The sequence below is a fragment of the Rhodococcus sp. NPDC019647 genome, from assembly GCF_044389235.1.
GTDB lineage: Bacteria > Actinomycetota > Actinomycetes > Mycobacteriales > Mycobacteriaceae > Rhodococcus_F > Rhodococcus_F oxybenzonivorans.
Genome location: NZ_JBIRXS010000027.1, coordinates 1 through 57,671, shown reverse-complemented (window position 1 = coordinate 57,671; position 57,671 = coordinate 1). Strand labels below are relative to the sequence as shown.

The 57,671-nt window shown below is 66.4% G+C and carries 52 protein-coding genes (1 of these 52 running past the window's edge); 13 read left to right on the top strand and 39 right to left on the bottom strand.

Translation table 11 applies throughout. The annotated features are described in order from the left end of the window. Both ACH49N_RS31100 and ACH49N_RS31095 read right to left on the bottom strand, forming a co-directional pair. Positions 1–262, bottom strand: the 5' portion of a protein-coding gene (locus tag ACH49N_RS31100) for an SRPBCC family protein (protein WP_358276614.1). Its footprint begins 179 nt before the window's first position; the window shows 262 of its 441 coding nt (coding positions 1–262); it begins with the start codon at positions 260–262; the stop codon falls past the left edge of the window. Positions 263–368: 106 nt separating this feature from the next. After that, complete coding sequence (locus ACH49N_RS31095; protein WP_358276571.1) at positions 369–1,070, bottom strand: alpha/beta hydrolase; 702 nt, start codon at positions 1,068–1,070, stop codon at positions 369–371. A 195-nt stretch (positions 1,071–1,265) separates the two neighbouring features. Here ACH49N_RS31095 and ACH49N_RS31090 point away from each other — a divergent pair, with 195 nt between their 5' ends. Next, positions 1,266–1,646 carry an SHOCT domain-containing protein gene (locus tag ACH49N_RS31090; protein WP_317765751.1) on the top strand — a complete coding sequence of 127 codons (381 nt, stop codon included), beginning with the start codon at positions 1,266–1,268 and terminating at the stop codon, positions 1,644–1,646. Positions 1,647–1,894: 248 nt separating this feature from the next. Continuing rightward, positions 1,895–3,502, top strand: a complete 1,608-nt coding sequence (locus ACH49N_RS31085; protein ID WP_358276572.1) for a DASS family sodium-coupled anion symporter — start codon at positions 1,895–1,897, stop codon at positions 3,500–3,502. A gap of 18 nt (positions 3,503–3,520) precedes the next feature. On the opposite strand, the gene ACH49N_RS31080 is transcribed toward ACH49N_RS31085, so the two are convergent. The 4 genes from ACH49N_RS31080 to ACH49N_RS31065 form a co-directional block, all read right to left on the bottom strand. Next, a complete protein-coding gene (locus ACH49N_RS31080) occupies positions 3,521–4,786 on the bottom strand; it encodes a cation:proton antiporter (RefSeq protein ID WP_358276573.1) in 1,266 nt (421 codons plus the stop codon). Positions 4,787–4,797: 11 nt separating this feature from the next. Beyond that, on the bottom strand, positions 4,798–7,152 hold the full coding sequence (locus tag ACH49N_RS31075; protein ID WP_358276574.1) for an arylsulfatase: 2,355 nt from the start codon (positions 7,150–7,152) through the stop codon (positions 4,798–4,800). Between the two features lie 204 nt (positions 7,153–7,356). Next, a complete protein-coding gene (locus tag ACH49N_RS31070; protein WP_358276575.1) occupies positions 7,357–8,526 on the bottom strand; it encodes a 3-oxoacyl-[acyl-carrier-protein] synthase III C-terminal domain-containing protein in 1,170 nt (389 codons plus the stop codon). A gap of 133 nt (positions 8,527–8,659) precedes the next feature. Further along, positions 8,660–9,193 (bottom strand): helix-turn-helix transcriptional regulator, encoded by a 534-nt coding sequence (locus tag ACH49N_RS31065; RefSeq protein WP_358276576.1) that lies wholly within the window; start codon positions 9,191–9,193, stop codon positions 8,660–8,662. Between the two features lie 103 nt (positions 9,194–9,296). Here ACH49N_RS31065 and ACH49N_RS31060 point away from each other — a divergent pair, with 103 nt between their 5' ends. Both ACH49N_RS31060 and ACH49N_RS31055 read left to right on the top strand, forming a co-directional pair. After that, positions 9,297–9,773 carry a DUF1707 domain-containing protein gene (locus ACH49N_RS31060; RefSeq protein ID WP_358276577.1) on the top strand — a complete coding sequence of 159 codons (477 nt, stop codon included), beginning with the start codon at positions 9,297–9,299 and terminating at the stop codon, positions 9,771–9,773. Positions 9,774–9,941: 168 nt separating this feature from the next. Then, positions 9,942–10,160: a hypothetical protein gene (locus ACH49N_RS31055; RefSeq protein WP_358276578.1), complete on the top strand. Its 219-nt coding sequence runs from the start codon at positions 9,942–9,944 to the stop codon at positions 10,158–10,160. Positions 10,161–10,482: 322 nt separating this feature from the next. Here the strand turns inward: ACH49N_RS31055 and ACH49N_RS31050 are convergent, their stop codons facing one another. From ACH49N_RS31050 to ACH49N_RS30995, 12 genes are all read right to left on the bottom strand, one after another. Continuing rightward, a complete protein-coding gene (locus ACH49N_RS31050) occupies positions 10,483–11,298 on the bottom strand; it encodes an oxidoreductase (RefSeq protein WP_358276615.1) in 816 nt (271 codons plus the stop codon). Between the two features lie 114 nt (positions 11,299–11,412). Next, positions 11,413–12,669, bottom strand: coding sequence for an ATP-grasp domain-containing protein (locus ACH49N_RS31045; protein ID WP_358276579.1), 1,257 nt, complete (start codon positions 12,667–12,669; stop codon positions 11,413–11,415). A gap of 4 nt (positions 12,670–12,673) precedes the next feature. After that, the gene (locus tag ACH49N_RS31040) at positions 12,674–13,981 is read right to left on the bottom strand and encodes an MFS transporter (RefSeq protein WP_358276580.1); all 1,308 of its coding nucleotides are present in this window, start codon (positions 13,979–13,981) and stop codon (positions 12,674–12,676) included. Next, the gene (locus ACH49N_RS31035) at positions 13,978–14,727 is read right to left on the bottom strand and encodes a hypothetical protein (protein ID WP_358276581.1); all 750 of its coding nucleotides are present in this window, start codon (positions 14,725–14,727) and stop codon (positions 13,978–13,980) included. Before ACH49N_RS31035 ends, ACH49N_RS31040 begins: the two co-directional genes overlap by 4 nt. Beyond that, a complete protein-coding gene (locus ACH49N_RS31030; RefSeq protein ID WP_358276582.1) occupies positions 14,724–15,644 on the bottom strand; it encodes a branched-chain amino acid transaminase in 921 nt (306 codons plus the stop codon). Before ACH49N_RS31030 ends, ACH49N_RS31035 begins: the two co-directional genes overlap by 4 nt. After that, the gene (locus ACH49N_RS31025; RefSeq protein ID WP_358276583.1) at positions 15,641–16,909 is read right to left on the bottom strand and encodes a GNAT family N-acetyltransferase; all 1,269 of its coding nucleotides are present in this window, start codon (positions 16,907–16,909) and stop codon (positions 15,641–15,643) included. The genes ACH49N_RS31030 and ACH49N_RS31025 overlap by 4 nt, the downstream gene beginning before the upstream one ends. Continuing rightward, positions 16,906–18,132, bottom strand: coding sequence for a carboxylate--amine ligase (locus ACH49N_RS31020; protein ID WP_358276584.1), 1,227 nt, complete (start codon positions 18,130–18,132; stop codon positions 16,906–16,908). Before ACH49N_RS31020 ends, ACH49N_RS31025 begins: the two co-directional genes overlap by 4 nt. After that, positions 18,129–19,184 (bottom strand): Ldh family oxidoreductase, encoded by a 1,056-nt coding sequence (locus ACH49N_RS31015; protein ID WP_358276585.1) that lies wholly within the window; start codon positions 19,182–19,184, stop codon positions 18,129–18,131. The genes ACH49N_RS31020 and ACH49N_RS31015 overlap by 4 nt, the downstream gene beginning before the upstream one ends. Continuing rightward, positions 19,181–20,638, bottom strand: coding sequence for a GNAT family N-acetyltransferase (locus tag ACH49N_RS31010; protein WP_358276586.1), 1,458 nt, complete (start codon positions 20,636–20,638; stop codon positions 19,181–19,183). Before ACH49N_RS31010 ends, ACH49N_RS31015 begins: the two co-directional genes overlap by 4 nt. Before the next feature lie 23 nt (positions 20,639–20,661). Beyond that, on the bottom strand, positions 20,662–21,975 hold the full coding sequence (locus ACH49N_RS31005) for a lysine 2,3-aminomutase (RefSeq protein WP_358276587.1): 1,314 nt from the start codon (positions 21,973–21,975) through the stop codon (positions 20,662–20,664). Continuing rightward, positions 21,972–22,988 carry a diiron oxygenase gene (locus tag ACH49N_RS31000; protein ID WP_358276588.1) on the bottom strand — a complete coding sequence of 339 codons (1,017 nt, stop codon included), beginning with the start codon at positions 22,986–22,988 and terminating at the stop codon, positions 21,972–21,974. The genes ACH49N_RS31005 and ACH49N_RS31000 overlap by 4 nt, the downstream gene beginning before the upstream one ends. Continuing rightward, positions 22,985–23,743, bottom strand: a complete 759-nt coding sequence (locus tag ACH49N_RS30995) for a TauD/TfdA family dioxygenase (protein ID WP_358276589.1) — start codon at positions 23,741–23,743, stop codon at positions 22,985–22,987. The genes ACH49N_RS31000 and ACH49N_RS30995 overlap by 4 nt, the downstream gene beginning before the upstream one ends. 246 nt (positions 23,744–23,989) lie before the next feature. Between ACH49N_RS30995 and ACH49N_RS30990 the strand changes: the two genes are divergently transcribed. After that, on the top strand, positions 23,990–24,352 hold the full coding sequence (locus tag ACH49N_RS30990; RefSeq protein WP_109334959.1) for a VOC family protein: 363 nt from the start codon (positions 23,990–23,992) through the stop codon (positions 24,350–24,352). A 52-nt stretch (positions 24,353–24,404) separates the two neighbouring features. On the opposite strand, the gene ACH49N_RS30985 is transcribed toward ACH49N_RS30990, so the two are convergent. The 8 genes from ACH49N_RS30985 to ACH49N_RS30950 all read right to left on the bottom strand — a co-directional run bounded on the left by ACH49N_RS30985 (position 24,405) and on the right by ACH49N_RS30950 (position 33,555). Continuing rightward, positions 24,405–24,737, bottom strand: a complete 333-nt coding sequence (locus tag ACH49N_RS30985; protein ID WP_159920864.1) for a hypothetical protein — start codon at positions 24,735–24,737, stop codon at positions 24,405–24,407. A gap of 92 nt (positions 24,738–24,829) precedes the next feature. Beyond that, on the bottom strand, positions 24,830–25,300 hold the full coding sequence (locus tag ACH49N_RS30980) for a MaoC/PaaZ C-terminal domain-containing protein (protein WP_358276590.1): 471 nt from the start codon (positions 25,298–25,300) through the stop codon (positions 24,830–24,832). 99 nt (positions 25,301–25,399) lie between these two features. After that, entirely contained in the window at positions 25,400–26,146 is a 747-nt protein-coding gene (locus ACH49N_RS30975; protein WP_358276591.1) for a hypothetical protein, read from the bottom strand. Further along, complete coding sequence (locus ACH49N_RS30970; RefSeq protein WP_358276592.1) at positions 26,143–28,491, bottom strand: hypothetical protein; 2,349 nt, start codon at positions 28,489–28,491, stop codon at positions 26,143–26,145. The genes ACH49N_RS30975 and ACH49N_RS30970 overlap by 4 nt, the downstream gene beginning before the upstream one ends. Then, positions 28,488–28,892 (bottom strand): hypothetical protein, encoded by a 405-nt coding sequence (locus ACH49N_RS30965; protein WP_358276616.1) that lies wholly within the window; start codon positions 28,890–28,892, stop codon positions 28,488–28,490. The genes ACH49N_RS30970 and ACH49N_RS30965 overlap by 4 nt, the downstream gene beginning before the upstream one ends. Positions 28,893–29,045: 153 nt before the next feature. After that, a complete protein-coding gene (locus ACH49N_RS30960) occupies positions 29,046–30,347 on the bottom strand; it encodes a glutamine synthetase family protein (protein ID WP_358276593.1) in 1,302 nt (433 codons plus the stop codon). After that, entirely contained in the window at positions 30,347–32,290 is a 1,944-nt protein-coding gene (locus ACH49N_RS30955; RefSeq protein WP_358276594.1) for an acyl-CoA thioesterase/bile acid-CoA:amino acid N-acyltransferase family protein, read from the bottom strand. The genes ACH49N_RS30960 and ACH49N_RS30955 overlap by 1 nt, the downstream gene beginning before the upstream one ends. Positions 32,291–32,376: 86 nt before the next feature. Next, a complete protein-coding gene (locus tag ACH49N_RS30950; RefSeq protein ID WP_159920854.1) occupies positions 32,377–33,555 on the bottom strand; it encodes a CdaR family transcriptional regulator in 1,179 nt (392 codons plus the stop codon). A 198-nt stretch (positions 33,556–33,753) separates the two neighbouring features. Between ACH49N_RS30950 and ACH49N_RS30945 the strand changes: the two genes are divergently transcribed. Together ACH49N_RS30945 and ACH49N_RS30940 are read left to right on the top strand one after the other, a co-directional pair. Next, entirely contained in the window at positions 33,754–35,496 is a 1,743-nt protein-coding gene (locus ACH49N_RS30945; RefSeq protein ID WP_358276595.1) for an aldehyde dehydrogenase family protein, read from the top strand. A gap of 30 nt (positions 35,497–35,526) precedes the next feature. Further along, a complete protein-coding gene (locus ACH49N_RS30940) occupies positions 35,527–37,113 on the top strand; it encodes a GMC family oxidoreductase N-terminal domain-containing protein (RefSeq protein WP_358276596.1) in 1,587 nt (528 codons plus the stop codon). A gap of 61 nt (positions 37,114–37,174) precedes the next feature. On the opposite strand, the gene ACH49N_RS30935 is transcribed toward ACH49N_RS30940, so the two are convergent. Next, on the bottom strand, positions 37,175–37,777 hold the full coding sequence (locus ACH49N_RS30935) for a C40 family peptidase (protein WP_358276597.1): 603 nt from the start codon (positions 37,775–37,777) through the stop codon (positions 37,175–37,177). Positions 37,778–38,026: 249 nt separating this feature from the next. Here ACH49N_RS30935 and ACH49N_RS30930 point away from each other — a divergent pair, with 249 nt between their 5' ends. From ACH49N_RS30930 to ACH49N_RS30920, 3 genes are all read left to right on the top strand, one after another. Beyond that, positions 38,027–38,848: an alpha/beta fold hydrolase gene (locus tag ACH49N_RS30930; protein ID WP_159920846.1), complete on the top strand. Its 822-nt coding sequence runs from the start codon at positions 38,027–38,029 to the stop codon at positions 38,846–38,848. Between the two features lie 670 nt (positions 38,849–39,518). Continuing rightward, complete coding sequence (locus tag ACH49N_RS30925) at positions 39,519–40,472, top strand: DUF808 domain-containing protein (protein WP_250770433.1); 954 nt, start codon at positions 39,519–39,521, stop codon at positions 40,470–40,472. Between the two features lie 71 nt (positions 40,473–40,543). Then, positions 40,544–41,404: a class I SAM-dependent methyltransferase gene (locus tag ACH49N_RS30920; RefSeq protein WP_358276598.1), complete on the top strand. Its 861-nt coding sequence runs from the start codon at positions 40,544–40,546 to the stop codon at positions 41,402–41,404. 75 nt (positions 41,405–41,479) lie between these two features. Here the strand turns inward: ACH49N_RS30920 and ACH49N_RS30915 are convergent, their stop codons facing one another. The 11 genes from ACH49N_RS30915 to ACH49N_RS30865 form a co-directional block, all read right to left on the bottom strand. Next, on the bottom strand, positions 41,480–41,809 hold the full coding sequence (locus ACH49N_RS30915) for an ANTAR domain-containing protein (RefSeq protein ID WP_358276599.1): 330 nt from the start codon (positions 41,807–41,809) through the stop codon (positions 41,480–41,482). A gap of 713 nt (positions 41,810–42,522) precedes the next feature. Beyond that, entirely contained in the window at positions 42,523–43,011 is a 489-nt protein-coding gene (locus ACH49N_RS30910) for a flavin reductase family protein (RefSeq protein WP_159920840.1), read from the bottom strand. Beyond that, on the bottom strand, positions 43,011–43,517 hold the full coding sequence (locus tag ACH49N_RS30905) for an NAD(P)H-dependent oxidoreductase (RefSeq protein ID WP_358276600.1): 507 nt from the start codon (positions 43,515–43,517) through the stop codon (positions 43,011–43,013). The genes ACH49N_RS30910 and ACH49N_RS30905 overlap by 1 nt, the downstream gene beginning before the upstream one ends. Positions 43,518–43,702: 185 nt before the next feature. Continuing rightward, entirely contained in the window at positions 43,703–44,545 is an 843-nt protein-coding gene (locus tag ACH49N_RS30900; RefSeq protein ID WP_358276601.1) for a dipeptide/oligopeptide/nickel ABC transporter ATP-binding protein, read from the bottom strand. Then, positions 44,538–45,404, bottom strand: a complete 867-nt coding sequence (locus ACH49N_RS30895) for an ABC transporter ATP-binding protein (protein WP_358276602.1) — start codon at positions 45,402–45,404, stop codon at positions 44,538–44,540. The genes ACH49N_RS30900 and ACH49N_RS30895 overlap by 8 nt, the downstream gene beginning before the upstream one ends. Then, on the bottom strand, positions 45,394–46,251 hold the full coding sequence (locus tag ACH49N_RS30890; RefSeq protein ID WP_358276603.1) for an ABC transporter permease: 858 nt from the start codon (positions 46,249–46,251) through the stop codon (positions 45,394–45,396). The genes ACH49N_RS30895 and ACH49N_RS30890 overlap by 11 nt, the downstream gene beginning before the upstream one ends. A 6-nt stretch (positions 46,252–46,257) precedes the next feature. Further along, a complete protein-coding gene (locus ACH49N_RS30885) occupies positions 46,258–47,283 on the bottom strand; it encodes an ABC transporter permease (RefSeq protein WP_358276604.1) in 1,026 nt (341 codons plus the stop codon). After that, positions 47,280–48,803: an ABC transporter substrate-binding protein gene (locus ACH49N_RS30880; protein ID WP_358276605.1), complete on the bottom strand. Its 1,524-nt coding sequence runs from the start codon at positions 48,801–48,803 to the stop codon at positions 47,280–47,282. The genes ACH49N_RS30885 and ACH49N_RS30880 overlap by 4 nt, the downstream gene beginning before the upstream one ends. Before the next feature lie 34 nt (positions 48,804–48,837). Further along, the gene (locus tag ACH49N_RS30875) at positions 48,838–50,229 is read right to left on the bottom strand and encodes an LLM class flavin-dependent oxidoreductase (RefSeq protein ID WP_358276606.1); all 1,392 of its coding nucleotides are present in this window, start codon (positions 50,227–50,229) and stop codon (positions 48,838–48,840) included. A 150-nt stretch (positions 50,230–50,379) separates the two neighbouring features. Beyond that, positions 50,380–51,744, bottom strand: a complete 1,365-nt coding sequence (locus tag ACH49N_RS30870) for an aminotransferase class I/II-fold pyridoxal phosphate-dependent enzyme (protein ID WP_358276607.1) — start codon at positions 51,742–51,744, stop codon at positions 50,380–50,382. Between the two features lie 53 nt (positions 51,745–51,797). After that, the gene (locus ACH49N_RS30865) at positions 51,798–52,496 is read right to left on the bottom strand and encodes an alpha/beta hydrolase (protein WP_358276608.1); all 699 of its coding nucleotides are present in this window, start codon (positions 52,494–52,496) and stop codon (positions 51,798–51,800) included. Positions 52,497–52,707: 211 nt separating this feature from the next. Between ACH49N_RS30865 and ACH49N_RS30860 the strand changes: the two genes are divergently transcribed. The 3 genes from ACH49N_RS30860 (at position 52,708) to ACH49N_RS30850 (ending at position 56,639) form a co-directional block, all read left to right on the top strand. After that, positions 52,708–54,006 (top strand): O-acetylhomoserine aminocarboxypropyltransferase/cysteine synthase family protein, encoded by a 1,299-nt coding sequence (locus ACH49N_RS30860; RefSeq protein WP_358276609.1) that lies wholly within the window; start codon positions 52,708–52,710, stop codon positions 54,004–54,006. Between the two features lies 1 nt (position 54,007). Continuing rightward, positions 54,008–55,078 carry an LLM class flavin-dependent oxidoreductase gene (locus tag ACH49N_RS30855; RefSeq protein ID WP_358276610.1) on the top strand — a complete coding sequence of 357 codons (1,071 nt, stop codon included), beginning with the start codon at positions 54,008–54,010 and terminating at the stop codon, positions 55,076–55,078. A 178-nt stretch (positions 55,079–55,256) separates the two neighbouring features. Continuing rightward, the gene (locus ACH49N_RS30850; RefSeq protein WP_358276611.1) at positions 55,257–56,639 is read left to right on the top strand and encodes an FAD-dependent oxidoreductase; all 1,383 of its coding nucleotides are present in this window, start codon (positions 55,257–55,259) and stop codon (positions 56,637–56,639) included. Here ACH49N_RS30850 and ACH49N_RS30845 read toward each other — a convergent pair. Then, positions 56,633–57,430, bottom strand: a complete 798-nt coding sequence (locus ACH49N_RS30845; RefSeq protein WP_358276612.1) for an SDR family oxidoreductase — start codon at positions 57,428–57,430, stop codon at positions 56,633–56,635. The two genes, ACH49N_RS30850 and ACH49N_RS30845, sit on opposite strands and share 7 nt — an antisense overlap. Between the last annotated feature and the right edge of the window lie 241 nt (positions 57,431–57,671).

Here is a 57,671-nt window from a genome sequence, read left to right as displayed (position 1 = left end):
GCTGCTTGTCGCTCTCGACGAGAACCCAGGACATCTGCTCGTCGTCGATCCACTTGTGCTCGGCCAACTGGGTGTCCGAGACACCGAGCACCGAGAGTGTCATCCGCACGGTCCGCGGTCGTCCGTCCTCGAACCGCGACTCCACGACGACTTCCTTGTGCACCGCCGACCACTCGGGGATCCGCTCCACATCGACAAGGGCACGCATGACCTGTTCGGGGGTTGCTTCGATCTCGAACTCGCCTGATACCGACAACGACATCGTGTCTCGCACCTCCATGTGTTCGGACCTCGGGAACGGATTGCGCCGTTCTCGGCAGACTAACCGCGGTTCAGGGGTCAGCGCTCGGCGACGGCCACCGTGATTATCAGAGGCCCTCGACGTAGCCCTCGAGCGCCGCGGCCAGTTCCCGGGGGCGGGCCAAGGCGATCAGGTGTCCCGCATCGATCACGTCGGGTGCAATGCCCAGACGCTCCCGCACGATCCGTTTCATGAAGTCGACAGGGAAGAGGCGGTCTCGACTGCCCGCGATCACACGGGTCTTCACGTGCGGCCACTCCTCCGCCCGCCATACCGTCTCGAACGGAGTGTCCGACATGGCGACCTCTTCGGCCTGGAACGCTTCCTCGATGAGCTCTTCCGGCACATCGTGGAAGAACAGTTCCCGCAGATCGTTGGTGGCGGCCGGGTCACGTCCCTCGCTGACCGCGAACGCACGCTGCGCCGCGGACTGCCCGGTATTCGCCCACCACTCGCCCGCCGACTCCCCGGGCGCCGGAAGCATCGGAGCTACCAGGACCAGCAGATCGACGTCGACGTCGGTTCGTTCACACACGATCGCCGCGGTGAACGCCGACATCGACTGTGCGACGAGCACGACGGGACCCTCGACGTCGCGGAACGCCTTGACGACGACGTCGGCGAACTCGTATTGACCTGCGCTCTCGTCGCTGTACGGCAGGTCGACGGTGATGGCGGCGTGCCCATTGCCCGTCAGAATGGGCACGACTCGGTGCCAGTACCACGAGTCGGATCCGGCGCCGGGCAACAAGACGAAAGTCACGGCCATCTCATCGTCTCCCTTCCACGAGCAGAAGCACACCACGGTGCGGTCGCAGGAGCAACCCGATGTCGGCGTGCGTCGTGCTGCCCGTTATGCGGAACTACGCACAATCGCGGGCGCGAAGGACGATGCTGACCAGGTAAGTGGTGCACGTTTCGGGCTGCACACGAGCGCAGTCCATAAGCGCGAAGGAGCTAACTCATGATGGACTCATTCTGGGACTTCCTGTGGTACACGGTGGTCGTGTTCGCGTTCGTCGCTTACCTGATGATTCTGTTCCAGATTTTCGGTGACCTGTTCCGCGATCGCGCTATGTCCGGGTTCACCAAAACACTCTGGATCATTTTTCTGATCGTGCTGCCGTACATCACTGCGTTCGTGTATCTCATCGCCCGCGGTCGTGGGATCGCGGAAAGGCAGCTCGAGGCACACAACTCGGCGAGGCAGGCAACCGACCGTTACATCAGGGAGGTGGCCGGCAAGTCGGCTGCCGAGCAGATCGCCGACGCGAAAGCACTCCTCGACGCGGGCACCATCAACCAGGCCGAGTACGACACTCTCAAAGCGAAGGCGCTGAGCTGAGCAATATCACCAAATCCGATTCTGCTACCGCCCACGGTGTCTGGACGACCCCGACGCGGACTCGAAGGTGCCGGCGCGCTTCTTACGCGGGTGGCTCCGCCGGTTGACCGGACCCGAGTCGTCCCAGGACGGGTCGGGTCCCAACACTGGTCGCAGGCCTCGGTCGTGCCGAGTTAACAGGTCGTGACACGACTATCACGCTCGTTCACGGGTACTACTTCCGTACCGATCGGTGCCGGGGAGGGACCATGACAACCGAGAACCAGGGCAATCGCACCGACGTCGACAAGGCGTTGCTCGGGCACACCACGTATCGCAGTCTCGGCGAACAGCAGCTCTCACCCGCCGAGGAGCGATTCGAGAAGGGCCGCCGCACGATCGGGCTCTTTCTGGCGCCACTGATCACGATCGTCTTCCTCGCCCTGCCGATTGACATACCGCCCAACCAGCAGACGTTGGCAGGCGTGCTGCTCGGCGTCATCGTGTTGTGGGTGACCGAGGCGGTGCCGATCCCGATCGGCGGGCTGCTCGGGGTGGCGATCGTGGTGTTTCTGGGCGTGGCGCCGGCCGACGAGGTGCTCGCCGCGTTCGGCTCGTCGACGATCTTCACGTTCGTCGGAGCGTTCATCCTTGCCCAGGCGATGCTCAAACACGGCGTCGCACGGCGATTCGCGTTTCGGATCCTGACCCTGCCGCGTGTCGGCCAGTCCACCACCGGTGTGATCGTCGCGTTCGGTGCGATCACGTGCGGACTCTCGGCGTTCGTATCCAACACCGCAACCGTGGCCATGCTGCTGCCCACCGCCCTGGGGATCCTCGGCGTCATCGCGAAGCTCATGCAGCGCCGCGGCGTCGTCGCCGAGGACTTCGACCCCCTGCGGGTCCGGGTGGGTGCCGCGATCATGCTGATGCTCGCATACAGCGCCAGCGTGGGCGGGCTGCTGACACCGGTCGGAAGCCCACCCAACCTGATCGGACGCGGGCTCATCGAGGAGGCCACCGGGGAGCGGATCAGCTTCGGGCAGTGGATGGTGATGGCCATCCCGATCTGCCTGCTGATGTTCATCGCGCTCGCCATCATCCTGCTGCGCATCAACAAACCGGAGATCCGGCGCATCGAAGGCGTCGCCGACTACCTGGCGGAGCAGCGTGCAGAAATGGGTCCGTTGTCGCGTGCCGAGAAGAACACGCTCATCGCGTTCGGAGTCACGGTGACGCTGTGGATCCTGCCCGGTGTCGTCGCGGTGATCGCCGGCAACGACTCGGACCTCTACGGCACGATCAGCGACCGACTCGACGAGGGCATGGTCGCGGTCTTCGGAGCGGCGTTGCTCTATCTGCTGCCGACAGATTGGGAGAAACGCGAGTTCACGCTGACCTGGCGGGACGCAGCAGAAATCGACTGGGGCACGATCGTGCTGTTCGGTAGCGGCATCATTTTCGGCTCACTGCTCGCCGACACCGGACTTGCCGAGACGATCGGCACATCCGTCGCGGAGTCGCTAGGCCTGACCAGCGTCGTCGCCATCACCGTGTTCGCGGTGCTGCTGGCCATCGCCGTATCGGAGACGACGAGCAACACGGCGTCGGCGGCGGTCGTGGTGCCGATCGTGATCCCGGTGGCGTTGGCGGCCGGGGTCAACCCCTTCGTGCCTGCGCTCGCGGCCACATTCGCCGCATCGTTCGGATTCATGCTGCCGGTCTCGACGCCGCAGAACGCCGTGGTCTACGGCTCCGGAGCCGTCCGAATTACCACGATGATCCGAAGCGGAATCACCTTCGACATCGTCGGTGCGATTCTGATCATTGTCTTCCTGCCCCTGATGATCGCCGTGGTCGGCCTCGGCGGTGGGTGACCAGTCGGTGCGGCCATGTCATCGACCAGGATCTGATGCCATGAGGCCCTCACCTCGGGGGTGGCGACGGAACCATGTGGCATAGCGATCGGCCAGCGGCGCGGCAGTGAGTCCGTGGGCGAGTACCGAAAGTCCGATGGCGATGACGGCGGTGGTCAGCAGTAATTCCTCGTGGGGCAGCTCGCCGGATTCTTCGAAGATGAGGATGACGAAGACGATGGTCGCGAGTCCGCGCGGCCCGAACCATCCGAGGAAGGCGACGGTGGGGGCGCGCGGACGTGTCCCGACCAGCGACAGCGCGACGGGAACCATCCGGACGACGGTCAGACTCACGACCGCGTAGCCGAGCACGGCCCACGACAGATTGCCGAGAGCGGGGCCGAGCAGCACGGCACCGAAAACGATGAAGGTGATCGCGTTGAACAGGTCACCGGCCTCGTCGAGAAGGTCGGCACCGTCACTGCTCTCGCCGTCGCCGCGGTTGACCTCGGCGCGGTGGCGGATGGCGTTGAAGGTGAGTCCGCCGACAAACGCAGCGATGAAACCGGAACCGCCCAACGGCACGGCGACGGTGTAGGCGAGCAGGGCCGCCGTCAAGGGGACGGTCTGAGCCCACAACGGGTCGATCGTGCGGTGGCGGCCGGCTATCACCAGGATCGCCGCCGCGATCGCCCCGGCACCGATTCCCGCGATGATGCCGTAACCGATCTGCTCGGCGACCAACCGGGCCGCGGCGCCGCCGCCGATCGCCCCTGCCTCGGCCTGCGCGATCGCCAGCACGATCAAGAACAGCGGCACGCAGATTCCGTCGTTGAGCCCGCTCTCGACGTTCAAACCCTGCCGTATTCGGGACGGCAGGATCGGCAGGGTGACCACGGCCTGGCCGAGAGCAGCGTCGGTCGGCGCGAGGATCACCGCGAGCAAGAGCGCCTCGGGCCACGCCAGATCACCGAGCAAGAGAAGGGCCGCACCGAAACCGGCCGCGATGGTCAGTGGCAGGCCGATACCGAGCAGACGCGCGGGGAGGGCGATTTCGGCACGGAGGGCTGACAGGTCGACCCGGGAGGCGTCCGAGAAAAGCACCAGCGCGAGCGTCACCTCCGCGAGGAGTTTCACCGTCTCGGCGGCGGGATGCACGTCGATCAGCCCGACCGTGCTTGCACCGAGGAGCAGACCGCCGATGGTGAAGACGATCGGGGCCGTGATCGGCGTGCCCGCAGTCCGGCCGGAGACCGCCGCGTAGGCGAGCAGAATGGCAGCGATTGCGGGGAGTGCCCAGGTCATGGCTGGACCGATTACTGGCGGGAGGTCGCGACCCGGACGACTTCGGCGGGGTCGACGAGGTGGGAGTGGTCGTCTTCGCCGACGTCGATCTTCACGACCTCGATCCGCCCGTTGAACTTGGCGGCACCGATGTAGTCGGTGCTCACCGGCATACCGTAGTCGTTGCCGATGTCGGTGGTCTCGTCTGCTGAGAAGACCATCGGTTGCGTCTGGTCGACCCGGCCACTGCCGACGCTGCGGCCGTCGATGTAGAGGGTGACGGTCCCGCCCTTCGCCAGACCGCCCCCGTCGTAGGCGAACTCGGCGCGGACCTGGCGACTGCCGGTGTCGAGGTCTTCCGTTGCCCCGACGACGAATTCGCTCATGCCGAGGAGGTTGTAGACGAATGCCACTCGTCCCTCCCTGACGTAGAAAGCCCAGCCGCCGAAGCGACCGCCCTGGGCGATGATGACACCGTTGGTGGGCCCGTCCTTCGGCGTCTCGATCGCCGCGGTTACCGAAAACGACCGGTTCTTGATGTCGATCACGCTGTGTTCACTGAGCCGCTTCATTCCCGGGAACAACACCTGCGAGGTTCCCGTCACGAGTTGCGGTCGGCCGGCGATGGTCGGGTTCAGCCGTTCGAAGCGGCGGTCGTCGATGGGAAGAACGTTGAACTTCACCGCTTCGATCAACCAGAGCCGTTGCAGTGCAGCAAGTTTGTCGGGCATCTCGGCGACGAGGTCATGGGCCTGCGACCAGTCGGTCGACCCGTCGTAGAGTTCCCACACGTCGTCATCGAGCGCGGGCAGCACCTCGTTCGGCAGCCATGGGGTGCTGTGCCGGGTGACCGCGCTCCAGCCCTTGTAGTAGATGCCACGGTTACCGGCCATCTCGAAGTACTGCAGGTCGTGTCGTTCCGGAGCCTCCGGCTGATCGAAGCTGTACAGCATGCTCGGGCCCTCGAGCGGGGCCTGCTGCACCCCGTTGACGAACGTGGGCTCGGGAAGTCCGGCGGCCTCGAGCACCGTCGCTGCCACGTCGACGACATGGGTGAATTGCGACCGAACTTCTCCCTTGCTGCGGATCCCGGCGGGCCAGTGGACGATGGTGCCGTTGCGGGTGCCACCCCAGTGCGAGGCGACCTGCTTGGTCCATTGGAACGGCGCACACATTGCCCACGCCCAGCCCACCGAGTAGTGGTTGTAGGCCTCCGGGGTGCCGAGTTTGTCCTTCACCTCGGCCATGAACTCCGGGGTCTCGATGGCGGCGAGACCGTTGAAGTTCGCCATCTCGTTGAATGCGCCGTTGATGGTTCCTTCGGCGGAGGCACCGTTGTCGCCGATGATGTAGTAGACGAGGGTGTTGTCGAGGGCGCCGATCGTTTCGATCGCGTCGATCACGCGGCCGACGTGAAAGTCCGTGTGCTCGAGGAATCCCGCGTACACCTCCATCTGGCGTTCCAGCACCGGTTTGAGTGCGTCGTCCATCTCCTCCCACCCGGGGATAGCGTCCGGGCGCGCCGTGAGTTCGGTGTCGGCGGGGACGACACCGCGCCGCTTCTGCTGCTCGAGAGTCGACTCGCGTTGCGCGTCCCACCCGCCAGCGAACTGGCCGGCGTACTTGTCCGCCCACTCCGGGGGCACGTGATGCGGGGCGTGCGTGGCCCCGGGTGCGAAGTACACGAAGAACGGTTTGTTCGGGGCCAGCGACTTCTGGCTCCGAATCCAGTCGATGGCGTGGTCGGCGAGATCCTCGGTGAGGTGGTAGCCGTCCTCGGGTGTCTTGTCCACCTCGATCGGCGCCACGCCCTCGTACAGCGCCGGATAGTACTGGTTGTTCTCGCCGCCGATGAAGCCGTAGAAGTGCTCGAAGCCACCGCCGCCAGTCGGCCACGCATCGAACGGCCCGATCGGGGACGTCTGCCACGGCGGCACCTCGTGGCACTTCCCGAACTGGGCGGTCGAGTAACCGTTGAGTTTCAGGGTCATCGGCAGTGCGGCCTTGGTGTTCGGCCGCAGCCCGGACGAGCCCGGCGCCGAGGTCGCGGTTTCGGTGATCATGCCCATCCCCACCGAGTGGTGGTTGCGGCCGCTGAGCAGCGCGGCTCGGGTCGGTGCGCAGAGGGCGGTGGTGTGGAAGCGGTTGTAGGTGAGGCCGCCCCGTTGCAGTCGCTCCGCGGTCGGGGTGTGTGCCGGGCCGCCGAAGGCGCTGGCGGCGCCGAAGCCCACGTCGTCGAGGAGGATCACCAGAACGTTCGGGGCGTCCTCCGGTGGAAGCAGAGGTTGGATCGGTGGGAAAGCGGTGTCCGGGTCTTTCGCGTCATAGGTGATCAGTCCGAGGTGCTGCCGGTCGGGTATCGGTAAAACCTCACGCCGCTCCACCATGACTACTCACAACCTATTCCGTGTCGTCGGAACGCTCCCGGTCCTCCGCTGGGCCCGGAGTGCACAGCACTGCCCGATCTCAGCGTGCCTGAGCCTGGGCTTCCGGTACCTCACCCACTGGGGGTGAGCTACGCACCGCACGACAGGACCCCCTACCCGCGGTCGGGCCCGCTCGACCGGGCCGGATGGCCGAGAGAAGCATGGTTACTGGCGAACGACATCGAAGACGAATCCCTCGATCGTGATTCCTGGCGCGAACGAGAACGCGACGCCCGTCGAAATCGGCTTGTTCGCCTCTGCCTGACCGGCGATCCGTTCGAGCACGAAGATCAGTGCGACGCTCGACATGTTTCCGTATTCACCAAGAACCGCCCAGCTCGTCGCCGAGGCCGCAGCCGGAAGGCCGAGCGATCGCGCGGATTCGAGCAAGATCTTCGGCCCGCCCGGGTGGATTGCCCACACATCGACGTCTGACTGCTGCAATCCATTGCGGCGCAGAACGTCTCCGACGACGGGAGCAACGCCATCGTAGATGTACTTGGGGACGTTCTCGGACAGCCCGCACCTTATACCGTCGTGGTGGACACCGACCGTGATGCCGTCTTCCGTGGCCTCGAAGAGGTGGGTGAATGTGTCCCGAATGACGATCGATCCGGCTTCGGCCTGCTCCGCCCGTCGATTTGCCCCGATGACTACCGCGCCGCAGCCGTCTCCAAACAGACTGTGGATCACCGCGTCGTCGACGTCCTCGATGGGGAAGACATGCACCGAGTTGAGCTCAATGCACACGACCATCGCCTTCTTGTCCGGATTGGCCTGGACAAAGTCCGAGGCGGTGCGAATTCCGTTCATCGCTGCAGCGCAGCCCATGAAGTTGACCACCAGGCGAGCGACCGACCGAGGCAGTCCGAGTTCTTCGATGACCGCGACATCAACGCCGGGCGCGATGACGCCGGTGCTCGTGGCGAAAACGAGAAGTCCGAGGTCTGCCGGGTCGACACCGTCGAGCGCCCGCCGCGCCACATCGACCGCCAGCGGAACGGCGTGGCGATAGAACAGGTGCATCCGATCCTGGATCGTCGCTGATGTGCCGCTGGGCGCATGAGGTCGAGGAGCAAGCGGGTCGACCGCGAATCGACGCGTGTTGATCATGGTCTTGCGGAAGATGCGTCGGATTCGGGCTTGCTGCTCCGAATCGGAGAATTGCCCAGCCATCCAGTCCGCTGCGACGGATTGGTCGAGGACCAGGTCAGGCACACCGGTCGCAATTGCTTCGATGACGGGCACGGTCGTCGGCGGCGCCGACGGAGTTGTGTACTCGTGCGCTTGCCTCTCCTTGCGGGTGAAAAGTGCCTGGTCGACAGCGATTGGCATAGTGAGCCCGTTCTTCCTCGCTCGCGCGATTGGGGGATGCGTACTCCAATCGTCGAAGAATGCTCGCCCGGCACACAGATACCCCAGGGTGCAGATCTTCCCACCCCGACGTTCGACGTTGCTCGGAGTGCCGTCAGCGGCTCCGCCTCCCGCGCCCCAGCCGCTTGCCGACGCGATCGAACCATTCCAGGACGGCGCGCTCGTACACGATTCCGAAGTCCAGTGTCGCCAAGGCATATTCGTTGGAGGTGTGCACTTCTGCCTCGCGCTCGTACTCGGCGAGCTGATGCTCATGTGCGGTGCGGTGAGAGTCCAGCATCGCGTCCAACCGCTCGGGCGGAAGATGCGCGCCGAATGCGACGGTGAGCAGCAATGGATAGCGAATGTTCTCCGCTGCGGGGTCGCGTTCGATCCAGTCCGCAAACGCCCGCCGACCCTCATCGGTCAGGGTGTAGGGCTTGCGCTCGCGGGTGCCCCGCTCCCCCGCCTCGATCAATCCGGCACGCTCCATCGCAGCAAGCTCCCGATACACCTGGCTGGTCGTGATCGACCAGAACTTGCCGATGCGTTCCTGGGCGGTGACCACCAGGTCCCACCCCGTCTTCGATCCCTCGTGCAGGAAACCGAGAAGCGACGCGGCGGTGGCATTGAGGGGGCGTTCGGCCATGACATCGTCCTTCGTAAGTGAGGGGTTGACATTCCACTGTGTCATATCGATCATAGAAGACATCGACATTCCACAGTGGAATGTCACCGCCGAGGAGGGTCCGATGGAGTACGCGGACAACATCCGGATATCCGATTCCGAACGCGAGAAGGTCGTCGACGAACTCGGCCGGCATCTCACCGCTGGGCGTCTCACCATCGAGGAGTTCGACCAGCGGGTAGCCCAGGTGTATCGGTCGGTCACCCAAGCACAGGTACGTCAGGTGTTGCGCGACCTTCCGGCCGCCCCCGCACCTGCCCCGCGCCAGATCCGATCATCCCAGCCTGCGCGCCGGCGTCTTCCGAGCCACCAACGCATCGAGTGGCTTGCCTGGCTCGCCGCCGGGAGCCTCAACATCGTGATCTGGGGCATCATCTCGCTCGCCACCGGCGTCATGATCTACTTCTGGCCGGTCTGGGTGATCGGCCCCTGGGGCTTGATACTGCTGAGCCGAACGCTGCTCGGCCGCGAAGGCACGTGCAGCAAGATCACAGGAACCATGCGGTGCAATAACCGATTGAGCGCCGCGGCCCACAACTGAACACCACTCGACGGCACCGTGCCGAAGGCCTCGTTCGCATGCGGGCAAGCTATTCGCACACACGTTCGAATAGCTGGTAGACTCGGAGTCGCGACGCGGAAAGACCCCCATCTGACGCGCTCGCCCTACCGAAAAACCACCATCGCATCGAGTACGAGGTGAAGTCCGATGGACGAAGTGATGAGCAAGGCCGACGAACTCGAGCGCCTCGTACACCGGCTCGCCGACCTCGATGACCAACGAGTCTGTATCGGCACCGAACTCGTCGGTTTGGAGCACTTCTTCCGCAAGGCCGGGTGCCCCGAACTGTCACAACTGGCGTTCAACACATTCATGAGCCGATACGTCGGGCGCGTTCTGGAGCTTGCCGACGGAATGCGCGAATGAGCGGGGTCCGGCGCACACCGCCGGTCCCGCAGACCACCTTGAAAAAACCCGGAGCTGGGGTGAAACACCAGCGCACCCCACGGCGATACATTCAGTAGAGCCGCTGCTGGAGCCTCCAGCGACCGGACCACCACCACGGGATCGAGTCGAGAAATGTTCACCAATCACCTGTTCGGAGAAATGACCGAGCAGGAAATCGACATCGAAATCGCCGAGGAACTGGCGGCCTCCAAGTAGCTCCCTCAGTACAAGGCGAATCGGATCGCGACTGCCGCGTCAATTGATCCTGAGAGCCGAGATCCCAAGTGATGCCGAGCAGGCATCAGTTGGTCAAGCGGTGGTACTTGCGCATCTGTGTATCGAAGATCCGGACTGGAGCGAAGCGGCGCAACATGCTGACACGTGAGGCCAGCGGGCCGCTGGTATAGCGCTGCTTCGGCTTCGAATCCGTCGCCGCCGCTACGACCGCGCGTGCGACGGTGGCCGGGGTGTCGCCGCCTTCGACCGACGTCGCAAGCACCTGATCGGCGATCCGGCGTTGCTTCTCGTAGGCCGGCAACGGCGAATCAGGCCGCGCACTGTTCGCCTCGAACCCGGTGTTCGTCCCACCGGGCTCGACCAGGAGGACCCGCACGCCGTGTTCGCGGACCTCGTGGTCCACAGATTCGGAGTAGCCCTCGACTGCATGCTTCGACGCGACGTAGGCGGCCAGGTACGGTCCCGGGATCAGCCCGTAGACCGACGAAAGGTTGATGATGCGCCCACGTCCCAGCGCTCGCATGTGCGGCAGTACCGCCCTCGTCATACGCATCACGCCGAAGACGTTGATATCGAAGACGCCCCGTGACTGTGCAACGGAGTTTTCCTCGGCCGCGCCCATCAAACCGATGCCGGCGTTGTTGACCAGGACGTCGATCCGCCCGAACCGTGCGATCACCTGCTCAACCAAGGCGCTGACCGATGCTTCGTCGGACACGTCCAGGTCGAAGAACGTCACACCGTCGAGCGGGGTGCTTCGCGAGGCGTCGCGGCTGGTACCGACAACTGTGAAACCTGCCTTCACCAGCGCGAGAGCCGATTCTCTCCCGATACCGGATGACGCACCCGTAACGAGGGCCACCCGCTGAGTTGACGTCATCATTGGACTCCCTGACTTCTGAAACCGATCAGTTTACATCCACACCCTAAACCGATCGGTTTTCAGTCGCAACCCGCGACGAGGTCGCTCGCACTCCTCGTGTCCGACCCCACGTCACACCGACACCACGTTCGCTGCCGCCACCCGCACCTGGAATTCGAGGCAGCCGACAGCTTCGCGAGCGGCGACGAGCGCCTGCTCGGCCGTGTCTCCGAGGGCCCGTGCGTAGGCCACCCGCGAGTCCGACGACTCCAGGACCTCGACTTTGCTGCCCGGTCGGACCAGCGACTGCACCTCGGTCACACCGTCGACATTCCGGGCGTCGTCGAGGCCGCCGACCTCCGTGAGCACTCCTGCAACCGGGGCGGCCGCGAACCAGATCGCGGAACACCGACCGGGCCGCTCCTCGGCGAGAACCGCCCGAATTCCCGGAAGAACCTTCTCCCCTACCGTTTGGCGCACGACACAGTCGGCGAGGTCGACGCCGGTGGCGTCCAAGGCGAGAGCTGGAATCTCGTCGCCTCCCATTCGCACGTGGGTCTCGATGACCCTCGGTCCCTGGGATCCGAGGACGATCTCGGTGTGCGTGGCCCCGAACTCCACTCCGAGTGCGTCGAGCAGCCGTTCCACATAGGTGTGCACCTGTTCTTCCTCGGCCGCCGAAAGTTCGGCCGGTGCCACGTGGCCGAGTTCGACGAAGGTGGCCGGGTCGGAGAATTTGCGCGTAATGGCGACGACCTGGTGTTCACTGCTTTCCGAGAACGCCTCGACACTGAATTGCGGTCCCTCATGGAATTGCTCCACCAGCACGCCGCTGTTCGGAAGGCCGTCGAAGCTGCCTCCCGCGCGCTCGAACGCCGCCGCGAGCGCAGCGTCCTCCTGAATCACGGCCACCCCGGCGCTGCCCGCGCCGCAGACCGGTTTCACGACACAGGGCAGGCCGTGTTCCCCCACGAACGTGTGCAGTGCGTCCACGTCGGCGACGATGGCGGAGGCGGTGGAGTCGATGCCCGCGTCCCGGAGCTGCGCGCGCATGGCGTCTTTGTCGTGGATCAACGCGACCGTGCGCCGCGAGTGGGTGGTCAGGCCAAGCGCCTCGCCGATCGCGGCGCAGCGGTCCTGATCGCGTTCACCGAACGTCGCGATGCGGGTGAACGGATGCCGGGCGTGCGCCGCCCTGGCCAGTGCTATCCATTCCTCGTCCGGGGCATCGTGCCGCACGGCGATCACCCGGGCGTGCTCGGTCAGTTGCCGGAGCTTGGCAACGAAGTCGAGCCGGCAGATCACGGAGGTCTGCGTGCCGGGGAGGGCGCTGCGGACCCGGCTCGGAAGGTCGCGGCCGCTGCCGACGACCAAGACGTGTTCGGTCATGTTTTCACCGTGCTTTCTGGAGTGGCGACGCCGGTAGCTGTTCGTCCGAAAGAGTTTGTGCGCGTGCATGTTCGGCGTGGCAGCGACGCGCCGCCGCCCGCGAGACCAAGGCTGCGGCACCGAACGTTCCGGCCAGGACGGGCCAGGCGATCAGCCCTGCCGGCAGCAGGACGACGACGAGGAGGGTGGGGCCGACCACCTTCTGGCCGGTCATTCCGAGACTGAACGCGCCGAGATAGCGGGCGATGGCAGGCTGCGGCGACAGTTCCGCCGACAACTCCCACGCCGCCACCGAGTGGACGTTCTCGGCAACGGATAGCACTACGACCGCGAGCAGAACGGCGACCACCGCGGTAGGGGTCGCGGCCAGGTGTCCCAGTGCGAGCAATCCACAGCCGATCGCCATCAGGGCTCCGGTCGCGATCAGGAGTCGAGTGGCCGCGGCCGTACCGTGGGCGAATCGGGCCACATACACCTGCAGCACCACGGTCAGCACGGTGTTGACGGCCATGAATACCGGCACCCATACAAGCGGCACCGCGGTGTACTCGAGAATCCAGATCGGCAGCAGAACGATCAGCACCGTGTCGTACAGCGCCAGCACGCCGTTCCCGACGGTGAATACCATGAACCACCGATCACGCAGTGGTGAGCGCACCGTGGCCGCGGCCGGATCCTCGTCGGCGCGAGAAGGTTTGCGCTCCACTACCGTTCCCGTCCTGCGGAGGACGAGTCGCACGGCCACCGCGACGGCGAGAAAGGAGATCCCGTTTCCCACGAACAGCGCTGTGAAGGCCGCCTGCGCGCCCGTCGCGAAGACGATGCCTGCCAGAAGGAACCCGACAGTGAGTCCCACATTTCGGATAGCGCGGATGGTGGCCATCGTCCGGGTGCGGTCGTGACCGCCGATCACGGCTGTGATGACGGCTTGCTGGATCGGACTGCTCGACCGGTCGGCGGCGGTGAGCACCACGGTGAGCAGCAGGTAGGCAGTGAAGTCGGAGACAAGCGCAAAGCAGCCGTAGCCGAGGCCGCGCACCACCAGCAGGGCGACGTAGAACCGCGCCGGACCCACCCGGTCGGCAAGCCGGCCCAGGGGCACCGGGGCGAGCAGGGCGAGCGCACCCGCCATGGTGGTCGCAAGGGCGATCTGATTGGCGCTGAGGCCGACGACGCCGATGAAGTACAGGGCGAAGGACGCGAAGAACATGCCGGTACCGAGCGAGTCGATTCCGGCACCGACGGCCAGCGTGCGACCCGCAGGACTGCCGGGAAGCAGCACACCACCGAGTCGCCGTAGGCCCGGGTTCACGGGAGGATTCCCCGGGTCGCGAACGCTCGGACGAGATCCGCCGAACGGTGCACGTGGGTGGCGGTGGCGGCCTCAGGCGCAGGGCCGCGCACATGATTCCAGGCATACCGGCGTGCCGCGTTGACAAGCAGTTCGACTGTCGGAGCGGGCAATACGGTCGATCTGGCCTGCGCGATCAGAGCTGCGGCGATCAGTAACCGGCTCATCCGGTCCACCAGCACCCATCCCGCGGCAGCGACGGTCGCGGGATCTGCCCCGACCCATTCGTGGCGTGTGGTAGCCACGACGGCGAGGCCGTCGTTCACCATCTGCCAGGCGGCGAGCAACCGTCCTTCGGGCGCCGATCCGAGCAGCTCGCGGGTCCGGTCGGTGACGGCGTCGAAATGCGCGGCCACCGTGAGCAGTTCCAGTGCGTGGACGGTGAGCACCCAGCAGTCGCTCCGCGCACCGGTGGGCCCGCCGGCGGAAGCGACATCCACGGCGAGCGAGTACGCGACGGCGCGCCGTGCCGCGCGGCGTGCCCGACCGTGAGACGCCTCCGGCAGCGCGTGCCATGCCCGCGCACCCAGCACGGTCACCACCCGGTCCGCGACTTCCTCCCGTCGAGCGACAGCGGTGGGTGTGTCGTTGGATTGTTCTGTCCCGCTGACAAAGTCGGCGACCAAGCCTTCCAGGATACCGAGGCCACCACCGGTCCAAGCGTCGGCGACCTGGTCGGTGGTCGAGAGCAGGGAACGTGTGTTCATGTGAACTCCAGCCAGTGTCGGTAGGCGGGTACGCGCCCCCGGACCACGTCGTGGAAGACGTCGCGCAGCTGCTTGGTGATCGGACCGCAACCACCTGCGGCGAGCGGGCGGTCGTCGACCGACGCCACCGGGACGATCTCGGCCGCAGTGCCGGTGAGGAACGCTTCATCGGCGACGTAGAGTTCGCTGCGGGTCAGGCTCTGCTCCTTCACTGTGAGCCCCAGATCCCGGGCGAGGGTGATCACGGTGTCCCTGGTGATCCCGGGCAGGATGTTGTCGCTGATCGGCGGCGTGATCAGTACGTCGTCGCGGACGGTGAAGATGTTCGCTGCGGACGCCTCGGCCACGTGACCGGTGGCGGTGAGCATCAGCGCGTCGTCGTAACCGGCGCGCAGCGCGCCCACCTTGGCCAGTGCCGAATTGACGTAGGCGCCGGTCGCTTTGGCGAGCGGCGGAACGGCGTGGATGCCGTTGCGCTGCCAACTGCTGACCATCAGGCGACAGCCGTCCTGTTCCGCGGACTCGCCGAGGTAGGAACCCCAGGGCCAGGCCGCGATCGCCACCCGGGTGCTGTCCAGCGCCGGAGCGACGCCCATCGAGCCGTAACCGAGGTAGACGATCGGGCGCAGATAGCCGGAGTCCAGGCCGGTGCGGCGCAGCAACTCGAGGGAGGCCTCGGTGAGCTCGTCCACCGACCACCCCGGGTCCATCAGATACACCCGGGCCGAGTCGTGGAGCCGTCGTAGGTGATCGCGAAGCCGGAACACCGCGGGGCCGCTCTCCGTGTCATAGGCACGGATGCCCTCGTAGACGCCCCATCCGTAGTGCAGGCTCGGTGTCAGCACGTGGACCTGGGCCTCGTCCCATGCGACGAACTCGCCGTCCATCCATACAGTGCTGGTCGGGGTCAGTTTCATCGTTCCACTTTCGGTTCGGTAGGGGCAGTGAGGTGTCGGGACGCGACCGGCGCCGCGGGCGCACCGACCAGTTCGAGCCGGCGTTCGATGCTCTGTGATTGCAGCGCGAGGGTCTCGGATAAGATGTCGGAGCCCGCGCCGCGGAAGGCGAACCAGCCCCAGCGGGGGTGTAATCGGCAGCCGCGGGCATGTTTGGCCTCGTAGGCCGCCATGCCGTAGTGGACATGACGGATGCCGTGCTCCACGGCCCACCTCGCCGTCTCGTGGTACGTCAGCGTGAGATAGCAACCGCGAGCATCGGCGGCGAATCCCGCGGTCCGCGCGAACAGCGTGTCCCGGGTGCGTAGATACAGCACGAAACCCACCAGCCGATCCGCGCGTTCGGCGCGCAGCACGACACACGCGTCACCCAATTCCTCGCGGACGGCGTCGAAGTCGCGGCGAACCCGGTCCTCGCCGCCGGGCAGTCCGTACTTGGCCCGGTGTGCGACCTGGAGGGCGATCACCTCGTCGTCGAGTGCCTCCGGTCCACACCGGACCGCTGTGCGCATGCCAGCCCGCTCGTAGTCCGCGACCTCCTTGCGGAGCCGAACACGCCGGCGTTTGCTCAGCCCCGCCACGTACTCCGCCCAGCTGTCACCGGCCAGGTCCTGCACGCCCTCAGCGCCCAGCAGTGCCGCCGTGTATCCGGCGCGGGAGGCGCAGTGGTCTACAGCCTCGGATTCCGGCTCGCCGACATACAATAATGCCACACTGCGGCAGCCGAGTTCGTCGCCGGCTTGCTGAAGCAGCTCGGGCAGGACGGCCATGACGGCCTGGCGCTCGTCGTGCGTGCGGCCGGGAGCATGCGCCACCCCGTGGTGGTTCCCGAACGTCGCGATCGCGAGCGACGGATACTGGTCCTCGCGCGCGGCGGGCAGCGCTGCGCTGAGCTCGGCCCAGCGCTGCCGATCAGTCTCGTCGAGCAGCTCCGGTTCGGCCAGTGCACCCGGGGTTCCCACCAGCCGGGGCGGATCGTAGAAGAGCAGGCCACCGGGCTGCGCGGTGAACAGCAGCGGAGCCAGGGCGACGGTCTGGCCGTCCTCCCGCACCTCGAGATAGCGAACCTCGTGCAGGTCGGTGCGTTCGACGAACCGGCACCACCGCGCGTCCTCCCAGATGATGTCCGGCTCGGCGATGCCCGCGAAGTCCAGAGCGCTCGGGCGGGCACCGGAGGGAAGGAGGTGGGCGGTGAGGCCACCGGTGAGGGTGCTGCTGCCGGTCATGCTGCGTTCTCCGTTTCGTCGCGGTCCCAGTCGAATTCGGCGGCAACACGGTCGGCGGTGGCGGCGAGCCGGCGCTCGAGAGCGGTGAAGTCCGAGTCGGTGAGCACCCAGAAAGCGAGGAAGTCCGCCGACTTACGCCCGCTGTATCGGCTGGCGCTCCAGTGGTCCCCGACGTGGGTGTTCACCGTGAAGTCGTGAACACCGGGCGGTGCGTCGGGGATTCGCCGCACCCGGCCCTGCCGGGGTGGCACGCCGTAGAACGCGGCGTGTGGTGCCGCTGCGACGTGCCGGCGTACCGCGTCCACGTCGACGGGAAGGCCGCATTCCACGCGCGCCCACAGGTGCCGTGGGTCGATTCCCAGGATGTGCCGCAACATGATCGGGATCGGGCCGCCGCCGATTCGGGCAGCCACCTCGCACAGGACGATGTCGCCGCTGCCGGTGACGAAGAATTCGGCGTGCACACAGATCGTGGGAGGCGAGGCGAGTGCATCGACGAGTCGCCAGGTCTCCTCCACCAGGCGCGCATGGAGTGGGTCTGCGGTATCGACCGACTGCGAGCCGAACGGGGCGTCGGTCCAGTGTTCGAGGCATCCCTGGCCGGTGTAGCGGGAGGCGACCGCCGCCACCGGTTGCCCGGCCACCCGGAATGCGTCTACATGGTGCACCGCGCCGTCGACGAACTCTTCGACCTCGTACGGCGTTGCCGCGAGGTCGTCGGCGAGGCCGTCCGCCTGTGTGGGCGAATCGAGGACGTACACGCCGGACGAACCGGATCCACTGCGCGGCTTGACCACCACACGTCCCGGGTGGTCCGCCATGAAGTCGGTGACGTCGGCCGGGGTGCACACCGACGCGAAGGATGGCACGAGCAGTCCTGCCGCACAGGCTAGTTCCTTCATCAGGATTTTGTCGCGGTAGGCGGCCGCCGTGCCGGTGTCGAGTCCGGGCAGACCGAGGTCACCGCGCAACACCGCGGCCCGCTCGACGTCGACCTCGGCCAAGGCGAGCACGGCGGTCGGGCGGTGCCAGCGCGCAAGAGCGCGAGCGGCACGCAGCACCGCGGCGTCGTCGCTGTAGTCGGCGACCGGAATGACCTCGGCGAATCCCTCGGCCGGTTCCGCTCCCGCGGCGCAGACCGCCACCATCCGTCCACGCTCCTCGGGGAGCCACGCGGCGAACGGCAGCCCCGCAGCCCGTGGGCTGATCAGCACGAGAATCATCGGACCATCTCCTTCTCCGGGTCGGCAACGACGTTCCCGGCCAGACCGGCCAGCACTTCCGCGGTTCGCGCGTCCAGCGGTATTCCCCGCTCCGACCGTTCTCGTTGGTGGGCGCGCTGAGGATCGCCGGGCGCCACCACGGGGGCGTCCGTGGCCGGCGTCACCGCGCGGACGGTATCCAGAAGGTCGACCAGTCCGGCGGTGAAACTGGTCTGCCCGCTGAAGGCACCCGGGTCCAGCGCCAGGACGAAGTGACCGACGCCGCGACTGCGGCCCGGTGTTCCGTCGCCGACCTGCGCGAGCCGCCAATCCGGCGGTGATCCGGTCAGCACGGCCCCGAGGAGGGTGACCGCCATCGCGAGGCCCTGCCCCTTGTACCCGCCGAGCGGCGACAGTGCGTACGCCTCTTCGGGCACCTCGGTCGGACGGCCGCAGAGGTCGGTCGCCCAGCCGCTGTTCAGTGGGCGTCCCTCGGCCCGGCGCTGCTTCACCTCACCGAAGCACACCTGGCTGGTGGCCATGTCGAGCGCGAACTCGTCGTCTCCGACGCCGGCCGCCACGCTGATCGGGTCGGTACCGAACAGCGGCTCAACCCCGCCGAACGGCGCCACCCGCGAGGCGGCGGAGGTCACCGCGATACCGACCAGCCCGTGCCGGGCCAGGTGCCGGGTGTACACCGACGCTGCACCGAAGTGGTTGGAATTGCGCACCCCCACCGCCGCGACACCGAATTCCCGGGCTCGCTCGGCGGCCAGCCGGGCGGCGGCCAATCCGGCGAGTACGCCCAGCGCGCCGTCCGCATCCAGCAGGAGGCCCGCCCCGCGGTCCGAGACCACGGTCGGCGTGGCCGTTGCCTTCGCGACACCGGTCGTGAGCTCGTCGAGATACTGCGGAAGCAGCCGCAGACCGTGAGTGTCGATGCCCCGCAGGGAGGTATCGACCAAGGCGTCGGCGACCTGCTCGGCGTTGCCCGCCGGGACACCGGCCTCGCGGAACGCCCGCGCGGCGAGGGTGCGCGCCTGCTGCTCGGGCCATCGAGTGGGGTTGATCATGAAGCACTCCAATACATGAAGACGTGGGGTCCGATGCCCGGGATGTCGTATTCGGGTCCGAGAACGCGGAAGCCTTGTGCGAGATAGAAGCCCGCGGCGGTGGTGCGCGCGTTGCACCACAGCGCGTCGGCGCCGGACAGCACCGCGTTGGTGCGCACGGTGCGGAGAAGCGCGCTGCCCGCGCCGGTGCCGCGGACCTCCTCGAGGGTGGCCATGCCGCGCAGGCGACGGCCGCGGCCCGCGGCCAGTCCCGGCACGGTGTACTCGGGATCCTCGTCGTACAGCGAGGCCACACCGACCACGCGCCCTGCGTCGAGGGCGGCGAAATGCCGGGCGCCGCTGGCAGAGTCCTCGGGATAAGCGCAGGTCGCCAGGGGTTGCCCGGGCCGCAGCACTCGGTGGCGAACCGGTCGTACCTCTTCGGCGCTCACCGGCCGAACGCGCCAGCCGTGGGCGGTGGGGTCGGGCAGGTAACCGGACCCGGGCCGATCCGGGAGACTGACGCGGCCGGAACCGTCGAGCGAGACCCCGAAGCCGGTGTTCACGGCCAGCAGGTCGACGGCGTCGACGTCGAGGTAGTCGGCCAATCCGCCCAGGTGGGCGGTGGCCGACACCCCGGCCACCGACTCGGGCATGCAACCGAGCATGGTGAGCAGACCGTGCTCGCGGGCCCGGCGCAGCAACACGAGGGACGGGGTGATGCCCCCGGCTTTCATCGGTTTGACGTTGATACCGTCGAACGCCTCGGCGCACGCGGCGAAATCCTGCATCGAGGTGATGCTCTCGTCGGCGATCACCGGGATCGGGCTGTGCTCCTTCAGCATTCGCGTGTCCCACCACGCCGACCGCGGAAACGGCTGCTCGATCAACTGCACGCCGAGGTCCTGCAGGGCGGGCAGAACGGGGAGCAGTCGAGACAGCGTCCAGCCGCAGTTGCCGTCCACATAGAATGGCGCACTCGTGTGGCGGCGGAGTTCCTCGAGCACGGTGAGATCACCCGGATCGGCAAGTTTGATCTTGTACGCCGCCCATCCGGGCCGCTCGCACAGTTTGTGGACCATCGTCTCGGTCTCATCGAGCCCGATGCTGAAGCTCGAGCGCAATTCCTGCGGAGAGTCCAGAGCGAGGGCCCGCCACAGCGGCACGCCGAGCAGCCGGGCCCGCAGGTCGTGCACCGCGGTATCGAGGGCGGCCAGGACGAACGGCGAATCGGGCAGCGCCGCGAACAGCCCGCGCCACACGGCAACCGGGTCGCCGGGGCCGAGGTCGGCCAGCAGCGGGGCGATCCGGCGCAGGTCCGCGTGGAGCTGGTCCACCCCGGAGTTGTAGTGGGCGGTCATGAAAGCGGAAGCCTCACCGAATCCCGTGACACCGTCCTGTTCGACCTCGACCACGAGGGCCCGCTGGACCGGGATCGCTTCCCTGGCCGAACGCCACACGTGCCTCTGCGTCAAGCTGATTTCATGCGCAGTGACTCTCACAAGAGTCCCCCGAAGAATTCGCGGTCGCGCGGGCCGTACGGGCGTAATTCGTCCCACCACTGCGCGTGCTCGTCGTATGCGGCGAAGAACGGCCTGCCGACCATCTCCGGATTGCGTGCCTGCAGGTAACGCAGTGCGAACGCGCGTCCGCCGTCCAGCTCGACGACGCCGTCGATCACGACCTTTCCGGGTGATGCCGACATCACCGGTCCGCGTGCGGTCCGGCCGAGACCGGAGACTTGTTGCAGCGCTTCGCGATAGATGTCGTAAGCCCTGGCCAGCGGCAGACCGTAATACGGCCGGGCGCCGGTGTCCCGCTCGACGAACATGTAGTACGGCACCAAGTTGTGACGCACCTGCGCCTGCCACAGGTCTGCCCACACACGCGGGTCGTCGTTGACGTGACGCACCACCGGCGCCTGGGCGCGCAGCACCGCTCCCGTCGACGCCAATCGAGCGAGCGCCGCCTTGGCCGCATCGGTCTGCAGCTCCGCGACATGGGACAGGTGCAGCATCACCGCGACGTGCTTACCCGCTGCAGTCAGCCGCTCGAGTAACCGCAGCACGCTGTCCGCTTCGGGTCCGGCCAGCAGGCGGTAGGGCCAGAACGACACGGCCTTCGTTCCGATCCGGACCGTGTCGACGTGTGCGCGTTCGGGTTCGAGAAGGGGCTCGAGGTAGGACGCCAGCAGATCGGTCCGCATGACCAGCGGGTCGCCGCCGGTCAACAGGACGTCGGTGATCATCGGATGCCGATCGAGGTACCGGGTCATCGCCTCCGGCCCGGACACGGCCATCCTGAGGTCGGGCTGGTCCACGAATTGGGCCCAGCGGAAGCAGTAGCCGCAGTAGCTGTGGCAGGTCTGTCCCTGGCGGGGAAACACCAGCAGTGTCTCGGCATATTTGTGTTGCATCCCCGAGCCGTCGATGTCGTCGTGCTGGGGAACGTTCATGGTCATCTGGTCGCCGGGGTGTGGGTTGAGGGAGCCGCGAACCGTGTCGGCCGCCTTGCGGATTCCGCCCCGGTCGCCCTGCACCACCGCCTGTTCGATCACCGCGAAATGTTCGGGTTCGAGCATGTCGCGGTGCGGAAAGGTCAGGCGGTAGATCGGGTCGTCGGGTGCACGGTCCCAGTCGATCAGTTCGTCCACCACGTAGCTGCTGACCTTGAACGGCAGTACCTGGGACACCACGTGTGCCTCGTGTGCGAGGACCGGGTCGCCGGTGCGTTCGACGACGAGCTTGCGTAGCCGGTCGCCGCTGATCGACCGCGGGTTGAGGGCCGTGTGGGTATCGAGGGCGAGTGTCATGTGTTCGTCACCGCCAGGCCCCAGTCGAAGTCGACTTCCCCGAGGACATCCATGTCCGACATCAGCGAGTGGAGGCCGCTGTAGTCGCGCACGAGCCGCGCCGCGGAACTCTCGGAGCGAACGTCGGCGACCATCCGCTCCCAGCCCGGCACCCGCTCGATCCGCAAGATCGCCTCCCAAGTGGAATAGTCGGTGGCCACGAACGCCTCCAGCCCTGCCACGAGCATGTCGAGGAAGAAGCGGCGCTTCTCGGCGTCCAGCACGTCGTACACGAGCTTCGCCATCTCGTCGGAAATCGACGCATGGCAGTACTCGTCCCGGTTGTGCAGTTGCGCGGTAGTGGAATTGACCACCTGAATGTCCCGATCGCCGGCAAGAAGATCGAGGTACGCGTTGATCGAAATTTCGGAGACGGTGGCAAACGCCAAGGTGGTGAGGCTCCGCTGCCAGCGCTCCGCGGCCTCGTCCCGCAAACGACTGTGCATGCGGGAGGTATGCGACTCGGGAAGCGCGCTGTCGGGGAACAGGTGCCCCCGTTTGCGTCTCGTCAGCGCGCTCGCATTGATGTGCATCAGGGAGTGGTACTGCTCGTCGACCATGGCCTGGGCGAGCGCGATCTCCAAATCCGGGCCACCGAGTCCGGGAAATTCACCGTCCATTACCAGCGCAAATGCCGGGTTGGCGACACGTTGCTCGGCCAGCACCGTGTGCCGGTTGTAGGCGATCCACGCCCAGCTCAGCAGCCGCGACCGCATCGCATCGGGCATCGCCTGCCACGTCGGGTGGGCGCGGAACGGCACGAGTTTCTCCGGATAGTCCGCCCGGCCGGCAACGAACAGCTCGTCGAGGTCGGGCTCGTCGCGCTTCACCGTCGACCGCCGGTGCCAGTTCCCCGCGAGGCGGCGGATAATGGCGTTCTCGGTTTCGTCGGCGGGGTCGAACGCCGGCAGTCCCGGAAAGTGCACCAGCCCATCGGCATCGGAGCGTTGCAGTTGAAGGTCGTCGATGGTCATGCGCGGCTCCGGTCGTCGGCCCAGAAACGAGTGAGGTGACGGGTGCGGTCGGCGTACTCCGACCGCGCGTGCAACATGCGCTGGTTGTCCCAGATGAGCAGCGCGTTCTCCGGGATCAGCACACGCGTGCGCAGCGTGTGGAACAGGTCGCTGACGCGGTGCGCCAACCTGCGGCCGGCCTGACCGAGCGGCAGCAGGGAGTCGTCGATGTCGGCGTCGCGGTGGGGATCGTAGTCGGCGGCGGTGAGCAGGTTGTAGCTGAACCGCAGGACAGTGCGCCCGGTGGCGTCCGAGCCCAGCATGGTGGTCTGCACTCCGCCGTCCGGACCCGGAAATACCAGCTCGGCGTCGGTCATCAGCGCGAGCTCGGCCGGTTCGAGGGCCTCGACCAAGTGCCGTACGTCGAGGAGGTCGGTGTGCCCTCCCCCGCAGCGCGCCTGGCGGTGACAGAACAACGCGAGATAGGCGGGGCTCGGATCCCATCCGGGAGCCTCGGTGTGCGCCAGAATCGTGTTCGCGCTTTGCGAGTACGCCCGGTGATCGTTTCCCGGCCGATAGGTCACGTCATGCGTGAGATGGCCGTTGTACTGCGGTACCAAATTCCCAAGGGAGCCAACCACTTCGGCGGCGGCGACTCGATCGGCCACGTCGCGGACGAGTACGTAGCCGTCCTCCTCCAGCTTGCTTCCCTCGAGGCGGTCCACTCGTGCTTTCGAGCTTTCCGCCACGGAAACGACACGGCAATAGGGCGACATCTGTTCCTCCATTTCGAAACCCGACCGGGATGTGAAATCCGTGATGCCGACCGTCGGAGATCGGGATCGTTTGGAATCGGTTTCGTCAAGGATGCGGTCGCCGCGCCACGCGCACCACCCACCCTAGGGGAGCCGAAATGCCACCCGGTGACAGTTCACGACACCGTCACTCGACTGCCGAGGCCGGTCCGGAAGTCGGTCGCCCGGCGTAGCGTCACCTCCACGATCTCGGACGGAGGAGTGCTCATGTCAGGTGACGTGTCGTTTTTCGAGTTGGGTGTGGCCGACGCCGAACAGGGCCGAAAGTTCTATTCGGCGCTGTTCGGCTGGCAGTTCGAACCCGGTCCAGGCGGGTCCGGATACGCGATCAACACGCCCAATGTTCCGGGCGGCATCCACGGCGGCGACCCGGGCGCGGGCCCGTACGTGTTCTTCCGGGTAGCTGACCTCGACGCCGCGAAACAGAAGGTCCTGGCGCTCGGAGGGACGGTCGATGCGGTCGACCTCGGAGAAGAGCCCGAGTCGGTGGCACGGTTCGGACGATTCACGCTCTGCCACGACGACCAGGGATCCGCGTTCGGACTACACCAACCTCCCTCCGGCGCATGACGTCGCCGCCCCGGCCCGGAAACTGCCGGGGCGCGTCGGGACCGAGCCGAGGTTACGGTTCGTTCGGGGAGTCGCCGCCGCCCTCGTCACCGTTGTAGGTGGCGGGCTGCGGGATGCCGTCGTCGGGGCCGTCGCACCAGTTGTCGTATTGGTTGTACGGGTCGGCACCCCAGGCCGGGACGTTGTTCTCGTACGGTTCTGCCCAGTCGTCACAACCGGCGGGGCCGTACTGCGGAACTCCGGGGGGCAATGGCTGCACTACATCCGGTGCTCGAACCGGGACCACAGCCGAGTCGAGAGCGTCGCCCCACGCAACGCCGGTGGTTCCCACACCGAGCGCAGCTGCACACACCGCGACCGCGGCCAATCTGATGCCGACCTTCATGATGCCTCCATAGGTAGGTGACTCTGCCCATGGGCGATACCCAAAGAATCGACAAACAATCCTTTGCGGCGAAAATTCCCTGGGAATTCCTGTCAGGGCCTGCTGCGCATGAACATCTCGGTGACCATCGTGAGCATCGGCTGGCCGTCCCCGTTGACGATCTCGGCGGCGGCAGTCACCAGGCCGCGCCCGCGGTCGTCCAGCACGACATTGTCGATCAGCATGGACCCGGTGAGGACCTCCCCCGGTCGGACCGGGCGGAGGAAGTTGACGTTCCGGAAGCATTTGCCGGCGATGACGCTCCAGTCGTTGTAGAGACTGGTCACGGTCAGTCGCTGGCAGATCGCGATCGTATGCACACCGCTGGCGATCAACCCGCCGAAATATCCGCCCTCTGCAGATTCGCGATCGATGTGAAAAGACTGCGGATCCCATTGGCCGGCGAATTCCACCAGCTCCTGCTCGGTCACCGTGTACGAGCCCAGCTCGAACCTGTCACCCACCGCGAGGTCGTCTGCGTAGACGACGCCGTTTCTGCTGCCCACTTCATACCGTCCGATCACTCCCAGGAACCCCCGCCGAGCACAGGGGCCGCAGTCGAGGATAGGACCGGGCGAACGCGGCGGTGACGGTGCCCTTCCACCGGCGGTCGGGGCCGGCCGTCAGCTCTCGTCGTACCGCGGCCACCCCGGATACGGAGCAAGCGTCGGGTAGGGGGTGTCGTGTGGGAGGTTCACATTCTGCGGTCGCACACCCCTCGCATCCGGCATCCGTGAGTCGCACTCGGCATAAGCGTTCTGATCGCGCGCGCCCTTCACATGCTCGGCAAGTGTCCAACCATCGAACACGTTGATGGTGGGCGCGCGTTCCGGTCCGTAGGACCTCACCGACGTCGCTGACGTGTCATTCGGTGCGATCAGTTCCACGGTCTCCGCATTCACATACTTCGACCCGATGTTGTAGAACTTCTCGTCCTGACCCACTTCCATCACCGAGTACTCGCCCGTGCAGATCGTGGCGAACCAACCACGTTCGGTCTTCATCATCCACATCAGGTGTTGGAACTGGGTGCCGACGTACCGCCGCTCGGTCGGGTCGACAGGGTGGTCGAAGTCGGCTCGCTTGCGCTGGGGAACCGCCTCGGCGAATCCGGGATACGCGGCCGAGAGAGAATTGCTGTCGATCGAGAGGTAATAGGACTCCACATACGCGCGAACAACCGTCGCCTGACGGCTGTGCAGATCGATGCCGGGATCAGCCGACCACCGATAATTGAAGCCCACATTGTCGGGAACCGAGTACCTCGAGGCCGTCTCGACCGCTGGTGGCTCGGGCTCCGACCCACTCGATCCGCACCCTGCTGCCAGCACGGATGCCGTGACCGCTACGGCGATCAAACGTCTCTTCACTGGCCGTACGTCGCATTCTGAACGTATTCACGCCCTGCGTTCAGTTGGTCTATGAACTCACCCAATCCCGTGTATCCCGATTCGACGATGTAACTGGAAAGGTTCGCACCGAGAACCGGGAGATTCGAATCGGGGCGGTCACCCGCGATCTCGTTGTATGACAGCAAGGGGCCGTTCTCCCCGTCGCGGAATCTGTCCAGACCCTCGTAGGGATCAAGCACTCCACCATTCGCCGACTGAATCCCCAGGGCAATTTGGTAGTACTGCTTCGCGAGGTGCGACTCATCGGAGAATTGAGTGTTCTGCTGCGCAGTATTATCGGGCACCGCGCCCATCACCGCGCTTTTGAATGCCGGATCCGCAAGATCGATCCCACTCGATATCAGGGGGCCGGCACCAGGAATGAACTCGACGCCTTTAGTCACAACTGTTCTGATGGTGTCGTAGGCAACGCCTTTGTTCTCGAACCCGGACGAAGTACTTGACGCTTCGTCCCCAGATCGGTCGGCGAACTCGAGGTCGAATCCTTTATCTACGACGCCCTGAATGCTTCCTGCCCACCATCCGTATTGATCGTGCGAGATATGAGGAGCAGGTGAATCCAACGCCCACGCTTGCTCGAGCTGGGCCGACATTCCGAACGCTTGCGCGTTGAAGTAGCTTGCCGCATCGGCGTTGGAGTCGATCACCGAAAAGAGGCGGGGCGCGTTCTCGAGCCCGAATTCTCCACCGGTCGAGCTAGTGAAACCCGAAGTGCCTGCGAAGTCGCCGGGTACCCCCACCATATTGCCGATGTAGGGTGCGAGCGTTGCGCCCAACGCCTGCGTTATTTCAGGGTTCACCTCACCGATCGCCTGTCCCTTCATCCCCGGGATGTCGAGTAGCTCGGCGTCGTTCGCGGCGAGGATCTGTGCGAGTCCGAATGCCGATTCGCCGGCCTGTCGCGACCGGAATATTTCGCCGGGATCGGACGGATCGGAGGGCCTTGCGTCGTCGGCGATCCAGTCGAACATTCCGGCCACCTTCTGTTCGCCGCCATCGACCCAATCACGTTGCAGCAGAGGCATGATGACGTCGTCGCGGTTGTAGTCGGCCGGCATGCCTTCGCCGGACAGGATGTTGTGGACCGCGACATGATCGCGACCACCGACGCCGACCATGTCCTGCAGGAGGGTGTCGACGCTGTCGCGACCCAGCGTGTTGTGGTCGAACGAGTCGCCGATCAAGAGACTCTTGTCGTTGGTGGCCGAGGCGATCTCGCCGGCACGGGAGAGGAGGCTCTCACTCAGCTCACTGCCCTGCTGAACGCCCGGATCCGCGAGGCCGAAGGCTTTGGTGAAGCGTGCCAGGTCGTCACCGTTGTTGACGACCAAGGACGGTTGCGGAGCGTCCTGCGCGCCCTTCGTGAGGTTGCCGGTCGACGTCACCGGGCCCTCGAACAGCCCTCGAAGGCTTTCGGGGATGTGGCTCCGACCACCGACGTCTCCGCCGGCACTGCCTATGTTGTAGTTCGACACCACGGCGAGACCGTTGGACAGGGCGCTGGCGGCCACGGTGCGTCCGTTCTCGCTGTACTGCTCGGACAGGGCGAGGAAGCCATCCTTGCCGGCCGCCGTATAGAACTGCTGCAGGAAGTCGATCGTTCCCTGTGGAAGATCGGTGACCTTGCCGCCGTCGGCCAGCGTCTTCACTTGTTCGGGAGTGAGCCGTGCGGCCGCGATTTCCCGGGCAACACGGTCACGGACGTCCTGCGGAATGTCGGAACCGGCTCGCGCAACCTGCTCGCCCAGCGCGGTGCCCTCGTGCCCCGACAGGCCCGCGGACGCCGGGGCACTCGCCGCCACGGCGCCGAGCGCGTCCCGGATCGCCGTCGCCATGTCCCGATCGGCGGTGTCGAGGTCCGTCAGCGCTCCACTGAGTTGGCTGCGCCAGTACTCCATCAGGTCGGCATGTTCGGCGGCCGCGGCCTCGCTCATCGTCGTCGGCGGGCTGACGATCTGCCAGTCGTCGGAGACGGTGAATCCGTCGGTTGCCGCCTTGTCGATCACGGTGGCGACATAGTCCCGCGCATGGCTGAGGCGATCGGCCCCACCGACGAGTGCGTTCGACAGATCTTCCAGATCGTCGGCGAGCCGTCGGATTTCCGTGCGTTCACTGTTCGCTCGCTGCTCGGCAGCCGCCTGCGCCGGACCGCGCCAGTCGTCGTTCCGGCCCAGATCCGCGACAGCACGCTGGACGTCGTCCGCCCGGGTTCGCGTGTCTTCGGCGGTCCGTCCGATTTCCTCGCCCGCCAGTGTGAGATCCCGCGGATTCCAGACATGCAGTTGCGACCTACGCGGAATCACATCTCCCCCATCGCCGACAACTGCGACGCGAACGACGTGTCGGTGACCTCGTAATTCTCGGCCCCGTCACCCGCGATGAACGCCATTTCGTCGATGCGACTGGCCGCGACTCCCAGCGCGGACGCGAGGACGTCGCCGGCGTCACGGCACGCCGCCGCTGTGTCGGACCCCTCGACGGCCCGAACCGCATGCTCGAAGCTACGGCGGCCACCCAACGCCTCGACCTCACGCGCAATGCTGCCGAGCGCAGTGGACATCGCACACAGCATGTCGGGGTCGACCGTGACAACCGCAACGTCCGGTCCGCCGAGTATCGGCGGCAACCCGGGGACGGTGTCCAGCGGAAGCTGCGTCGCACCGGTCCCGTCCAGCGACGCAATGACACTGTCCGGCCACGTCATATCGCCCTCTGACAACGAATTCTCCCCCTGATATCCGCATCGAGGCCCACCCCCGGACCCGGGTCACCGACACGCTCGGCGACCGTCAAAGAATAGCGGACGTCCTCACACGAACGTGTGACCGCGGTTCCGCATCCGGAGTTCCGCAACTGACTAGGACGTCCACGCGTACCGGAAAAGTTGCGCGACCTCGTCGACCGGTTTCGCCCGGTATTCGGCGTGCTCGTAACCCCTGACCGCCACGAGCGCTTCCATGACCAGCGGCCCGAACAGGTCGCGCGCGAGCGCCGACGACTCGAATGCTCCGAGCATGTCGGACGACAGCGTCGGGAGAAGATCGACGGCGTGGGTGCCGGACAAGTCCGCGGGGTCGACCGACACCTCGCCCGGGAGCGCAAGCGCGCCGGTGATGCCGTCGTGGGCGGCACCGAGAATGGCGGCGCTACTCAAATACGGGTTCGCGGACGGGTCGATAGGTTTGATCTCCAGGTTCGCGCCGTGCGGATTCCCGGCAGTGGCCGCGCAGAGGCGGACGGCTGCCTCGCGGTTCTCCAGGCCCCAGCAGCGGAACACTCCCGACCACATGCCTGGGCGCAAACGCAGGTGCGACAGCACCGACCCGGTGAGAACGGCCGTGAACTCGGGTAGCGCCCGCAGAATCCCGGCGACCGCGGCGCCACCGGCGGGAGTCAGCCCGTGCAGGCCCGGCCCTCCCGACAGGATCGGCAGGCCGCGTTCGGTGAACGACACGTGCTGATGGGCACCGTTACCCGCCCCACCTGCGACGGGCATGGGTGAGAACGACGCCCGGAGTCCCTGAACGCGCGCGACCCGGCTGATCAGGGCGCGGGCCAGCACCGCATTGTCGGCCGCCTCGACGGGACCCGTGGGGGCGAGCGACACCTCGAATTGACTCAGCCCAGCCTCGGCGTGGACCTGTTCGATCGGCAGCTCCGCGCTCGACGCCGCCGCCAGCAGCCGTTCGAAGAATTCTTCCTGCGCGAGAACGGCATTGAGGCCGTACGCCGACCATTCTTCGGTGCTCGCCGCGTCGAGGAGCGTGAACTCGATCTCGTGGCCGGTTCGTGCGCTCAGACCGGACTCCGCCAGCCGCGTCGTCACCCGCCGCAGCGCGCCCCGGGTGCACGCCTCCGACGGTGTTCCGTCCTGCTCGCACAGATCCGCCGGACCCCAGTACGTGCCGTTGCCGAGGTCCCGGACCTCGTCGGGGTCGATGCGGAGCCGAAGATCGCCGGTCACGGAGAAGGAGGGCGTGAACGCGAGATGGTCGTCGACGCAAAACACACTCCAGCTCGATGACGCCCCCGCCCCCGCTTCGGCGAAGGCCGACAACCGTGAACGCGGAAACACTTTGGCCCGCGAGACTCCTGCCATGTCGACGATCGATCCGACGACGCGGTCCGAGGGTGCGGTATTCCCGCCTCCGGTGCCCATCAGGCACTTGTCGTGGCGGCCGTGCGGGACAGGAAACCAAGGACGCACTGTATCGCTTCGCGTTGGGCCCGCGCCTGCCCGATGCCGCCCCCGCCGAGGGCGATGCCACCGGTCCACTGGGCATCCGACGGAAACATTCCCCACCGAACCAGGTGGCCGGCGCCGGGAAAGCACCGGTGCTCGTCGTGTCGTTCCGAGCGCCGCGCCAGAAGGGCGGTGGCCATGTCGGCCGATGGCCAGAGCTCGTCGTTCTCACCGGTCAGGCACAGGAGCGGCGCTGCGACACGCTCGGAGTGCAATGTCGAATTCGCTGGTGCGGCGGCGAAACCGGCACGGTAGGCGGTGCCGAGCCGAAGCAGGCTGGGCCGCCCCGCGGCGATGTCGCGGTGGGCGTGCCACGCGTTCCGGATGAGCTGCGGCATCAGGGTCCCGCCGGGGAGCGGCGCCCAGGGGACTGCCCGGCCGCGACGCGTCCACGACGGCGTATCGGGGATTTCTCCCTCGGGTCCGATTGCTTGCCACGACACCGAACTCGGGCTCGTCAGTACGAGACCATTCACGTCGATCAATCCGTCGCAGGCGGCGGCGAGCAGTCCTTCCGCACCGCGGGACGTACCGACGGCGATTACGCGATCCCCGTCCACCTGTGCGAGTGTCCGCAGGAACGTGACCGCAGTCGCGAACCGTTCGAGCGGGATGTCGACCAATGTCGGCTCCGTGCCCGACTCGTCGACCCACGAATACGCCAGCGCGGCCCAGCCGTGTGATGCGAGCATCTCCAGGTTGGAGCGCTGCGAGTCGACGCCACCCTCGGAGCCACCGAAACACACGACTCCCGGCCACCCCGCGGCGGGCGCGTCGCCGGCGGGTAAGGCGAGGAGCGCGGGGCGGCCGTCGACCTCCCGTTCGGTGACCGTGACGCCCGGGGCGGCAGCGCGGCGAATCACGGTCCGCCGCACCCTTCCCCGCGCAGACGTGACGTCGACCGTGACGTTCCATGGACCGGCCGGGGGCACGAACAGGTCGGGTACGCGATCGTCCGACACGGACCGCATCGCCCACAGCGGAGCGTCGCTGTCTGCGACATCCCAGTCGCCGCGCACCGGTGCCCGCGAGGCGACGTCGACGGTTCCGTCGGCAGGGACCACGAACATTGCCTCCGAACGCCACCGCGAGCCGAAGAGATCCGTTCCTGTGGTCCGGACAGTGAGCGCGGCACCCGGCTCCGCGCCGCGGACGGCGACCGCGAAGGGTTGATCGTGGCGGGAATCCTCGACGACGTCGAGGACCAGGCTCCCTTCCGCCCGGTCCTCGGGCGGCGACGGTTGCGATACCACCGTCGGCTCCATCGAGGACTGCTTCGCGAGAAGATGCGACGTCTTGTCGAACCACCCGGGAAACATCGCCGAGACCAACCCGGCCACACCCATCAGCGTGTAGGGCAGAACCCAGTAGCAGACGATCGACAGGGTGTCCCCGTCATCGCGCATGGTTGCGTCACCATCGACGATCGGCGGTATCAGCGACACCAGCGTCATCGCACCGAATGCGGCCACCCACATCCAGGTCATCGCCGTGGTGACGTACCGGAAGCCGCCGCCTGCGGCTGTCGCGGCGTCGACGCTTCCCACCGCATATTCGCGAACGAACGGCCGTCCCACCAGTAGGCCGACCGCGGCGATCGCGAAGAGCCCGAAGTTGCTCAGCGGCTGCAACCATCGCGCCAGAACGGCGTCGTCGACGAGGAGGGCGGCAATGAGCAGCAGCGCGAAAACGGCAACGGTGCCCACTTCGAGAGTGCGCCACGGTTGACGGCGCGCCCGTTGCAGCACCTGCCCGGCCAGTGCGATACCGAACGCGACAGCGACTGCAGTGACGAACCCCGTGTTGCCCACGAGAATCCAGTAGACGATCCACGGCGCAAATCCGATGACGAATCCCATTGCACTGCCCCACTGCCCGGCATCCCGGGCTACGACGGCCGACTGGCACTCATTGTCGGGCCTGCGACGTGTTCGGGGACTCGATTTCAGGAAGCGAGCAGTTGATGCGCCCGCAGGCCGACATAAAGTTCGGCGGCGTCGATGGGATCCGAGAAGTTCCGCCCGGTGAGGCTGTGGATCCTGCGCAACCGGTACAGCACGGTGTTGCGGTGGTAGTGCAGCTGCGCGGCGGCCGCAGTGGTGGAGCCGTGGCAGGCGAACCACGCGTCGAGTGTGGAGAGCAGACTGTCCTGCTCCTCCGGCGGCAGCGCCAGCACCGGTCCGAGAATCTGGCCCGCCGCAAGCTTGCTCGCTTCCGGCGCACTGACCAGCAGCAGCGAGACGGGCACGGACTCGTATCGCGTGACCGTGCTACCACCAAGTCCCGCGCACCGGCGGGCGACACGGGCCTGCTCGACGGCGGCGCTCGTCCCCGCAGGCCGGGTGAATGTGGAGCTGACTCCGACCCGGGCATCGGCGCGGCCGAGAAATGCGAGCGCTGCCTCGACGAAGTCGGCGGTGGATGCCCACAACAACCCGATTCGGCCGTCGACCTCGGTGTCCCACACGGACTCGACTCCCACGCCGCGCAGTTCGGCCTCCAGCAGATCCGCCGAAGACGGTGACGCCGCCGATTCGACCGACACGACCACAAAGGTGCTGTGCTCGGGGATGCGGAACGTGCGCAACGCATCGGCAGCTCCCGCCGGATTCGCCGAGTGCTCCCCGAAAAGCGTCCTCACGAGCCGGCCGCGCGACTCGGCGTCCTCCCGGGCACGGAGGTCAGCGGTCTCGCGGTAGGACTCCGCGGCACTGTCGGAGTACACATCCACCAGCGCCCACACCTGCGCAGCCATCTCGAGCAGCGCGTTGGTGGCCCGGCCCTCCGAGCGGTCCATCAGCTCATCCCAGATGAGCCGGCCACCGAGTCGGAACGCGTGGAGCAGGGCGGCGAGCGGCACACCCTGTTCGGCCTTCAGCTGGCCGGCTGCCCGCGCCGCCTCCAGACGGATCGGCGCGATGCCGGCGAGGTTGCCGAGCATCGCCGTCAGGTTGTCGAGGCAGGCCCCGTACAGCTGCTCGGGGGTGAGCAGAGTCGCCTCGATGTAGCCGTGCTCGGCAGACAGGATTCTTTCGGTGAGGGTCTGGGACAGCTCGTTCACCGATTCGAGCATGTCACCTAGTAAATCAGTGGGCGACGGCGCGATGTCCGGACTGGCAACCATTCGGCAAGACTATCGACCGGCCGTCCGTACCGCCACACCCTTGTTGTGCGACGGCATAGGGACAAAGTGGACATTTGACAGCCGCCGCCTATGGCGCAGCAGCCGGGGATGCGACGAGAATCACAGTCCTACGCCCACAGCCGTTCAGCGTCTGTGGCGATGTTCTCCATGTAATCGACCCGAGCGGAGATGTCCACAGTGAGCACTTCAAACCCCGAGGCCACTCCCCCACCCTCCGGCGCGGCCGAGCACGCGGCCGTCGACGCAGCCCTCGCCGACCTGGCCGAAGGCGAGAAGAACTGGGCTGACCTGTCCCTGTCCGAACGCCGGAAGCTTCTCGACAAAGTCCACGACCTCACCGTGCAGCACGCCGCGGACTGGGTGGACGCTGCAGTCGGGATCAAGGGCCTCGACCCGAAGTCGCCGCTGGTCGGTGAGGAATGGATGTCCGGCCCGTATTCCGTCGCGACCGCCACCGCCGCACTGTCCGCAAGCCTGGCAAAACTCGAGGCGGGCGGCAGTCCCCTCGACGGCGCCACCTTCGGCACGGCGCCCGGCAACCGCACCACCGTCAAGGTTCTTCCCCTCAACATTTTCGACAAACTACTCCTCAGTGGTTTCAGCGCCGAGGTGTGGCTGCAGCCGGGGATCGATCGTGCAACGGCACAGCGGGACGCCGGGTTGGCTCAGCAAGACCCTTCCCACACCCGGGGCATCGGTGTGGTGCTCGGCGCCGGCAACATCACCTCAATCGCCCCGTTGGACACGCTCTACGAATTGATCGCCCACAACCGCGTCGTCGCGCTCAAGCTCAACCCGATCACCGACCCGCTGCTGCCGGTCCTCACACGGGTGCTCGAGCCACTCATCTCCGTGGGCGCCGTCCGCCTCCTCACCGGTGGCGCCGACGTCGGGACCTATCTGGTGCACCATCAGCAGGTCGATCACGTCCACATGACGGGTAGCGCACTCACCCATGATGCGATCGTCTTCGGCACAGGCGAGGAAGGCGCGAGGCGTAAGGCCGCGAACGACCCGATCCTCGGAAAGGACATCTCGAGCGAACTCGGTGGTGTGTCCCCCACCATCGTGCTGCCCGGCGAATGGAGCCACGCGGACATCAAGTTCCAGGCCGAGCACATCGCCACCCAGCGGCTACACAACGGTGGCTACAACTGTGTCGCGGCACAAGCGGTCGTGGTGTCATCGGAGTGGAAGCAGCGTAACGAGTTCCTCGCCGCTCTGCGCGACGCCCTCGATCGAGCACCGGACCGTTCCGCCTACTACCCGGGCAGCGACAACCGTGTGGCCGGAGCGGTTGCGTCGTTCCCCAAAGCCGAGCGTCTGGGCAAGAACGGTAGGCGCGTGCTGGTGACGAACCTCGATCCCGGCGAATACGAGCCACTGCTGCAGACGGAGTACTTCGCTCCGGTCCTCGGCGTGATCGACCTTCCGTACCAGGGAAACGAGTTCGCGAGGCGGGCGGCACAATTCGTGAACGACGACTTCGTCGGCACGCTCGGGGTGAACATCGTCGCGACACCGCAGACCATTCGCTCGATGGGTTCGGCGTTCGACTCCTTCGTGGAGAGTCTGCGATACGGGACCATCGCCATCAACGCCTGGACCGGCGTGGGATACCTCACCGCCACCGCCACCTGGGGCGCCTTCCCCGGCCACACGGTGAACGACGTCCAGAGCGGAATCGGTGTGGTCCACAACGCGCTGTTGATCGACCGCCCCGAACGCACCGTGGTGCGAGGACCGTTCCGCCCGTCACCGCGATCGGTGATGAAGCGGGAGCTGTCCATTTCACCCAAACCGCCATGGTTCGTGAACAATCGCACCGCCGCCACCACGGGGCGCCTACTGACCGCCTTCGCCGGAGCACCGTCATGGAAACGGCTCCCGGCCATCTTCGCGTCCGCGCTGCGTGGCTGACGCACCGCTGTCTCGACTGGAGAGGAACGAATGAAACAGACACCGTCGGTGGCGGACTACGTCGTGGTGGGGTCGGGTTCGGCGGGTGCCGCACTGGCCGAACGCCTCAGCGCCGACTCCCGAAACGCAATGGTGGTTCTCGAGGCCGGCCCCGAGGACAAGAACAAATTCGCGCACATCCCCGCCGCCTTCTCGAAGTTGTTCCGCAGCGAGGTGGACTGGGACTACCTCACCGAGCCGCAAGACACCCTCGGTGGCCGCAAAATCTATTGGCCGCGAGGCAAGATGCTCGGCGGATCCTCGTCGATGAACGCGATGATGTGGGTGCGCGGGTTCGCCGCCGACTACGACGAGTGGGCGGAACTCGCCGACGAGTCATGGTCGTACCGGGAGGTGCTCAAACATTTTCGGCGCATCGAGAAAGTGGAAGGCGCCACCGAAGCCGACTGCGGCATCGAAGGCCCGATCAACGTGTGCCATCAGCGAAGCCCACGCGCACTGACACGAGCGTTTCTCGACGCGGTTCGGGAAACCGGATATCCCGTGGAGCGTGCGAATACCGCACAGCCCGAGGGTTTCTCCCAGACGATGGTCACCCAGAAGCGTGGTGCGCGGTGGAGCACCGCCGACGCCTACCTCCGGCCCGCGATGAAACGCAAGAATCTCACCGTGGTGACCGAGGCACTGGCCACCCGCGTGTTGTTCGACGGAACCGCCGCGGTCGGGGTCGAATACGAGAAGGACGGTGCACGCCACACCGTCCGGGCGGCGAAAGAGGTGATACTCGCCGGTGGGGCGATCAACACGCCGCAGCTGCTGATGCTGTCCGGTGTCGGTGACGAGCAGCAGCTGCGCGAGCACGGCATCGCCGTGCAGCACCACCTTCCCCAGGTCGGGAAGAACCTGGCGGATCACCTGGTCTCGTTCCTCGGTTACAGCGTGGACTCCGACTCGTTGTACGCGGCGGAGAAGATCCCCGAGCTGATCAACTACCTCACGCGCCGACGCGGCATGCTCACCTCCAATGTCGCGGAGGCATACGGGTTCGTACGGAGCCGGGACGACTTGCCACTACCCGACCTCGAAATGATCTACGGCCCCGCACCGTTCTTCGACGAGGGGCTGATCCCCGCCACCGGCCACGCCGCCGTCATCGGCACCATTCTGGTGAAACCGGAAAGTCGCGGCACCATCACCCTGCGGTCTGCGGATCCTGCGGCAAAACCGATCATCGATCCCCGCTACCTCAGCGACCCCGAGGGCGCGGACCGGCGAGCCATGCTCGAAGGACTGCGCCTGTGCGATGCCCTCGCCTCGGCCCCGACGCTGAAGTCGAAGCTGGGCACACTGATTCGGCCCTCGGTCGACCCGGATACTCCGCTCGAGGAAATACTGGAACGCGCACTCGCCGAGAACGCGCACACGCTATACCACCCGGTGGGCACCTGCCGGATGGGCAAGGACCCCGCCAGCGTCGTCACCCCGGACCTACGGGTGCGGGGAGTCGAGCGCCTGCGCATCGCCGATGCGTCGATCATGCCCACGATTATCCGGGGCCACACACACGCACCCGCCGTGCTCATCGGGGAACGTGCCGCCGACCTCATAGGGCGCTAGCGCCCCGTGCGCCTTTCTGGTAGTTGCCGCAACCAGAAAGGCGCACGGGCGGCGGAGCCGCCTAGTACCGGCGGGCCGAATGGAACGGCATCGAATCGAGCGGTGCCTGCTTCACCGGCTGGCCGGAGCTGGGGGCGTGGACCACCATGCCGTTTCCGGCGAACATCCCGACATGCGACGCCCCGTAGAACAGGACCAGATCGCCAGGCTGAAGATTTCCCTTGGCGACAGGCGCCCCACCGTTCACCTGGTCGTAGGTGGTACGCGGGATCGAGACACCCGCCTGCTTGTACGCCCACTGCATCAATCCGGAGCAATCGAAAGCGTTCGGTCCGGTGGCGCCCCACACGTACGGTGAGCCGATCTTCGACTGGGCGGCTGTCAGCGCCTGCGCACCGCTGGTGGACGGCAGGGCCGGAGCCGGCGGCAATGCTGGTAGCAAGTTCGATGGTGGAGCGGGGTTCGGTGCCGGCGCCTGCGGCGCGGGCGGCAGCGGCGGTACACCTGGAACGTCGAACGTCCCAATACCTGGGATGGTGATCGGCTCCGCTGCAGCAGGGGCAGCAGGGAGCATGAATGCTCCCAGCCCCACCGCGGTGGCAACCAGAACGCCACCGGTCGAAATCTGCAGACGATTGCCCCGACGCAATCTATGCTTGGCCATTGAGCTGAGTCCTTCATTTTTTCGATGTCCGACGACTTTCGTGCCGATCGGACGAGACGTTTTATAACATCGCGGTCACGGGCTCAACGGGCAACGGCCGAATGGCCCATACACATACCTATTTTCGGAAAACCACGTAGATCACAGGGCTATAACGAACAGACCGGTCGTGACGAAACCGCAAAACAGGTATGTCCGCGGGTAATTCGGCCGTTACCGCCGGAACACCCGTCGGACACGCTGGGGAGCGTGTCACTGACCCAGAACTTAGAACCCGAGATCCTCGAGCCGCTCGCAGGTCCGAAGGCCCCGACCCTCACCGTGGTGGCGCAGGGTCCGCCCATCGTCTTCCTCCACGGCTGGGGACTTACCCCGCGGGTGTATGGCCGCGGACTCTCGACCCTCGTCCGACAGGGACATCGCGTCGTCACACCGACACTTCCCGGTTTCGGAGGGACTCCCGACCATCCACCGCACGCGCGCAGCTTCGCGGGCTACGCCGCCTGGCTCGGACGGTTTCTCGACTCGGCCGGAATCGACGAGCCGGTGACCCTGGTCGGCCACTCCTTCGGCGGTGGCGTCGCGATTCAGACTGCCCACGACCTTCCCGAGCGGGTAGCACGAGTCGTTCTCGTCAACTCCGTCGGCGGCGGGGCATGGTCTGCCGGCGGTCAGGCAATCCGGCACATCGGTGAAAGACCATTGTGGGATTGGGGCGCATCGGCGCTGGGCGAGGCCCTGTCGATCCGGTCGATCGTCCACACGGCAGCATCCCTCGTCAACGGTTTCATCCCCAACACCGTGCGCGATCCAGGTGCGGTGTGGCGGACGGCACATCTGGCCCGGCGTGCGGACTTGCGCACCGAACTCAGAACTCTCGCGAACCGAGGACTGCCGGTGACGCTGTTGTGGGGCCTCGGTGACCGTACGATCCCGGTGGCCAGCTTGGAGTCGCTGAGGTCAGCGCTCCGCAATCCACCGGTTCTCACCGTGGCGGGCGGTCACGGTTGGCTGATCCACGATCCCACCGCGTTCGCCGACGCGATAGGCCGGGCGCTCGACGCCATGTGAGTGGCATCGCCCCCCGCAACCGCGGTTGTCACACCACAGTGCGGCCCCCACCGGTAATCGATGGGGGCCGCACTCGGCAGTGAATACTCAGGTCACCGTCACGACGGCGGGGGCGCGGGAGTCGGAGGCTTAGGCGTCGGGAAATTCCCAGGGCCGGGACTGGGAGGTGGGCACAATTGGCAACCTCCATCGCCGAGATCCTTGGGAGGCGGCTTGGGATTGGTGTCGTGACAGCTGACTCCCTTGCATGGGACAGCGGACGCCACGGCCACAGGGCCGACGGCCTAGATCGACAACGCGGCCGCAGCCCCCGCGATCAGCACAGCGATACGTCCGCGAGTAGTTCCACTCTTCGACATGGGCGGGTTCCTTTCCGAGAACTCGAGGGCCGCCGGTCACCCTGTTCGGCGGTGATTCCATCGTCTGCGACAGCGGAACCCGCGACCAGATGCCCTTGGGTGACGAGAGGGCCACCCTCACGGTTCGGGTTTGACTGCGCAGGTTCAAGGTGCCCGATGTCTGCGCATCATGGCTCCGCGCCCGCACGCGGCACCTTGGTCAGCGCCCGCATGATTGTTGCGTGGGACCATGGATTCGGTAGCGTTCGTATCGACCCGCGACCGCGTGTCGTTCGATCGGCTCTGCACATTTTGAACTGTGGGAGGTTCCCGTGGCTGGTGGTCTCGTCGCCCTGTTGGACGACGTCGCGGCACTCGCGAAAGTAGCTGCGGCATCCGTCGACGACATCGGAGCCGCGGCAGGCAAGGCCAGCATCAAGGCAGCGGGTGTGGTCGTCGACGACACCGCTGTCACTCCCCGCTACGTCCATGGGTTCTCCCCTAATCGCGAATTGCCGATAATTCGCAAGATCGCGATCGGGTCGATCCGCAACAAACTTCTGATCATCCTGCCGGTGGCGATGATCTTGAGTCAGTTCCTGCCGCAGGCACTGCCCTATCTGCTGATCGCCGGTGGTCTGTTCCTGTGCTACGAGGGAGCTGAGAAGGTCTACGAAGCAATCACCGGCGGGCACCACGGCGACGAAGATGCGCCGGTAGTGCTGCAGGGCCCCGAGCTCGAAAAAAGCATGGTCAGCGGCGCGATCCGCACCGACCTCATCCTGTCCGCCGAGATCATGGTGATCTCCCTGTCCTCGGTCGAGAGCGAACCGTTCGTCACTCGGCTGCTGGTGCTCATCGTCGTGGCGTTCCTCATCACCATCCTGGTCTATGGTGTGGTCGCCCTGATCGTGAAGATGGACGACGTGGGCTTGGCCCTCGCCCGACGCGAGTCGACGTTCAGTCAGCGGATCGGCCGAGGCCTCGTCGCCGCGATGCCGAAGGTGATGGCGGTGCTCACCGTGGTCGGAATCGCCGCGATGCTGTGGGTCGGCGGCCACATCCTGCTCGTCAATGTCGGCGAGGCAGGATTCCACTGGCCGGCCGATCGCCTCCACGATGTCGAACACTGGTTCAGCGACCTCGCGCACGGCGGTTTCGGTGGGGCTCTGTCCTGGACTTCGGGGACCGTGGTGTCTGCCCTCGTCGGGCTCGTCGTCGGCGCGATCGTCGTCCTGATCATGCACCTGATACCGAAGCGGAAGAAGAGCATCTCGGCGCACTGACGCGTCCGGGGTTCTTGCCGATGCGGCAAGAACCTTCGCCAGAATGGTCGCAGCTATTGCACTGTGTCGGTATGGAAGATTCCGGCGAGGTCATCGAGGTCACGTCAGTATTGAGCGAGGCAGCCGAATGGGATGCGCGCTACAACGAGCGGGATCAAGTGTGGAGCGGCGAACCCAACGGCGCACTTGTCGCCGAGTTGACCGGCGCACCGCCCGGGCGCGCCCTCGATGTCGGCTGCGGTGAAGGCGCTGATGCCCTCTGGCTCGCCCGCCAAGGATGGGCAGTGACCGCGCTGGACGTTTCGCAAGTCGCGCTCGATCGGGCGGCGGCACATGCCGCCGACCAGAACACCGACGTCACCTGGGTGTGCAGCGGCCTACTCGATGCCGATCTGCCCGCAGATGGTTTCGACCTGGTCTCAGCTCAGTACCCCGCCTTACGCAGCACAGCCGACCATGCCGCCGTACGAGCGTTGGTCTCCGCGGTCGCACCCGGCGGCATCTTGTTGGTTGTTCATCACGACATGCGCGACGGGCATGCGGCACGCGAGCACGGCTTCGATCCCGATGACTGGGTCGCACCCGGTGATGTGGCGGCGCTACTGGATACCAGCTGGCACATCGATGTGAACGAGGTGCGGGAGCGCTCGATCAGCGGCGGCTCGGGAGCGCACCACACCCACGACGTGGTCTTGCGCGCGCACAGGCTGCCCCAACGCAGCCTTCTCGTCGGACGCGGGCAAGCCAGCGGTTCGCTCGGCGTTTACACGGAACCACAGATGGGGACCGCGATGGCCACAGCGGCGCCCGCTTCGCTCGCTATGCGCGCACAACTCCCCGATGGGGGCTGCTACTGGGATCATCGAGAGGCGCGGTGGATCAACTCTCGCGGCGGCAGGGGCACGGGCACTACTTCGCCCCCTGCCGGGTAGCTATCTGTCAATCAGTGGCGAGCGCGGAATCTGTGAATCCGACCTTGCCTTCAAACGCGAACCGTGCCTGCTGCGTCAGCTCGCGTGCGCGTGCGGATGTGAGGGGAGCTGGGCGAGCAGCTGCTCCCACTCGTCGAACCGGACGGCGTCAGCTGCGCGGCGATGGGGCGCGGATCCGGCGGCGAGGTCGACCAAGCTTCGGGCGGCACCGAGAACGGTCAGGTGATGGCGGCGGGAAACGTCGAGGAGTTCATCGAATGCCTGGGCATCGCTGCAGCGGCGCGCTGCGATCAGGATGCCCTTCGCGGTGGCGAGAAGCTCGCGACCGTCGGGACGCCGTCGGGGAATCAGGCGAGTGGGGCCGGCAACAGGAGTGAGGGAGAAGTCCGCGGTGTCCTCGATCATGTGACGTTGTCCTTTGCTCTCGTGCATCGGCCGGGATGCGCCGGTGTGCCGGCAACCAATCCCAAGCGGTCATAAAGTGTGAGTCATGTCACTACCGATGCCCGAATAGTTCTAGCACACGTCACGGCGGCTGCCACCTAGACAAGTGTCCAATACTCTGATCCACGTCGGCGCGGCCGCCCTCGACGTCGAGTCGGTCAGCCTTCGTCCACCGCCCTCCCGATTCGACCAACACGCAAAAATGGATGTGGTGTGGGTCACATTGCTGCAGTGCGACGAGCTGCTGGATCTACCATTTACCTCGCACGAAACGCACTGGATGCGGGCCCCGTTGCAGTCGATACCGAGATTTTCTGATGCGATTGCGCGCTTCCCATGCTGTTAACGCCCGAGGAGGCATCGGCGAGGCCAACGGCGACGCGAGTTCGCGCGGCGGTATCCCACGGCACGTTCCGGCGAGGCCCGGCCGGAGCGGAATACACTCCGACCGGGCCGACCCGGCTCAGGCACCGTCATCGACCTTCTGAATCCGCATCGGACGCTCACAACTCCTCGAAGCGGCGGCCCTTTGCATCCGCGCCGGCCACCACAACGAGACCGGAGTTTATGGCTGCAACGTCGGCGACGGTGCGGGTTGCCCGGCCCGCCCTGCCATCAGTTCCGCGGTCGCCGATCGCACTCTTCGTTCTCGTGGCCGCACGGTGGAGATATTCTCAGGCCTGCAGCCATCGGAAGGTACTGCGGTGGAAAACGATCGGCTCCACGTCCGATTGCACCCGCACTTCGTTAATTTTCAACAGCACGACCGCATGATCGCCGGCGGGCACCTGCTCCGACACTGTCGTATCGAGCCACACGGAGGCACCACCGACGAATACCGCCCCGCCGTCGCTGGTTTCCGTGGTGAGTCCTTCGAACCGGTCGCCGGTCTTCGCGGCCAGTACCCGCGCCGCGGTGTCGTGCACCTCCCCCAGCACGCTGATTCCAATGCGTTCCAATCCCGCCAGCTTCGGCCACGTCGAAGAGGTGTTCTGCACGCAGAACGCGACGAGAGGAGGATCCAGCGACACCGGCACGAAGGTGCTCGCCGCCATTCCGACCCGCTCACCGTCGACCTCTGCGCACACCGCCACAACACCACTGGGCACGTGCGAGAACGCCTCCCGCAACGAACCTGGGTCCAGCGTTACCGTCCCGCTCATCACAACTCCGTTCGTGCCGTTGCCGCCGCGGTGAGCACCGGACCCCAACGCTCGGCGTACTCGGCGATTCGCGAATCGGCGGTGTAGGTGGTGTCGGCGAGATACAGCCCCGGCGCCGGCGTTGTTGCGCCGAGCTCCACCAATACCGGCTTCAACAGCAGCTCGGGTGCGAGCGCGTGCGCCGGGCCCGCGCCGAGCATGACCGGGACCGCGACCACGCCTCGCAGTCCTTCGGCTGTCGCGAACTGGTCGAGGAAGAGCTTGAGCACTCCCGTATACGTGGCCTTGAAGGTCGGGCTCGCGACCACCACCAGATCCGACTCTGCCACCGTCTCGACCGCTTGCGCGACCTTGTCGTCACCCCAGCCGAGCAGCCCGGCACCCAACTCGATGACGTCGACGACCGAGTCCACGGGGGAACCTGTCACCGCCGTCGCCACCAACGTCGCCGCGTCCAGTGTGCGCGAACCCGCCTTGGGATTGCCCGCGACTACCGTTACCTTCATCGTTCCCTCGCCTCTCATGGACTGTCGGTGCCACGATAGAACAGCCATGTGTTCATAGTCGAATATGACTGACTGCCAGCCTTTTTCGATCGCAGATCATTCGGATCACGTCGAATCAAACCCTTCCGTTCACGAATGGTCGGGCTTACACTGCCGACCCGTGAGTACTTATTAACAACGGGTAGTTAAGAAGTACTCACAGGAGGCGGAGCCTCAATTCGCGGCGCCGTTCCCGGGTCACCGCGCCGCCGCTCAACGTAGGAGCCGATCCGACGAGAAGCGCCGTGTACGGGTGCTGGGGGTCGGAGATCACCTGATGGGTGGGTGGGTCCGTCCTCGACGATGTTGCCGCGGTACAGCACGACGATCCGGTCGACCAGCGCCGCGACTGCCCCTAGGTCGTGCGAGATGAACAGCTGAGCGAGCTGCCGCGAGTGCCCGAGTTCTGTGAGCAGTTTCAGGATTTGAATACGGTTGACCGAGTCGAGGGCGCTGACCGGTTCGTCGAGCAGCAGCAGCGCCGGATCGAGGACGAGGGCCCTCGCGATCGCGATCCGCTGGCGCTGCCCACCCGACAGGTCGGCGGGAATCCGCCCCGCGATGTCGGCGTCGAGTCCGACACTGCTCAGTACCGCTGCCACCCGCGACCGCACCACGCTGCGGTCGAGTCCGCCGCGCACGAGCAGTCCCTCGGCGATCGACTCGCCCACGGGAATGTCCGGATCGAGGCTCAGGAGCGGATCCTGGAACACGTACTGCACGGTCCCCGTGCGGCGGTGCGCCCTGCGGTCCGCGACGGACAGGTCGTCGACGCGCTGCCCGCGGATCTCGACCGATCCGGACGTCGGGGTGATCAGACCGAGAATCGTGCGGGCCAGTGTCGTTTTCCCGGAACCGCTTTCACCGATGAGTCCCACCTTCTCGCCGGCATCGACGGTCAGGTCGACGCCGTGCAGGATCTGCTTGCGGGCCGCGCGGGGTCCGAGCTCCACCCGGACGCCGGTCATGCGCAGCAACGACTCAGACACGAGCCGCCTCCTTTCCGATGACCGACTCGAGCCCGTACTCCCGGTGGTTCTCGACGAGTTGGCGGGTGTACTCGTGTCGGGGCGCGGTGAGCAGGTCCCCGGCTCGCCCGGACTCGACGACGGCCCCGTCCCGCATCACGATCACGTTGTCGCAGACTTGAGCCACCACGGCGAGGTCATGTGAGACGACGACGAGAGCGAGACCCAGTTCGTCGCGGAGGTCCTCGAGGAGGTCGAGCACCTCGGCCTGAACGGTGACGTCCAGGGCGGTGGTCGCCTCGTCGGCGATCAGGAGTTCCGGTTCCGCGGACACCGCGATCGCGATGAGCACCCGCTGGAGCATTCCCCCCGACAGCTCGTGCGGGTACTGGCGGTACACGGTGTCGGCGTCGTTCAGCCCGATTTTCCGGAACAGTTCGACACCGCGCCGCCGGGCGTCCGCGCGGGACAGCCCGAGGGTCGACCGAAGCGCCTCGGCCAGTTGTTCACCGACCCGGATTGACGGGTTCAGATAGGACGCCGGGTCCTGGAAGACTGCGGATATGCGGGTACCCCGCAGTGGCCGCCAGTGTTTGCGACCGAGGTCCGTGAGTTCGATGCCGTCGAAGTCGATCGAGCCTGCGGTGACACTGATTCCGCCGGGCAGAATTCCGAGGATGGCCCGGCAGGTCAGCGACTTACCGCTTCCCGATTCGCCGACGATCCCCAGGGCTTCGCCGCGTGCGAGGGAGAAGTCGACGCCGTGGACCAGTTCGATTCCGTCGTCGAGCGCGATGCGCAGATCGCTCACGGTGAGCACCGGCCGGTCGGGGCGGATGGGTGCGGGTGCCGACGTGGCATCCAATGTGTCAGTGGACATCCGAGGTGACCTCCTGTTTCCTGCGGGCGCGGCGTTGGGGTTGGCCGGTCGCATCCCGCAGCGCGTCGGCGATGGCGTTGAGTGCCCAGACGGTCGCCACGATCAACAGCGCGGGCACGACGGGGCCGAACGGAACCTGGTACAGGTACTGCAGTCCGCTGGCGAGGAGTCCACCCCAGGTCGGGTCGGGTGGGACGACGCCGATCCCGAGGAACGTCAGCGAAGACACGATGACGAGGCTGGCTCCGGTCATCGCCGCGAACGTCACCCCCACCGCCGGCAGCACCTTGCGTACCGCGTGACGACGGATGATCCAGGACGTGTCGGCCCCCATCAGTTCGGCGGCCTCGACGTACTGGGAGTTGGCCACGGTCAGTGCAGCGGCGCGAGTGATCCGATAAAACGCGGGTGCGATGAGGATGCCGACCGCGAACATCGCCTGCGCCAGCCCGTTTCCGAGCAGCGCGGTCATCGCGACGGCGAACACGAGGAACGGCAGCGTGATGAGCGCATCCATCAACCGGAGGGTGAACCACTCCACGCCGCGTCCGAGGTACACCGACAGGAATCCCGGGATCACGCCGAGGAGGAATCCGACAACGACGCATTGCAGGGCGGACAGCACCGACACGGTCGAACCCGCCAGCAGCCGGCTGAACACGTCCCGCCCGACGTTGTCCGTCCCGAGCCAGTGAGTTCCGCTCGGGCCGTGCAGGATTGCCGACGTGTCCTGCTCGAGCGGGTCGAAGGGCGCGAGGGCGGGCCCGAAAACCGCGAGCACCACTATCAGCCCGAGGACAACCACCGCGGCGCGAGCGGAGTGATAGCGCAGGATTGCTGTGAGCATGGGATTTCAGTCTCTCCGCTTGGTTGCCGGCTGCAACGCGCTCTGCGCGATGTTGACGACGATGTTGCAGAACAGCACGAACACGATCGCCACGACGAGCGTTCCCTGGACGATGGGAACGTCTCCGCGCAGCGCCGAGTCCGCGGCGAGGCGACCGAAGCCGGGCATGGAGAACATGGTTTCCATCACGACGGCGCCGCCGATGAGCGTAGGAATCTTCATCCCCAGGATGGACAGCGCCGGACCGCTGCCGTTACGCAGTGTGTGCACGAACAGGATCCGGGCCGGACTGATGCCCCGGACCACCGCGCCGGTGACGTAGTTCTGGTCGAGCTCCGCGACCAATCCGGTGCGGAGTTGTCGCGCGATGTCGGCGACGACGTCCATGCTCAACGCGATCGCGGGCATGATGATCAGCGACAGCCAGCGACCGAAGTCCTCGTCTGGCGGGACGTACCCGGCCGACGGCAGCCAGTGCAACCCGACGCTGAGGACGAGGATCAGTCCGATCGAGATGACGAACGGCGGCAGCGTGGAGGCCACCGACGTGTATGCGGTGATCAGCCGGTCGAGCAGGCTGCCCTTGTACACGGCGGCGAGTATTCCGAGTCCGACGCCGAAAGCGAGTCCGATGACCAGTGCGACACCGGCGATCGAGGCGCTGACGGCGAGCCGCTCGCCGATCAACTCGCTGACCGGGATCTTGCTGAACCACGAGACGCCCAGGTCACCGCTCAGCATGCTCGACATCCAGTCGACGTACTGCTGCCAGACCGGTTTGTCCAGCCCGAATTCGGCCTTGATGCGGGCGATCGTCTCCGGGGTCGCGGCGTCGCCTGCGATCCCGGCGGCCGGATTCAGCCCGCTGGCCGCTCCGAGCAGGAAGGTGATCAGGGTGGAGAACAGGAAGACCGGGACCACGATCAGCACGGTGCTCAGCACGACCCGAAACGCCGTGCCGAGCGCACCAGCCGGCACCGGGAGAGCGAATGTTCTCCTGGTGCCGGCGGTCTGGACGTCTGCGGTGGTCACGAGACCGTGACGCCTTCCCACCGCACCTGGGACGGCAGGATGTTCAGGTTCTTCAGGTCCGGGTTGGACACGATGATCCACGGATTGCTGAAGATGTAGTTGGTCGGCGACTGCTCGACACCGACCTTGACGGCCTGCCACAGCCGCGGCTTGTAGTCCGGGTCCTCGAGGGGTGTGCGACGCACGGCGTCGAGCGCGGCGATGAACTCCGGCGACGCATGCGGGCCGCTGAGGTTCATGATGCCTTCCGGACCGTAGACGGCGAGCAGGTTCTGCACCGGGGATTCACGCCCGATGGTGCCGTCCGTCGCAAGTTGCGGGTTCTTCGCGATATAGACCTCGCTCTGCCACGTCGACGATCCCGGCGGCACCACTTTGATGGTGGATTCGACGCCGATCTTCTTCAGCTGCGACTGCACCAGCTCCGCCCGGTTGGTGGCCGCCGACTGCGCGGTGATCTCGATCGACAATTGCCCGGGACCGTATCCCGCCTCGGTCAGGAGACGAGATGCCTTGTCGGGGTCGTAGTTCCAGAGCTTCTCGATCTCGGGGTTGAAGGCGAGGTATCCGTTGGGGAACGGCTGGCTCGTCGTGCTGCCCAACCCGTTCGTGATGACGTCGACGAACGCCTGCCGGTCGAATGCGTAGCGGAATGCCTCGACGACCTTCGGATTGTCGAACGGGGCCTTGTTGAGGTTGATGGAGACGTCGTTCGCGGCCAGCGACGGCTTCACGGTCACATCGAGACCGGCGGCCTCGGCTTCCTTGGCCTGCAGAGCCGGTAGCGTCGCGAAGTCGATGGAGCCGGACTGGACACCGGCGACGAGAGTGGCCGGGTCCGGGGCGACGCTGAGTTCGAAGTGGTCGATGTGGATGTTGTCGGCGTCCCAGTAGTTCGGGTTCTTCTCGAAGTACGCGTGGTCCTCGGCGACGAAGTCGGTGATCGTGAAGGGGCCGGCGCCGACCGGCCACACACTGAGTTTCTGCGGGTCGGCGGCCGCGGTCGGGCTGGCGATGGCCCCGGTTCGCCCGGCGACCAGGTAGGGGATCTGGTAGTCGGCGTCGGCCAGGTGCAGTGTGACGTCGGTGGCGCTGTCGGCCGTGACCTCGGTGACGCCGGCGAGCTGGTCGCGGAGGAACGAATCGTCCTGAGACTTGCCGCGGTCGAAGAACGCCTTCACCGCCTGGGCGTCGAGGGTGGTCCCGTCTGAGAACGTCAGACCGTCACGCAGGGTGAAGGTCACGGCGGTGCCGTCGGCGTTGTACTTCCAGCTCTCGGCGAGCGACGGCTCGACGTTGCCCTCGGCGTCGAGCCGGGTCAGCGACGCGTACGCGAGGCTGATCGTGTTGATGTCGTTTCCGGTCCGGCTCGTCACCGGATCCCAGGAGGTGGGGAGGTTGAACGCCCACTTGACCTCGGCGCCGTCCGAGCTGCTGCCGCCGCCGCACGCGGTGGCAACGAACCCGACGATCACTCCGAGTATTACGGCGCCGACGATCCGCCGGCTCTTCTTGCTCACTGGATGCTCCTGACCATGCAAAGGGGGTGGTGATTCAGACGCTCGCGGACAGCGATGCGGTGGTGCCGGGCAGCGGGGCGGGGTCGATTCCCTCACGCCGCGCGCGGGTGTAGCGGTTCTCCGCGAAAGGCAGGCCGAGGTTGCCGCGCAACGTGTTCTGCTCGTAGTCCTCCCGGACGACCCCGCGTTCACGCAGGATCGGCAGCACCTCGTCGACGAAGCGCTGGAACTGTGCCGGGTGGCCGATGTGGATGTTGATGCCGTCGAGGGCGTGGCCGTCCAGCCAGCGCTGCAGTTCGTTAGCGACGGTCTCGGCGCTGCCCGTGAACGGCGACGTCTTCGGCGCGCTGAGCGCCTCGACCGTCTGCCGCAGTGTCAGCCCGCGGTCGGCGGCGAGGTCGGCGATCTTCTTCGCCTGCGTGTAGAAGCTGCGCTCGGCGTGCTGCAGTGCCTCGGCAGGGAACTGCGCGTCGAGGTCGTACTGCCGGAAGTCGTGCCAGCCGAAGGGTCGGCCCAGTTCCCGGAGAGACTTTCCGAAGTCGTTGTCCGCCAGCTGGGTTGCGCGTTCGATCTCGCGTGCGTCGGCGTCGGTGTCGCCCACGGTGACGCTGACTCCTGGCAGGATCACGATGTCCTCGGGAGCGCGCCCGTAGGCTGCCGCGCGGGTCTTTATGTCGGCGTAGAACGCCGACCCCGCCTCGAAACTCGGCGCGTGCGTGAAGATCCCGTCGGCGATACGCGCCCCGAGGTCGCGGCCCTGGTCGGAGTCACCGGCCTGGAAGATCACCGGCTGTCCCTGCCGCGAGCGTTGGATGTTGAGCGGGCCCACCACAGAGAAGTGCTCACCCCGGTGGTCGAGGGTGTGTAGCTTGTCCGGGTCCAGGAAGCGGCGGGCCTCCCGGTCGCGCGGAAACGCGTCGTCCTCGTAGGAGTCCCACAGAGCCTTGACGACCTCGACGTGCTCGAGGGCCCGGCCGTAGCGGGTGGCGTAGTCGTAATGCTCCTCGAGGCCGTAGTTTCCGGCGGTACCCGAGTCGCCACTGGTGACCACGTTCCAGCCGGCGCGGCCTCGGCTGATCAGGTCGAGGGACGCGAACCGTCGCGCGAGGTTGAACGGCTGGTTGAACGACGTGGTCAGGGTGCCGACGAGCCCGATGTGCTCGGTGGCCACCGCGAGCGCCGACAGCAGCGTCAACGGCTCGAGCCGGTTCAGGTAGTGCGGGGGCGAGTCCGGGGTGATGAACTGGCTGTCGACGATGAACACGAGATCGAACCGCGCCTGCTCGGCCAGCCGCGCGTACCGGATGTACCAGTCGATGTCGACGCTCGCGTCGGCGGGAATCTCCGGGTCCAGCCAGGTGTACGGGTGCCCGGGCCCACCCGTGGGGGTGAGGACAGCTCCCAATTTCAGTTGCCGTCTCGTCATGTTCTCGCTCCTTCGTCGTTCGCCGTCAGGCACCTGCCTCGGCACGCCGCGTTGAAGTGTATGGAGCAAACAGACGCGTGCAGAGTATTAAATTCTAGATGTTTCAAAACATATTTCGTATGTCCCGCAGGGCTGTCGAACAAAGTCCGATCAGTCGAAGAATTCGCGTGACGACTCCGCGACGGCCACCGCGACGACGTCGGCGAGTTGCCCGATCAGGTCCGGGTCGTCCGGCAACTGGGTGACCGACAGGCGCAGGAGTTGACGTGCGGGCGCCTGCACGAACGAGCGGGAGCCGGCCCCCACCGAGATGCCCTGCCGCGCCAACGCGACGAGGGCCGCGGTCTCGTCCGACACCGCGACCCACACGACCAGACTGTGCGGGCCCGCGAATGCCTCTATGCCACGGTCGATCAGCGCCGCCAGCAGCGACGTGCGTCTGGCGGTGTAGCGCTCGTGCGCCGTCGTGACCGCCTGCTCGGCGTCGTCGCTGACGATCAGGTGGGCGAGGGTGTTCTGCAGGATCCGGCTGTTCGAGCCGACTCCGTGACTGCGCACCTTCATGGCCTTCTCGATCAGTTCGCGGGACCCGCCGAGGACGGAGGTCCTTACATCGATCCCATATGCCTTGCAGTAGCTACGGATCCGGACGACACGCTGCGGCAGTACCGAACCCAGAGAGGGAGGCTGCTGCGGTTCGAGCGGTCCGATCGAGTCGTCCTCGACGACCCACACCGCCGGATGCCGTCGCAGCACCTCGGCGAGTTCACTCGTGCGCCGCGCGCTGACCGCATGGTCGACGGCGAACGGCGCACCGGGCTGGAACACGAAGGCCACGGCACCGGCGGTCAGGGCCGCGTCCAAAGCGTCCGGCCGTGGGCCGTCGCGATCGGCGCCCACCCCGACCGCATCCAGCCCCAGGTCGCGGAGGGTGTCGAGAACGCCCGGGCCCAGGGGCTCGTCGACGGCCACCATCGAACCGGGTGGGGCGGCCGCCTCCACGGCCAGCAACAGCGCCTCGGTGCCGCCGCCCGCCGTGGCCCAGGCCTCCGGTTCGAACGGCCACCTCGGGGCGACGGCATTCCTCAACCGCTCGGTCATCAGTTCCCGGCCGAACACATTCAACGTCTCGGCGTCCAGACTCGACAACAAAGCGTCGGACAGGGACGGCTGCAGCGCCAGGTCAGGTGCATTCTGCGCCAGGTCGACGCCACGCCAGTCCGGTATGCCACGCTCGGGCACACTGTCGAGCGGCGGAAGAACGACGGTGCCGCCGCGGCGGCGGGTCTGCACGAACCCCTGTTCCTGCAGGCGGCCCCAGGCGCTGACGATCGCACCGACACTGAGATCGGTCGATTTCGCGAGTGCGCGGACGGTCGGCAGGCGATCGCCGGGGCTGAGCTCACCCGACCTGATGAGGTCGGCGACGGCATCGGCCAGTTCCGCGGTGCGGCCGTCGATCTTGTCGAGCAACCACTCCGGAGCAATCGCCTCCGACTCCAGCACCGCTGACATCCACACCCCTTCGATCGACAACCACTACCGGCCCCGCGCCGTGCGGATCACGGTCACTGCGCGAGTGCCCCGGCCGGTTCGCGAAGGATGATGTCGGGCGTACCGGGCAGGCGGAGACGCTCGAGGAACTGCACGATCTCGGCGGCGACCGACCGGTGGGACACGTCGTTGAGGATGTCGTGCAGCCCCTCGTGAACGACGACGACCCGGGCGTCGGGCAACGCGGATGTGACAGCCAGCACGTCCGCTGCCGGGCTCAGAACGTCCGCGCCTCCGTGCACGACGAGGACCGGAACCTGCACGTGGGTCAGCGAATCCGCCGTGGCCACCGGCGTCTCGGCACCGAGCGTTCCCCGCTCGAGAGCGTCGGCCGACGACAGGACCCCTCGATGCACGGGACACGCGGAGCGGATCTCGAGTTCGCCGTCCCACTCTCCGGTGAAGGCCTCGGTCCCCGCGACGAGAAGACCGGCGGCCACCACCCCGGACACGGCCGGATGCGTCGCGGCCAGGTCTAGGGCGGTCAGGGCGCCGCTGTCCGACCCGACGACGGTGACCGGAAGATCGGTCTCCGCATCGGCGATCACCCGAGCAGTCGCCGCGGGATCGTTCTCCACCACCGCGACACGGTAACCATCGAAGGCGATCCGGCGGGCGAACCGGCGGTACACGTGAGCATGCTCACCGCGGCCGGCGACCACGATCACCGAGCCACGCACAGTCGCTTCGGGTTCCAGCCAGTCGATGTCCACTGATTACCTCATTCGGGGGGTTGTTCGCAGGATTGACTGCGAACAACCCTGACCCACACGCGCGAGGTCGAACAAGACTAATGCTCGAGCAGAACAAAACGCGTGTCTTCTCGCCGCGCTTCGTGTTTTGTTCCGAACATATTCGTTTTGCTCTGCCATTCACCCGCTCTGCCATTCACCCAGAAGTATCGACGAAGGGACAGGCACACCGATGCCCGAGACCACAGGGTTCGCGACCCGGCAGGTCCGCACCGGCTATCAACCCGGAACGCCGCAGAACACCGCGATCCCCCCGATCTACCAATCGGTTGCCTACGATTTCGGCAGCTTCGAACAGGCACGGGACATCTTCTCCCTCCGCCGGAAGGGAAACCTCTACAGCCGCACCGGGAATCCCACGCAGGCCGTGTTCGAGCAGCGCCTCGCCGATCTCGACGACGGAGTCGCCGCCCTGGCCACGGGTTCCGGGCAGTCCGCTGTCGCGGTCGCCCTCCTCACGCTCGCCAAGTCCGGACAGCACATCGTCGCGGCGCGGCAGCTGTACGGGGGAACCGTCGATCTCCTCACCGACACCTTCGCGGACTTCGGGATCGAGGTCACGCTCGTCGATCAGGACGACCTCGACGCCTGGCGTGCGGCCGCGCGTCCGGAGACCCGGGCCTTCTTCGCCGAGACGATCGGCAACCCCGTCGCCTCCGTGCTCGACGTCCGGGCCGTGGCCGACATCGCGCACCAGGCGGGGGTCCCGCTGATCGTCGACAACACGATCGCCACCCCGTATCTGCTCCGCCCGAAGGACTTCGGAGCCGACATCACCGTGTACTCGGCCACCAAGTTCATCGGTGGGCACGGCAGTTCGCTGGGTGGTGTGATCGTGGACCTCGGCACGTTCGACTTCGGCGCGGAACCGCAGCGGTGGACCCAGTTCACCGAGCCATACCCGCGCATCGGTGACCTCGTGCTATGGGAAGAGTTCGGCCGCGAACGCAGCGCCTACCTGGTCTACGCGAAGACGAAGATCGTCCACGATCTCGGTCCCGCACTGTCCCCGTTCAATTCGTTCCAGCTGCTTCAGGGGTTGGAGACGCTGGACCTGCGGCTGGAACGGCAAGTCGGTTCGGCGCTGGCGATCGCACACTTCCTCGACGGTCATCCCGCGGTCGCGAAGGTCAACTACCCCGGACTGCCGGACAACCGGTGGCACGCTGCCGCCCAGCGGTATCTGCCGCGCGGCGCCGGCTCGGTCTTCTCGTTCGATCTCGCCGTCGACGACTCGAAGGTGGCGAAGTTCATCGACTCGCTGCAATTGTTCGCCATCGTCGCCAACATCGGCGACGCCCGTTCGCTGGTAGTACACCCCGCCACCACCACGCACAGCCATCTCGGCGACACACAACTCCGCGACGCCGGATTCGGCTACCGCACCGTCCGATTGTCGATCGGACTGGAAAACCTGGAAGACCTCGTCGACGATCTGCGTGCTTCGCTCGACGCCATCACGGAGGAATGACATGCACTTCGGCTACTGGACGCCCATCTACGGCGGTTTCCTGCGCAACCTCGGCGACGAAGGGATGCCCGCCACCTGGGACTACGTCAAGAAGCTCTCACAGCTCGCCGATCGTCTCGGATACCACACCACCCTCGTACCCGAGCTCTATCTCAACGACCGCAAGGGCGTCGACGCGCCCAGCCTCGAGGCGTGGTCGCTGTCGTCGGCGATCCTCGCGGTCACCGAACACCTCCGGGTGATGACGGCGGTGCGACCCGGATTCCACCTGCCGGCGGTCACCGCGAAGGAATCGGCGACGATCACCGACATCGCCGGAACAACCGATGCCGGTGCGGCACGGTTCGCGCTCAACGTCGTCGCCGCGTGGTGGGAGGAGGAAGCCCGGCAGTACGGCGGCGCCTTCACCCGGCACGACGACCGATACCGGCAGGCCGGCGAGTTCGTCGACGTTCTCCGTGGGCTCTGGGAGCACACCCCGTTCACCTACCAGGGCGAGCACTTCAGCGTGCGCGACTCGATTCTGTCGCCGAAGCCCGGAATTCATCCCCCGGTCTTCGCCGGCGGGGAGAGCGAGAGCGGCCGCGAATCGATCGCCACCTTCGCCGACTCGTACGTGCTGCACGGCGGCACCGTCGACGAGGTGCGGTCGAAGATCGCGGACATGAACGCGCGGTCGCAGCGAATCCACCAGCGGGACATGGCCGAATTCGGCATGTCCACATACATCATCGTGCGCGACACCGAAGCCGAGGCCCGCGCCGAACTCGAACGCATCACCACCGTCGACCCCCACTCGCCCGGGTACGCGTCGTTCGAGGAATTCGTGAAGAACTCCGAACTCGACGTCGAGCTGTCCAAGCGCGAATACTCCGTCGGCACGCGCGGACTGCGACCCGACCTCGTCGGCACCCCCGAACAAGTCGCCGAAAAGATCCGCGCCTACCAGGACGCCGGTCTCACTCTGCTGCTCATCCAGTGCTCCCCCGCGCACGAAGAGCTCGAGCGCATCGCCGACCAGGTGTTTCCGCTGGTCCCCACCCGTGAATACTTGTTAACAATGGGCGGTTGATAAGTACTCACAGAGGGGGACGCCCTTGACCGCACTACTCGCCGCGAGTAAGGATGAAGACGTTCTGTGCGCGGCGGTTTCGCTCCCGGAGAGAGGAATTCACACCCCAGGACCAATCGCGACGCATCCATTGCATACGGCCGCACGAGGTCGCGGGGCGAGCGCGAGGGAATTTGTCATGGCAGACATCGAAGTCGACTATTGCGTCGTAGGCGCAGGGTTCGCCGGACTGACGGCGGCACTGCGTTTGAAGCAGGCCGGACAATCGGTCGCGCTGGTGGAGGCGCGTGACCGGATCGGGGGGCGGACCTTCACCGAGGTCCGCGAGGACGGTTCGTGGATCGATCGGGGCGGCGCGTGGATCGGGCCGGGACAGGACCGGATCTACGCCCTGATGGACGAGTTCGGCGTCAAGGGTTACAAGCAGTACACCGACGGCGAGTCGATGATGGTCGTCGATGGCAAACAGTACCGGTACAAGGGCACGATTCCCCTGACGATGAGTCCCTGGGCGGCAGCGAATCTCGGGGCCGTGTTCGTCGAACTGGGTGAGATGTGTAAGACGATCCCGCTCGACGCGCCGTGGGAGGCGAAGAAGGCAGCGAAGTGGGACTCGATCAGCCTCGCCAAATGGCTCGGCGACAACACGCTGTCCAAGCCGGCCCATGACCTTCTCGAGACCGCCATCGCCGGCTGCTACACGTCCGCGGCGTCCGAGGTGTCGATGCTGTTCGTCCTGTACCAGATGGCGTCCGGCGGCGGTCCGAGTTTCGTCCTCGGTGTGAAGGACGCCGCCGAGGACGCGCGACCTGTCGGTGGAATGGGTGCCGTCTACCGTCCGATGGCAGCCGAGATCGGCGACGCACTCCATCTGTCACAACCCGTCCGGGACATCACGCAGGACGGCGACGGCGTGACCGTCCGCTCGGCGGATCTGGCCGTCCGGGCCCGGAGGGCGATCGTCGCGGTACCCCTCGCGATCGCGAGCCAGATCCTCTACGAACCGCTGCTGCCGATGGATCGGTCGTTCCTGCACCAGCGGATGCCGAGCGGTGCCGTCATGAAGATCGCCGTCCTCTACGACGAACCCTTCTGGCGCGCCGCCGGACTGTCGGGACAGTCGGCGGCACCCGACTCCCCCGCGACGATCACCATCGACGCCAGTACCGACACAGGACGTCCCGGTGTTCTGTGCGTGATCGTCGAGGGACCGATCGCCCGCCGGCTGGGACGACTCTCGGAGGCCGAGCGGAAGAAAGCAGTGCTCGGCGAGTTGACCGCGAGGTTCGGAGCCAAGGCTGCCTCCCCCGTCGACTACATCGAGCAGAACTGGAGCGTCGAGCGGTACTCCGGCGGCGGCATGCTCAGCCATGCGCCGACGGGCGTCCTCACCCAGTTCGGTTACACCCTCCGCGAGCCGTGCGGCCGCATTCACTGGGCCGGCACGGAAAGTTCGTCCGTGATGTGTGGCTGGATCGACGGAGCCGTCCGGTCCGGTGAACGCGCCGCACTGGAGGTCACCGAACGCGACCGCGCGCTGTCCCTCGCCCGACCTCAGTAGTAGACGGCCCCCGGAGCACCGCCACCGACGGCGACCGCATCGCCGGTGATCCCGACGCTGCGCGGTGACGCGAGGAACGTGACGACGTCGGCAACCTCGCTCGCGTCGATCAACCGGTGGATCGAGTTGGTGGCCAGCCGCGACTCCAGTTCGGCCACCGGCACACCTTCGTCCTCGGACTGCTTGGCCAGGCGGTCTACGAGTCGTTCCGTCCGGGTCAGTCCCGGATGCACCACGGTGACGTTGACGCCGTGCGGTCCGAGTTCGTCGGCGAGGTTCTTCGTCAGCGCCGACACACCGACGTTCCGCACGGTCTGGGCGATGGAGTTGGCCTGGCGTGCACCGAGTCCGCTGATGTTGATGATCCGCCCCCACCCCTGTTCCACGAGGTGCGGTGCCACCGCCCGGGCGGTCCGCAGGTATCCGAGCACCTTGATCTCGAGTTCGGCGCGCACCACGTCGTCGGTGGTGGACGCGAAGTCGCTCGGCTTGCCCGCACTCCACGGGGTTGCGGCGGCGTTCACGAGGATGTCGACGCCGCCGAGTTCGTCCACCGTTCGCTGCACGAGGGCGCGCACCGAGTTGTCGTCGCCGGTGTCGGTGGGAACCCCGATCACCCGCCGCCCGGTCTCCTGCGACAGTGTTTTCGCCGCCAACTCCAGCGCCTCGACACTCCTGGCCGCGAGCACCACGTCAACCCCCTCCGACGCGAGGCTGCGCGCAATCGCGAGACCGATTCCGCGGCTGCCGCCGGTGACGATCGCCCGCTTGCCGCCTAGACCGAGATCCATGTCGTTCTCCTCATCTCCGCTGTCCACCCCTCGATTCGAGGGTAGGACCAGGCGGAGGTGCGGTCACGGATTCGGTTCAGCGTGAGGCCAATTGCGCTTCGCGCCTGTGCGCCTTTTTGGGCTCTACTGCTGTGATCGTGGGTGGAGTTCGGTGCGGGTGAGGGCGCACGCCGTTGTCCCAGTAGCGTTCTGGCTTGTCTAGGGTCAGTCGGCTACATATGTGGGGAACGGCGTGCGCGAA

Coding starts and splice junctions, on each gene's coding strand:
- ACH49N_RS31075 (WP_358276574.1), bottom strand. CDS start 7,152: ATGGTGGAGCGGCGTGAGGTTTTACCGATACCCGACCGGCAGCACCTC.
- ACH49N_RS30915 (WP_358276599.1), bottom strand. CDS start 41,809: ATGATCGAGGACACCGCGGACTTCTCCCTCACTCCTGTTGCCGGCCCC.
- ACH49N_RS31055 (WP_358276578.1), top strand. CDS start 9,942: ATGGACGAAGTGATGAGCAAGGCCGACGAACTCGAGCGCCTCGTACAC.
- ACH49N_RS31065 (WP_358276576.1), bottom strand. CDS start 9,193: ATGGCCGAACGCCCCCTCAATGCCACCGCCGCGTCGCTTCTCGGTTTC.
- ACH49N_RS31020 (WP_358276584.1), bottom strand. CDS start 18,132: ATGATTCTCGTGCTGATCAGCCCACGGGCTGCGGGGCTGCCGTTCGCC.
- ACH49N_RS31000 (WP_358276588.1), bottom strand. CDS start 22,988: ATGACCATCGACGACCTTCAACTGCAACGCTCCGATGCCGATGGGCTG.
- ACH49N_RS30855 (WP_358276610.1), top strand. CDS start 54,008: ATGCACTTCGGCTACTGGACGCCCATCTACGGCGGTTTCCTGCGCAAC.
- ACH49N_RS31060 (WP_358276577.1), top strand. CDS start 9,297: ATGGAGTACGCGGACAACATCCGGATATCCGATTCCGAACGCGAGAAG.
- ACH49N_RS31015 (WP_358276585.1), bottom strand. CDS start 19,184: ATGATCAACCCCACTCGATGGCCCGAGCAGCAGGCGCGCACCCTCGCC.
- ACH49N_RS31035 (WP_358276581.1), bottom strand. CDS start 14,727: ATGAACACACGTTCCCTGCTCTCGACCACCGACCAGGTCGCCGACGCT.
- ACH49N_RS30905 (WP_358276600.1), bottom strand. CDS start 43,517: ATGAAGGTAACGGTAGTCGCGGGCAATCCCAAGGCGGGTTCGCGCACA.
- ACH49N_RS30965 (WP_358276616.1), bottom strand. CDS start 28,892: ATGACGTGGCCGGACAGTGTCATTGCGTCGCTGGACGGGACCGGTGCG.
- ACH49N_RS30875 (WP_358276606.1), bottom strand. CDS start 50,229: ATGACGAGACGGCAACTGAAATTGGGAGCTGTCCTCACCCCCACGGGT.
- ACH49N_RS30890 (WP_358276603.1), bottom strand. CDS start 46,251: ATGCTCACAGCAATCCTGCGCTATCACTCCGCTCGCGCCGCGGTGGTT.
- ACH49N_RS30860 (WP_358276609.1), top strand. CDS start 52,708: ATGCCCGAGACCACAGGGTTCGCGACCCGGCAGGTCCGCACCGGCTAT.
- ACH49N_RS31085 (WP_358276572.1), top strand. CDS start 1,895: ATGACAACCGAGAACCAGGGCAATCGCACCGACGTCGACAAGGCGTTG.
- ACH49N_RS30935 (WP_358276597.1), bottom strand. CDS start 37,777: ATGGCCAAGCATAGATTGCGTCGGGGCAATCGTCTGCAGATTTCGACC.
- ACH49N_RS31030 (WP_358276582.1), bottom strand. CDS start 15,644: ATGAAACTGACCCCGACCAGCACTGTATGGATGGACGGCGAGTTCGTC.
- ACH49N_RS31025 (WP_358276583.1), bottom strand. CDS start 16,909: ATGACCGGCAGCAGCACCCTCACCGGTGGCCTCACCGCCCACCTCCTT.
- ACH49N_RS30850 (WP_358276611.1), top strand. CDS start 55,257: ATGGCAGACATCGAAGTCGACTATTGCGTCGTAGGCGCAGGGTTCGCC.
- ACH49N_RS30955 (WP_358276594.1), bottom strand. CDS start 32,290: ATGGGATTCGTCATCGGATTTGCGCCGTGGATCGTCTACTGGATTCTC.
- ACH49N_RS30995 (WP_358276589.1), bottom strand. CDS start 23,743: ATGTCGCCCTATTGCCGTGTCGTTTCCGTGGCGGAAAGCTCGAAAGCA.
- ACH49N_RS31080 (WP_358276573.1), bottom strand. CDS start 4,786: ATGACCTGGGCACTCCCCGCAATCGCTGCCATTCTGCTCGCCTACGCG.
- ACH49N_RS30920 (WP_358276598.1), top strand. CDS start 40,544: ATGGAAGATTCCGGCGAGGTCATCGAGGTCACGTCAGTATTGAGCGAG.
- ACH49N_RS31090 (WP_317765751.1), top strand. CDS start 1,266: ATGATGGACTCATTCTGGGACTTCCTGTGGTACACGGTGGTCGTGTTC.
- ACH49N_RS31050 (WP_358276615.1), bottom strand. CDS start 11,298: ATGACGTCAACTCAGCGGGTGGCCCTCGTTACGGGTGCGTCATCCGGT.
- ACH49N_RS30950 (WP_159920854.1), bottom strand. CDS start 33,555: ATGGTTGCCAGTCCGGACATCGCGCCGTCGCCCACTGATTTACTAGGT.
- ACH49N_RS31005 (WP_358276587.1), bottom strand. CDS start 21,975: ATGACACTCGCCCTCGATACCCACACGGCCCTCAACCCGCGGTCGATC.
- ACH49N_RS31095 (WP_358276571.1), bottom strand. CDS start 1,070: ATGGCCGTGACTTTCGTCTTGTTGCCCGGCGCCGGATCCGACTCGTGG.
- ACH49N_RS30960 (WP_358276593.1), bottom strand. CDS start 30,347: ATGGGCACCGGAGGCGGGAATACCGCACCCTCGGACCGCGTCGTCGGA.
- ACH49N_RS30870 (WP_358276607.1), bottom strand. CDS start 51,744: ATGTCAGCGGTGCTGGAGTCGGAGGCGATTGCTCCGGAGTGGTTGCTC.
- ACH49N_RS31070 (WP_358276575.1), bottom strand. CDS start 8,526: ATGCCAATCGCTGTCGACCAGGCACTTTTCACCCGCAAGGAGAGGCAA.
- ACH49N_RS31045 (WP_358276579.1), bottom strand. CDS start 12,669: ATGACCGAACACGTCTTGGTCGTCGGCAGCGGCCGCGACCTTCCGAGC.
- ACH49N_RS30940 (WP_358276596.1), top strand. CDS start 35,527: ATGAAACAGACACCGTCGGTGGCGGACTACGTCGTGGTGGGGTCGGGT.
- ACH49N_RS30990 (WP_109334959.1), top strand. CDS start 23,990: ATGTCAGGTGACGTGTCGTTTTTCGAGTTGGGTGTGGCCGACGCCGAA.
- ACH49N_RS30845 (WP_358276612.1), bottom strand. CDS start 57,430: ATGGATCTCGGTCTAGGCGGCAAGCGGGCGATCGTCACCGGCGGCAGC.
- ACH49N_RS30985 (WP_159920864.1), bottom strand. CDS start 24,737: ATGAAGGTCGGCATCAGATTGGCCGCGGTCGCGGTGTGTGCAGCTGCG.
- ACH49N_RS30895 (WP_358276602.1), bottom strand. CDS start 45,404: ATGTCCACTGACACATTGGATGCCACGTCGGCACCCGCACCCATCCGC.
- ACH49N_RS30910 (WP_159920840.1), bottom strand. CDS start 43,011: ATGAGCGGGACGGTAACGCTGGACCCAGGTTCGTTGCGGGAGGCGTTC.